Below are 57671 nucleotides of genomic sequence, written 5' to 3' on the forward strand. Positions count from 1 at the left end.
AGGTACTGCTAAAAGACTATAATATAAATGTAGAACTTACTGCTACCGAACGCTGCGGTATTCAGCGTTACACTTTTCCGGAAGCACAGGCAGCCATCTTCCTGAATCTAAAAAAGGCGATGAACTGGGATTTCACCAACGACTCCCGCGTCGAGATTGTAGATTCTGTCACCATACAAGGTTACCGATTCTCCGACGGATGGGCACGTGACCAGCATATTTATTTCCGGACCCGTTTCTCAAAACCTTTTACCTCTGTACAAATAGATACGACTGCCATCATCAAAGATGGCAAACACATAGGAACCGCCGCCATAGCCCGCTTTGATTTCAACACAAAGAAAGGTGAACAAATTATTGTCAGCACTGCCATTTCCGGAGTCAGCATGCAAGGAGCCGAAAGAAATTTATCGGCCGAAGTACCCGACAATGACTTTGATAAATATCGTAATGCGATTCGCGACAACTGGAACCGGCAACTTTCCAAAATAAAAGTGGAAAGCAGCAACAACGATGATAAAGTAAACTTTTATACCGCACTCTATCACAGCATGATTGCGCCGACCATTTATAGTGATGTGGACGGTGCATATTACGGCCCTGACAAACAAATCCACCAGACAAACGGCTGGGTAAACTACAGTACCTTCTCACTATGGGATACTTTCCGTGCCGCCCATCCCCTTTTCACCTATACCGAACCGGAACGTGCCAACGATATGGTGAAATCCTTCCTTGCCTTTTATGAACAAAACGGCCGCCTTCCGGTGTGGAACTTCTACGGCAGTGAAACCGATATGATGATCGGTTACCATGCCGTTCCTGTAATCGTAGATGCCTACTTGAAAGGCATAGGCAATTTTGATCCGGAAAAAGCGCTTGAAGCCTGTGTCGCAACAGCTAATATAGATGATTATCGCGGCATCGGAATCTATAAAAAATCAGGATATGTACCTTACAATATCACAGATAGCTACAATACCGAAAACTGGTCGCTGTCTAAAACACTGGAATATGCATATGACGATTATTGCATTGCCAAGATGGCTGAAAAGATGGGTAGGAAAGAGGTCGCCGAAGAATTTCACAAACGTTCTCAAAACTATAAAAACCTATACAATCCCGCTACTTCTTTCATGCAGCCACGAGATGACAAAGGGAACTTTATAAAAGATTTCCATCCGGATGAATATACCCCACATATCTGTGAAAGCAACGGCTGGCAATATTTCTGGTCCGTGCAGCAAGACATCAACGGGCTCATGGCACTGACCGGCGGTAAAGAACGTTTCGCGGAAAAACTGGACAGCATGTTCACTTATCACCCTTCTGCGGATGACAAACTTCCTATATTCAGCACCGGTATGATCGGTCAATACGCCCACGGAAATGAGCCCAGCCATCATGTGATCTACCTGTACAACACCGTAAACCAACCTTGGAAAACCCAGCAATATGCAGCCAAAGTCATGCATGAACTTTATCTAAATACTCCCGCCGGACTTTGTGGCAACGAAGATTGCGGTCAGATGTCCGCCTGGTATGTATTCAGCGCAATGGGATTTTATCCGGTAGATCCGGTCAGTGGAAAATATGAGATAGGTACCCCCCTGTTTCCTGAAATGAAAATGCAGTTATCGAATGGTAATGCATTTACTGTACTCGCTCCGGCCGTCAGCAGAGAGAATATTTACATTCAATCCGTAAAACTCGACGGTAAGCCTTATGACAAGAGCTACATCACCCATGAACAAATAATGGGAGGTGCCACTCTTGAATTTGAAATGGGCAACACCCCCGGCCCGGTATGGTATAAGTAACCTAAAAAAACCGTGAATGAAGGAAGATTTTAATATCACCTACAAAGCTCTCTTTCGAAAGTACTATCCGAATCTGATCTTCTACGCCACCCGTCTGGTAGGTGAAGAAGAAGCAGAGGACGTGGTACAGGACGTATTTGTGGAGCTTTGGAAACGTAAAGATTCCATGGAAATCGGAGACCAGATACAGGCTTTCCTTTACCGGGCTGTGTATACACGTTCGCTCAACGTGTTGAAACACCGCAATATCGAAAGCGGCTACATGGCCATCGTAGAAGAAATCAACCAGAAACGTGTAGAATTCTATCAACCGGACAACAACGAAGTAATCCGGCGGATAGAAGACCGTGAATTAAAAAAAGAAATATATGATGCCATAAATGAGTTGCCCGACAAATGTAAGGAGGTGTTCAAATTAAGCTATCTGCACGATATGAAAAACCGGGAAATAGCAGATACAATGGGAGTTTCACTGCGCACAGTAGAAGCACATATGTACAAGGCACTGAAATACTTACGGAGCAGACTCGATCACTTAATTATCTTACTCACATTATTTTTTCTGAGATAAGTAAGTGTTTTTATTGATTGAGTTGTTTATTTATATAATATATAGAAGAAATGAATAATCTCAGCGAAGAAATAATAGCAAAGTTCCTCATGGGGAAGTGCACAGAGGAAGAACTCGTCCAGGTAAATCTCTGGATAAAAGAATCAGATGAAAATGCCCGAAAGCTATTCCGGATGGAAGAAATATACCATCTCGGAAAAGAAAAACATACAGTATCTCCCAAAAGAATGGACCAGGCGGAAAGGAGTTTGTACAAACGTCTGGCCATAGAAGAAGCAAAGCAGAACAGGACATTGGCGATCCACCGCTGGATGAAATACGCAGCCATCATCACTGTCATTTTATTGACAGGTACCGGCATCACCTATTGGATAGGACAAAATGCCCTGATAAACAACAAGATGATCGCTGTTGCCTCAGAAGGCAATGTAGAAGAAATCGTATTGCCGGACGGCACTAAAGTATGGTTAAACCAGTCGGCTGTCCTCAAATACCCACGCGAATTCTCCGACAAAGAGAGAAACGTTTATCTGGAAGGTGAAGCCTATTTCGAAGTAACCAAAAATAAAGCAAAACCCTTTATCGTGCAGAGCGAAGCCATGCAGGTAAGGGTACTTGGAACCACTTTCAACTTCAAGAGCAGCAAAGCCTGCAAATCGGCAGAGGCCACTCTGATAGAAGGAGAGATTGAAGTCAAAGGCAATAATGAAGAAGGGATGATCATCCTTGCCCCGGGACAAAAAGCAGAGCTTAACAGAGAGAGCAAACGGCTGACCGTAAAGCAAGTGGACGCCCGAATGGATGCGGTGTGGCACAACAATCTGATACCTTTCGAGAAAGCGGATATCTATAGCATAGCAAAAACATTGGAACGCTTCTACAATGTAAAAATCATCTTATCTCCTGATATCACAATCAACAATACATATTCGGGAGTATTAAAAAGAAAAGACAGCATCAATTCTGTATTAAAATCTTTAAAGAATTCAATTCCCATCGATTATAAGATCGTAGGAAACAGTATATTTATATCCGACCAGACTAAGAAATAATTTCATCGGTTTACCTTCTCCCCGGTAAACACTCAACTCATATATTATGAAAAAACTTCTTTTAATGATCTGTGCGCTGAGTAGCGCACTTCTTATCCAGGCAAAAGACTGGACTCAATATGTCAATCCCCTGATGGGAACCCAGTCTTCCTACGAACTCTCCACCGGAAATACATATCCTGCTATTTCCCGCCCTTGGGGAATGAACTTCTGGACACCCCAAACCGGAAAAATGGGGGATGGCTGGCAGTATGTTTACACTGCAAACAAAATTCGCGGTTTCAAACAGACCCATCAGCCCAGCCCATGGATCAATGATTACGGGCAGTTTTCTATTATGCCTGTTGTTGGGAAGCCCGAATTCGATGAAGAAAAACGAGCCAGCTGGTTCGCCCACAAAGGAGAAGTAGCCCGCCCTCATTATTATAAAGTATACCTTGCCGAACACGATGTAGTAACCGAAATGACCCCAACCGAACGTGCCGTTCTTTTCCGCTTTACCTTTCCGGAAAATGATCATTCGTACATCGTTGTAGATGCCTTTGACAAAGGGTCATACATCCGTATTTTACCGGAACAGAACAAAATCATCGGTTACACTACACGTAATAGCGGAGGAGTACCGGAGAATTTTAAAAACTACTTCGTTATCGAATTCGATAAACCGTTTACCTATAAAGCTACTTTTGCGGACAAGGCTCTGAAAGAAAATACGCTTGAACAAACAGCCGACCACACCGGTGCCGTTATCGGTTTCAAAACCCGTAAAGGAGAAATAGTGCATGCCCGTATCGCCTCTTCGTTCATCAGCCCCGACCAGGCCGTACAGAATCTGAAAGAACTCGGAAACGATGATTTCGACACCTTAGTCCAGAAAGGAAAAGATTCCTGGAACAACGTTTTAGGTAAAATAGAAGTAGAAGGCGGTAATCTCGATCAATATCGCACATTCTATTCGTGCCTCTATCGCTCTCTTCTTTTTCCACGCAAATTCTACGAACTGGATATAAACGGAAATCCTGTTCATTACAGCCCATACAACGGACAAGTGCTTCCCGGATACATGTACACCGACACCGGTTTCTGGGACACCTTCCGTTGCCTGTTTCCTTTTCTCAACTTAATGTATCCGTCGGTGAACCAAGAGATGCAGGAAGGTCTCATCAATACCTACAAGGAAAGCGGATTCTTCCCCGAATGGGCAAGCCCCGGACACAGAGGTTGCATGATTGGTAACAACTCGGCATCCGTACTGGTAGATGCCTACTTGAAAGGAGTGAAAGTGGACGATGTAAAAACACTGTACGAAGGGCTTATTCACGGAACAGAGAATGTACATCCGGAAGTTTCTTCTACCGGACGTCTCGGATATGAATATTACAATAAATTGGGTTACGTGCCCTATGATGTAAAAATCAACGAAAATGCTGCCCGCACATTAGAATACGCATACAACGACTGGTGTATCTACCAGCTTGCCAAAGCATTGAACCGCCCGAAAAAAGAGCAAAAGCTCTTTGCACAACGTGCCATGAATTATCGTAATATATTCGACAAGGAATCGAAATTGATGCGCGGACGCAATGAAGACGGACAATTTCAATCTCCATTTTCCCCTTTAAAATGGGGAGATGCTTTCACAGAAGGCAATAGCTGGCACTATTCCTGGTCTGTATTCCATGATCCCCAGGGACTGATTGACCTTATGGGAGGTAAAGCTCCCTTCGTTCAGATGCTCGACTCCGTATTTGCCGTTCCACCTTTATTCGACGACAGCTATTACGGACAAGTAATTCATGAGATCCGCGAAATGACCGTAATGAATATGGGAAATTATGCACACGGCAATCAGCCCATTCAGCACATGATCTATCTGTATAATTATGTCGGACAACCTTGGAAAGCCCAATATTGGTTACGCCAAGTGATGGATCGCATGTATACTCCCGGTCCCGACGGTTATTGCGGTGATGAAGATAACGGTCAAACTTCTGCCTGGTATGTATTCTCTGCATTGGGATTCTACCCGGTATGTCCGGGAACCGATGAATATGTACTTGGAGCCCCTCTGTTCAAGAAAGCGACCCTACATCTGGAGAATGGTAATAATTTGGTAATAGATGCTCCTGACAACGACGAGAATACCATGTATATAAAATCGCTCCAGTTCAACGGAGATAATTATACCAAGAACTATCTGAAACACGGGGATCTGCTCAAAGGCGGAACCATAAAATGCCATATGAGCCGGACTCCTAATTTACAGAGAGGTATTCAGCCTTCTGATTTCCCCTATTCCTTTTCAACAGAAGAAAAGAAAAAATAATCGAATTTATTCCTTTTTTACTGATTGCATCCAGACCCCAACAGTAAATCCGTTTACTCACTCCCTTCACTTTTTCCAATGTCCGACAAAGGCATGGGATTGTGAAGGGAGTTGTTTATTATCTCCCCTCCCCCCCTTTCAGGCAAGAACATTGCATTTATAAGCGAGGATATATATTTTTGCAACATCTCTAAAATGACAATTTATATAGGACTAACAACGGGAAAAGCAAACTTATCGAGGTCTTAAAAATATTGGGCAAATTAACTTAGCATAACAAGAGAAGTTGTCAACTAAATCCCAGTACAGTATAATAATTCGTTTCAACTTATTGGAAAGGAAAGTTTCTTCTACATGGAACTCCTTGTTTCATTAGGTTGGAACTCTTTGTTTCATCAGCTTGAAACTCTTTGTTTCATCCGTATGAAACTTTTTGTTTCTCGGTGTGGAACGAATGGTTTCTCCGGAGGAAACAAAGTTAATATAATGTTTCACCTCATAATCATCTATATAAAAACGCTTTTAAGATAACAAAAAACTGTATTAACACACTCCTTGAACACATAAACAAAATTATTTAAAAAAAACTTCATTTAGCAGTAAGTGTATTTTCATCTATCATTGTTTTATTATCAAAAGGGGAAACAGAAGTATCCTCATACAAATATATTACTAATGTATAACCACTAAATTTTGTTTATGGAAAGCAATCATTCTTTTCGAAGTGCTAAATCACTTCGGGCTTTACTGATTCTTTTGCTTATGGTAATCCCAGTACAATGGGCCGTCGCTCAATTGACACTGAACACCTCTCGCACCACATTAGGAGCAATCATTAAGCAAATTCAGTCTCAATCCGAGTATCAATTCTTTTATGACGATCAATTGTCAACAATCCCCGTTGAGGCCATAAAAGTAGAAAATGCATCATTAGAAGATGTATTAAATCGAATCCTCAAAAATAAAAACATTTCATTTAAGGTAGAAGATAACATTATCTATCTGAAACCTCAAATACCTGCCCAAGATCAACAACCAAAGGTAGGACAACCACGCAAAATAAGCGGGACTATTGTCGATGAAAACGGTGAACCGTTGATTGGTGTAAATGTACTTGTAAAAGGAACAACCAATGGAGTGATCAGCGATTTCGACGGCAATTACACTTTAATGGTCGATGAAGAAAACCCTATCCTCCAGTTTTCATACATAGGCTATACTCCGCAAGAAATAACCGTAAAAGAACAGGCTGTTATCAACCTGAAAATGACATCCGATACACAAGTAATTGATGAAGTCGTAGTAACAGCATTAGGAATCAAACGTGAAAAAAAAATGCTCGGATATTCCGTTCAAGAAATAAAGAGCGACGCATTGAATACGACCGGAGATCCTTCCGTAACCAGTGCATTGCAAGGAAAAGTTGCCGGCTTGCAAATGAACACCTCCAGTACCGGGTTAGGTGGTTCTACTAAAATAACAATCCGTGGTAATTCTTCTTTAACAGACAACAACCAACCATTATGGATCGTAGACGGTGTACCTTTCACAGATAACCAGACATCCGAAGCTTCCGCTTACGGAGGATACGATCGCGGAGGTACGTCTTTCGATATTAATCCTGAAGACATTGAATCAATTTCCGTATTAAAAGGACCGAATGCAGCTGCCCTATACGGATCACGTGCCGGTAATGGTGTAATTCTTGTTACAACTAAAAAAGGCAGTAAAAAAGACGGATTTGGTGTAACCTACAACGGTAGTTTCACTTGGAGCCAAGTAACCGGTACATTGAAAATGCAAGATAAATATGGTCAAGGAAGCAGAGGGGAGTTGGTATATAAGCCTAAAGAAGGTACTCAAGAGGTAGCAAAACCGACTGTTCCTAACGATAACGAGCACCAAGATGAATGGAATGCATATAATGAATATATTGCTAACAGAACCTTGAGCGGTGAACTTGCTTATGGTCCCGAACTCGACGGTCGCATGGAACGTACCTGGAATGGAGAACTAATCCCCTATTCATATTATGGCAATAAATTGAAAGATTATTTCGACACAGGTTTCTCACAATTCCATAGTGTGTCAGTAGGTAGTTCTACCGAAAAATCCCATTTTAGGGCATCATTCGGATTTAATGGCAATGATGGTTTATTCAAAGACGAGACTTTGGAAAAAATCACAGCGGATATCAACGCGGGAGCAGAAGTTAACAAATATCTATCAATAGATGGTAAAATATCGCTTTCACGTATGTCTGCCAAAAATCGTCCACTGACAGGACTCAACGGTGAAGTGGCACAACTACTCCTCATTCCGGGTAACATCCGCTTGTCCGATTTACAGAATTATACAACCACAGAACGTTTACACGAAAACTGGTTTGGTCCCAATCAACATTATTCCAATCCTTACTATGTGCGTCACCGTTATCAAAACTCCGATGAACGTTGGAGGGCATTCGGTTATTACGCAGCCAAACTGAACCTGACAGACTGGATGAAATTTTCTGCTAAATATGCATTCGATTACTATCGTACCAGACTACAGACCAGCGACTTAAGCTTGGGTGATCAGGCCATCGCCGGAAACGGAGAAAGTTGGCAGGAAAAACTTACTACGGACAATATGAGCAGAGGAGAAGAAAATCATTTTGAGCACAACATCGAATTCATGTTTACAGGAGATAAAGCATTCGGTGAAAAATTCCGTCTCGGCTACAATGTGGGTAGTAATATCATGTATCAGCAATTTGAAACTCTGACAGTAGGAGTCAAAAATATGTTAGATAAAAACAACTGGTTATTCAATACAGCCGAAAGATTGGACAATGCAACAGACAAGGGACATGAAAGAGCCATGTATTCCGTATTCGGATCATTGCAACTTGCTTACAACGAATATCTGTCATTAGACTTAACTGCACGTAATGACTGGTCTTCTACTCTGCCCCAACAAAACAATTCTTTCTTTTATCCTTCTGCCAGCTTAAGTTTTGTTATTTCAGACTTTGTCCGCTCTTTAGACAAAAATTTGCCTACATGGCTGACTTTTGCCAAACTCCGCTTATCCGCAGCCCAAGTCGGTAAAGATCCCGAACCGTATAACTTATGGAATACAAGAAAGTTCGAATTCCAAAACGGAACCCGCGTTCCTATTGTTGAAACTATTAAAAAGAACAGTAATCTCAAACCGGAAATCAAAACGTCCTACGAAATGGGATTGGATATGAAATTCCTCAATAACCGGTTAGGATTCGACTTCACTTATTACTATAGTTCAACCAAAAATCAGGCAATGCTGGTGGATGCTTCCTCACCATGGAGCCAACAATGGGTAAATGCCGGAAAAATCAGTAATAAAGGTGTGGAAATGATGATCTATTCTACTCCTGTGCAGACAAAAGATTTCCGATTCGATCTGGGCGTAAATCTTGCTAAAAATATTTCCACTGTAGACGAATTGGCCAATGGCGTAAATCATATTTATTTTAGCGGTGATCCTAACATGCCGGTAAAGGTAGGAGCAGTACCGGGAGGAAAATTAGGAAACATCTATGCCAATAATCTCATGAAACGCGATGCCCAAGGCAACGTTGTCGTAGGAAGCGATGGCCTTCCTATACCGGAAACCGGTAATGGTAATCTGGAACAATACATATTGGATCATCCTATAGGAAATATCGAGCCCAATCTGCTAATGTCTGTTACCCCTTCTTTCTCATATAAAGGCTTCACGTTATCAGCGATGTTCGATATGAAATTCGGCGGAGATATTGTCTGTGTATCTGAAGGTATGGCTACCGCTGTTGGTACTGCCAAGCGTACTGAATACCGTGGAGAATATAAAGAGATTAACGGAGTGAAAGACTATTATATGGTAGTGCCCGGAGTAAAAGAAGATGGAAGTCTGAATGACATCCCCGTCAGTGCACAAACCTATTACTCCACCATCGGTTTATACAAATCAGCCAAAGGATATGCCGAAGAGTTTGTATACGATGCTTCCTATATCAAATTAAAGGAATTATCCATCGGATACAATTTTCCCTCAAGAATTCTGAAAAAAACTCCGTTCACAGCTTTGAAATTATCATTTGTAGGACGTAACCTCTGCTTTCTGCTTAAACACACACCAGGAAATCCAGACGGAGGCTATGATACAACGATGTTCTCACAAGCACTTGACTATGCAGCTGTGCCTTATACACGCACATTCGGTTTTTCAATTAATGTAGGATTTTAATAAGTAAGATAACCATGTTTATATATAATAAATCAATCATATTCAAGACGCTACTCGCTTCTATGACTTTGTTCTTGGCAACTTCCTGTTATGACTTGGACGAAATGAATAAGAATCCATATGAGTTACCGGACAATTCTGTCAGTGGCGGTGATACGGATACAGGTGACGATGGTACCAAATATAACGATCTTAATCTTAATTTCGAGGTGACCAAAGAAGATTCTGCGGCATACAAAATAGATTTAATGGCTGCCAGTTCTACTTTCCGCAATTTCTTATACGAAGGATATTATGCGGAATATCAGATTACCACCAACTTGAGCCATGATATTTACGCCGGCTATGTAGCAAACAACCAGCCCAAACATGCCAAATCAAGCCCGGATTACAAATACGCTGATGGCTGGTCGGGAAAACGTTGGAGTGAGTTTTACCAGAAAAGAAGTGCCGAATACCGAACGTTACTAAGATCTTTCAAGTTCAATGAAACTCCGGAAAGATATACCAATATGTTCTATATTACACGTATTTATTATGCGTTCTTAGCTTTGGCCAATACTGATACATATGGTGATATGCCATTCAAAGAATACGTACAAGCGCGTATTCCTGAAACAAACAACGTAAAATATGAAACGCAGCAAGAAGTATACGATGCGATGTTCCGTATTCTGGAGCAAGCCGTAGACAGCATTGATCCTGAAGATGTATCACAGTTCTCCATTACAAAAGATGATATCTGCTATTTCGGAGATACTTACAAATGGTTGCGTTTTGCCAATACACTCCGCTTGCGAATGGCCTTACGCATATCCAATATAGATCCGGAACGTGCACAAAAAGAAGGAGAAGCTGCATTGAACAATCAATACGGATTAATGCTAAGCAATGAAGATAATATGTGTACAGTACCCAAATATGCACCTATAGATATGGGAGGTACCGATGACGGAGGTAATGAGAATGCACTTGCCATGTGTAGTGTAGCCTATAACGGCGAAAGTGTAATGTCATGGGATATGGAACAATTTTATCGTAATCTCAGTACCGGCGGTGAAGAGTATCAGATAAAAGAAGGGCGAAACGGTTATATCACCAAAATCATAGACCCACGTTGCCTGGTATCCTGGTACAGAAGCAAAATGACTACCAACGGTATTGCCACCGGCGAAGAAAGCTTACGTGAAGATTTTGTAGGTTGCAAGCGTGGTGCTCAAGAACCGGATATATCCATGTCTCCGCTTAATTATAGCATCACTCGTACACAACCCCATGGTATAAAAGACCTAAATCCAAAATATTGGTTTAACTACGCCCGTCCGACAGTATGGTTAGGTTATGCAGAATCTTTATTCTTGAAATCAGAAGCAGCATTAAGAGGATGGAATGGCGCCGATCTGACCATGGGAGTAGAAGACTATTTCCGTGCCGGTATTCAAGCCTCTATGGATTATTACATGATAGATCCAAACTTTACAACCTCTTATATTAACGGTTTAAAAATATATTCGGAAGGAAACAACCCCTTCAGCGGAGGTGACAAAGAAGCCATGTTGGAACAGATCATTACACAAAAATGGCTGGCCGTATTCCCTAATGGTAACGAAGGATGGGCAGAATTCAGACGAACCGACTATCCGGCATTGCAAAATCAATTGACCAACGAATCAGGCGGTGATGTACCACAAGGAAAAACGATCAAACGCCTATTATATCCAAACAGTGAAGCTTCCAATCAATATTTCGTAGAGAATGCGGATCTGAAAGCGAAAAACACACAAGGCACACGCCTGTGGTGGGACATAGCCGATACTAACGATTCAAATGGTAATCGCCTAAAGCCCAACAACTTTCATTCAGCAATAACCAATAAATTATTACAGTAAGAATAAAAAACGGTAGAAACAATTCATTATAGTTGTTTCTACCAAATCAAACCTATTAAATTTTATTATCATGAATCTAAAAAAGCTACTTGGACTAATGTTGTTTGCCTCTATTTTTGCAGGCAATGTACACGCGCAGCAGCCTTATGGTGCTTGTTGGCACCCAGAGGATATCAAAAACTGGTCTCCGGAAACAGACCCGGATGCAAAATTCAATCGTAGTACCGTAAAATACGCAAAAAGATTTAAAGAGCCAGAGCTGATTAAAGCCAATCAATTCCAGTTCTATGAAGGGCAGGTTTGTAACTCTACCATTTTGTATCATACTTGTAGTCTATGCCCAGCTCAAGGTGCAAACAATTTTACCGGTTATCAACCTACTTATTGGCAATACATGGACAAAGTTGTATATTGGGCAGGATCTGCTTCGGAAGGTATTATTATTCCTCCTCCCGCACCCTCTATCGATGCCGCTCACATGAATGGTGTAAAGATGTTGGGACAAGTTTTCTTCCCGCCTTCTGCATTTGGAGGTACACAAGAATGGGTGCGCCAGATGTTAACTGTTGAAAACGGCAAATATATCTATGCTATCAAACTGTATGAAATAGCTAAATATATGGGATTTGACGGATGGTTCATCAATGAGGAAACCGGAGGTGGAAGTACAAGCGAATGGGTAGCATTCGTCAAAGAATTCAACAAAATAGCAGATGAAAACGGTGATACCCAAATGGAAATCCAATGGTACAATGCCAGTGGTTATCCAAATACATCAATCTTGAATGCACACCCTAACACCTCGCAATTCTTGGAATACGGTTCGGTAGGAGATTATCGCAGTTATGCCAGCCAATTAAACTGTACAGAAGAAGAAGTGATGCAGAAAATCTACAGTGGTGTACAATGTGTAAACTCCGGACTAACCGGTTATGGTAGTGCCATGCGTACGGTATACAAAGAAACGGAGCATGTAGGTTCTCTCGATTTATTCTGTCCGGAAGAACGCGTATGGAAAGACAATGTGAAAGATATTCTGGACACTCAGAACAACTGTGGTGAAAAAGCATACGCTGCAATAGAAAAAACATTCCAAAACGAAGAAACCATGTGGGTAAACCGTGCAGGCGATCCGACAGATGTAAGCGAGCGAAACAGTTGGCCCGGTTTTTCCGGATGTATTTTGGAACGTTCCGTCATCACTTCTATGCCGTTTGTCACTTCTTTCAGCACGGGTGTAGGTAAACACCGTTTTGTCAACGGCGAAAAGATGAATACACAAGACTGGTATCATAGCGGTGTTCAAAGTATCATGCCGACATGGCGTTGGTGGATCGAAAATAAAGGAAACTTAAAAGCAAAAATAAACTGGGATGACGCTTATAATTTTGGTACCAGTATCAAAATCTCCGGTACACTGACTCAAGGTGATCACCTCACACGCCTATACAAGACCATGATTCCGGTAGAAAATGGCGGTAAGTTCCGTCTGGTTTATAAAACCAACACAGAAAACTCTATCGAAGTGAAACTCGGAACTGAAAGTAAAACAGATGGCGCTTGGATCACTTTAGGCAATCCGACCATTACTGACCAAAACGGATGGAAAGTAGCCGAATATGATCTGTCAGCATTGAAAGGAAAAACAGTTTATATTATAGCACTAAACTTTAAAGCTACTTCGGAAGTGGCTGCATACGAAGCTTTATTAGGCGAGCTGGCAATGTTGCCTGCCAACTATGCACCAGTAGCCCCAACCGTCACTAATTTGAATACTACAAGTGTTTTAGGTGAAGAAAAAGGAGATATCCGTTTAACTTGGGACTTTACAACAAACGAAGATTTCGAGCATTTTGACATTTATACCGAATTAGCAGATGGCAGTAAAAAACTTGTCGGACAAACTCGTGGCGAAGCTTTTTACATCCCGACATTCGAAAGGAACGGTAACGATGCATATGTAAACATCGCCGTAGTACCGGTATTAAAAGATATGAGCGAAGGTGCTGCAAACAAATTGAAAGTAGAATATCCTAAAGCAACAGCCCCTAAGATTTCATTCAAGTTAAGCAAAAGTTATGCAGTTGTAGGTGAAGAAGTAACCATTACAGCCAAAGGTACAGGCAATCCAAGCGCATACGAATGGGTACTGCCTTCGTCATTGCAGCTTACCGCCGGCAATCTTACCGATGCCACTATTACCGTAAAATGTCTGGCTGCCGGAAAACAAAAAGTTACAGTAAAAGCTACCAATGTAATCGGTACGTCCGAAACGACCAGTGAAGTGGTTGATGTTATGGAAGAAGCCGAAATTGGTGAAGTAAAGAATGTCGCACTGAAAAAAACAATCTTAGATTTCAGCGGCTCAACCAATAATAATGAAACTCCCAAGAACATCATCGATGGGGTAACACGACCAGGTTCAACCAGCCAAAAATGGTGTAATATCAGTTCCGACCATTGGACCGTTATCGATTTAGAAGGAGCTTATAGAATATATGGATTCAAAATATACGATTGTAACTCCGGTCCGGAAACAGGCCAGAATATTAACAGTTACCGAATCTACGTCAGCAACGATGCTAAAAACTGGGAACTTCTGGTAGATGAAACCGGACGTGAAAAAGATGATGTAAAATCCGATTTTATTGCTCCGGTCAAAGCACGTTACATCAAACTTAATCCGTACTCTGAATCAGGTATGACTATCCGTATATGGGAATTCGAAGTATATGGTAAGGATGACAATAACATGACTGTGGAATTACCTGCCACAATGAATATCAATGCAGGAGAAACCGCAACTCTTGTTGTTAATTACAATCTGAACGGAGATGAAAGAGCAGAACAATTCACATGTACGGCAATTCCATCAAATGCTTTTGTAACGATTGGTGAGATAACAGAAGATACAGAAAAAGGCGTCTTCAATATTCCTGTAACAGGAGCGAATGCAATAGGTGGTTCACAAATCAAAGTAACCGTAAACAATGGCGGTGCTTATAAAGAAAGAACAGTAACAGTGACCATCGATTCTGAAAAAGCCCCTAATATATTATCCGGTATGACGGCCCAACTTCGTCAATACAAATCCGACTATTCGTTTGAAGCAGAGTATGATGAATACACGACGGTTGATTTAACAGACGGAAATACCGGCAAAGAAGGCTTGATGGTAATTGAGAATCCATCTTCACACAAAGATGACTTCTGGGCTATATTTGAAGCGACTGAAACATGGAAACTTTCTAAGATAAAAGTATATATCCCCAATAATAATCAAGGTGAGAATGACAACGGCAATAAAGGTTCAGTAAATAATGAAATCAGCTTTAGAATAAGTAATGACGCCAAATCCTGGACTACCCTCAAAACTTTCTCTGACTTACAGGAAGTTTCTGAACTGGAATACATCCTTCCTGAATATAAAGAATGCAAATATTTGGCCATCGTATGCAACCTAAATGTTTATTTCTATCCATCATTGGCCGAAGTGGAAGCCTACGAACAGTTAGCTGAAGCCATTCCGGTAATGGCTCCGGTCGCAATCAAATCAGGATTTAATGCAGACGTGGTAGCAGAGGCAAAACCTGCTGTCGATCATAGTACAATGGTTTTGGATGACCAAGGATGGGTTCTTTACAACGAGGATATCCAGAAAGAAGGCAGCTTGCCTAATGATGGTATCTTAACCTCAAATTCCGGTATAAAATACCAACTGGCGGATTACACAGCGCTCAATGCCGTGACTTTGAAAACGACTAATTCTCCTATAACTTTGGAATTTGTATCAGCCCAGCAAGCAGAAGAACTATATTTACTAAGTATTAGTGCAAATGGTACTTCCAAATTAGAAGTAACGGTAAATTATGAAGATGAAAGTACAGATGTACAAACATTCAGTATCGGTGACTGGTGGAGTGCTTCATCCGGACAAGGAGAAGCTTATTATGGTTTAAGCCGTATTATTACTAAAAAGAATGGTTGGGATTTCAATGCCGATGATATTGACGAACGTTTCGAATTCCGTCTATTCGAACAAACTGTTACGGCCGATCCCTCAAAAAAAATAGTATCCATCACATTGAACAGTAAACAAAGCGGTTCATATCCTACAGTATTAGCTGTATCTAAAAAAGGCAAAAACGAATCTGTAGGCGTTGAAGATACTAAATTGAAAGAAAGTACAGTACATGTTTATCCGAATCCTGTAGCTGCTAACGAAACATTATACATAACGACTGATGATGTCCAACAAGTTTCATTAATAGCTTTAGACGGTACAGTACTGATACAACAACCTGTGACTAAGGACATCACGGAAATTCAGATGAACAATATCTCTTCCGGCATGTATCTGCTCATTACAAAAGGTAACAACGGATTAGAATCGGTTAAGGTGATTGTTAAGTAATCATCTTTCAGAGAGATAATAAATCTATAAAACAAGACCTACCTTAGTTCTTTTTTACTAAGGTAGGTTTTCTGCTTTATACAAGCATTATTATTAATTTTTTAATAAATTTGAAGCACAATTCACCACTTACAATGAGTGATTGACCTTTATCATAAAGGTACTTGTAAAACAATATAAACTACAAAAACAGAATGAAAAAAGCCCTTTTTATCTCCATTGCATTTATATGCGTATTGGGTAGTTGTACCCGTCCCCGGCCTACAGAAATCAACTCTCCCGATAATACGATCAAACTTGCTTTCTACCTGAATGACAGCAATCAAATGGCTTACCATATCACTGTTAATGATACCCTATTTATTGCTCCCTCCATTCTCGGTTTCGAAGCCAGAGACGGAATCAACCTATCAGAAGATTTCCACATTACCGGAACAGATTTCGACTCCAAAGATGAAATATGGACACAACCGTGGGGAGAAAATAAATCAATACGCAATCATTATAATGAAATGGCTGTACATCTGACAGACACCAAAGAGACTCTGCTAACCCTTCGATTCAGAGTATTCAATGATGGTATAGGATTTCGCTACGAATACCAGGTGCCCGATGCGGACAGCCTGTTTATCACGGATGAACTGACCTCCTTCAATATTGCACAAGACGGAACATCCTGGTCAATCCCGGCCAGTTTCGACACCTATGAACTGCTATACCGCACACAGCCCATAAGCCAAATAGACAATGCCAACACGCCCATGACATTCAAAACAGGAAATATATATGCCAGTATACACGAAGCGGCACTGACCGACTTCCCCGAAATGACCTTGAAAAATACAGGCAACTGTCTGCTGAAATCGGAACTGGCTTCCTGGCCGGACGGTGTAAAAGCCCGAATCACAGGTGGAACTTTCCAAACTCCCTGGAGGACCATACAAATTGCTCCGAAAGCCGTCGGGCTGATTAATTCGGGATTAATCCTAAACCTGAATGAACCGTGCGTATTGGAGACAACCGACTGGATACGTCCGATGAAATACGTAGGTATCTGGTGGGGCATGCATTTGGGAGTGGAAAGCTGGGTAATCAATGACCGCCACGGCGCAACAACAGAAAATGCCAAAAGATACATCGACTTTGCCGCTGCCAACCACATTGAAGCGGTGATGTTTGAAGGCTGGAATGAAGGATGGGAAAATTGGGGAGGCACACAAAACTTCGATTACACCCGGCCATATGCCGATTTCAACCTGCAAGAAATAGCCCGTTATGCCCGGGAAAAGGGAATAGAGATAATCGGTCATCACGAAACTGGCGGTAATATTCCGAATTACGAGAATCAATTGGACAAAGCCTACCAATGGTATGCAGATTTAGGCATACATTCGGTAAAAACCGGCTACGCCGGAGGGCTCCCTGCCGGACACAATCATCATGGGCAATACAACGTACGCCACTATCGGAACGTAGTAAAAACAGCTGCCAAATATCACACTACCCTCGATGTGCATGAACCGATCAAGGATACCGGTATCCGCCGTACCTATCCGAATATGATGACGCGTGAAGGTGCACGGGGAATGGAGTGGAACGCCTGGAGTACGGGAAATCCGCCCTCCCATCACGAACTGCTGCCATTCACCAGATTACTGAGCGGCCCGATGGATTATACACCGGGAATCTTCGACATCCTGTATGAACGAGTCAAGCACTCACCTTTCCGGAAAAAGTGGAATAGCATGGATAGCAAGGACTGCCGCGTCAATACAACATTAGCCAAGCAGATTGCCAATTGGGTGGTAATCTACTCCCCACTCCAAATGGCTGCGGACATGATAGAAAATTATGAAGGACATCCTGCTTTTCAATTCTTCCGTGATTTCGATGCCGACTGTGACTGGTCGGAAGCTCTGGCTGGAGAACCCGGTGAGTTTGTAGTAATCGTCCGTAAAGCAAAGGACAAATATTTCTTGGGAGCCACAACTAACGAAGAAGCACGTACAACAGATATCAAACTGGATTTCCTTGAAAAAGGAAAGACGTATAAAGCAACAATCTATGCCGACGGAGCAAATGCCGATTGGGAAACCAATCCTACTTCATACGAAATCTTAGAGAAAACGGTGACAACCGATGATACTCTTTCTATCCGCATGGCAAAAGGCGGAGGACAAGCCATTGCTTTCATACCGCTTGAAAAATAGTTAAGGAAAAGGGAGATACTTTTACGAGTGTGAAGTATCTCCCTTTTCTGTATTTACCATCGCATTCTATATTTGCCACCACTAATCAACAGCACCGCTTCTATCGACAACAGACCACATAGAAATCACCACTATATCCACTGCTCCTTCGGATAATTGACCAAATACAACGTTCGAGTAGCACGAGTGAAAGCCGTATATAGCCAACGAAAATAATCGGGTGTCAGATACTCATCCGTCATATATCCCTGATCAAGAAAAACATTTTGCCACTGACCGCCCTGAGCTTTATGACAGGTGACAGCATACGCATATTTCACCTGTAAAGCATTGTAATGCGGGTCAGCCTTCATCTTTTTCATACGATCCCTCTTAACAGGAATATCCGCATAATCCTCTAACACGCTATAAAACAAACGGTCGTTTTCCGTTTTCGGCAAAGCCGGAGCATCCGAATGAAGTGTATCCAGCAATAAATTAGCCTCCAACTCAAAATCTTCATGGTCGGGAAATGTCAATACGACCTCTGCAAAGCGAAACTCATACAGCTCGCGCGTACGACGAACCCGACGCACCACAGCAATCTCTCCATTTGCAATAAAATCCATTTCCTTGCTTTTTTCCGTCCAATAATAATTATTCTTTGCCACCATCAGCATATCACCGGTATTCAGTTCGTCTTCCCGATAGAGAATTTGCGCCCTTATACCTTTATTATATATATTGGCCCGTTTATTGGAACGGCAAACCACAATTGTCTCATCCATGCCGTCCCGCTCATAACAGGCAGTAAGTGTATCGATCAGTTCCTCCCCCGGTACTACCTTTATATCGGCAAATCCGGAAATCCGAATCTTGGGAAGAGAATAACATTCATCTTCCGCAATCAATTCACGAAGACGGGTCGCATTCCATAAAATACCGGAATCCTGTACCTGTCGCACTACCTGTGTCAGATCGACCTCCCGCACTTCCAAACCGTATCCTTTCAAAGCGTCCGTAAAAAGCGCCGGACTCAACTCCTCACCCACCGGCGGAAGCTGAGCCGTATCGCCCATCAATAACAAACGGCATCCCGTACCGGAATAGACAAACTGTATCAAATCATCCAACAACCGTCCTGTACCGAACATTGCCCCGGACAACCCTTCATTGGAAATCATGGAAGCCTCATCTACTATAAATAAAGTATGTGTAGCAAGATTGTCATTTATAGAAAAATTACCGGTCTCATTCGAAAAAGACTGTTGCCGGTATATCTTTTTATGGATAGTAAATGCCGGATGTCCTGCGTAAGCCGAAAACACCTTCGCCGCCCGCCCCGTAGGAGCCAGTAGAACAGACCTTTGCTGCAATTTGTCCATTGTCTTAACCAATGCACCCACCAATGACGTTTTACCGGTTCCGGCATACCCACGCAGCACAAACACTGCGTCATTGCTTTGCGAAAGCAAAAACTCCGAAAGAGATTTTACAGCTATTTCTTGCTCAAAAGTTGGTTGATAAGGAAAATTTTCCTTAATTTGCCTTTCTAAATAGTTATTTATCATTTTTGTACGAGAAAAAAGTTCTCGGAACCATCGAATTTAGATTTATTTATTTTAATTTTGCGATGCGAATATAACAACTAAAAAAAACATATTTATCATGAAAACAGTATTTAATATCGTATTAGGTCTGTGTGCGCTTGCTTTGATCTACATCTGCTACAACAGCATCATGGGGCCTATCAATTTTGAAGAAGCTAAAAAGCAAAGAGATCAAGCTGTTATTGCCCGCCTGATTGACATCCGTAAAGCACAGATGGAATTTCGTAATCTTAACAAAGGTCAATATACGGCAAGCTTTGATACTTTGATTGATTTTGTTAAAAATAAAAAGCTTCCTTTCTTATATAAAGTAGGTGAGTTGACAGACAAGCAGCTGGATGAAGGTATGACTGAGAAAAAAGCAATGAATATCATCAATAAAGCTAAGAAAACCGGTAATTACAGCGAAGTTAAGAAGCTTGGACTGGAAAACTTTAAACGTGATACAATGTGGGTAGCTGTATTGGACACAATCTATCCAAAAGGTTTTAATCCGGATTCTATGAGATACATTCCTTTCGGAGGTGGTGCTCAGTTTGAAATGGCTATCAAAAACGATACAGCTAAATCGGGTGCTCCTATTTTCATGTTCGAAGTAAAAGCTCCATACGATACTTATCTGGGTGGCCTTGACAAACAGGAAATTGCTAACTTGAAAGACCTTCAGACTAAATTAGGTAAATACTGTGGTTTGATGGTAGGTTCTATTGAAAGTCCTAATAACGGTGCAGGAAACTGGGAATAATAAAATCGACTTTAGTAAATCGGAACAATATACATTATCCATCCGTCTCAGTACGGATGGATTTTCTTTTTCTATCTACAATCCGATTCACGAAAGTTCGCTCTCTTTTTTTGAAAAAGAGACCAATGCTTCATTGTCCTTAACGGCAAATCTGAAACAGATTTTCCGTGAAACCGAATTTCTCACTTTACCTTATAGAAGGGTAAATATCCTCATGGCAGACAAACGCTTTACGCATGTTCCTACCGATTTTTTCGAAGAAGAACAAGCCGGAATATTGTTTTATCACAACCATTCCCCAAAGGAAAATGAAATAGTATTGCACAATGTTTTGTCAAGAAGCAACGTGACTGTCATATTCGGAATGGACAGAAGTGCTTATCTGTTTCTCAAGGAGCAATATCCCGAAGCCCGGTTCTATTCGCAAGCCAGTCCGTTAAACGAATACTTTTCAACTAAAAGCCGGTTAGGCAATAGCAAAAAGATGTACGTATCCCTGCGTAAGAATGCAATGGATTTGTTTTGCTATGAACGCGGACATTTGTTATTGGCCAATTCTTTTGAATGCGGGCAAACCGCCGACCGTATCTATTATCTGCTTTATATATGGAAGCAACTCGGCTTCGATCAGGAACGGGACGAACTTCATCTCACAGGTATTCTGGCCGACAAAGAAAATCTGGTTACAGAATTACGTAAATTCATCCTTCAGGTATTTATTATGAATCCGGAGACTAATATTGACATACAAGCCCTATTAACATGCGAGTGATCAGCGGAATATACAAAAGAAGAAGATTTGACGTACCCCGTACGTTCAAAGCGCGCCCCACCACAGATTTTGCCAAAGAGAATCTGTTCAATGTATTATCTAATTATATCGACTTTGAAGAAGGCGTCACTGCCCTTGATTTGTTTGCCGGAACAGGCAGCATCAGCATTGAACTGATATCCCGTGGATGCGACAGAGTGATCAGTATAGAAAAAGACCGGGAACATCATGCCTTTATCTGTAAAATAATGAAAGAGGTACAAACAGAAAAGTGCCTGCCTGTCCGTGGAGACGTATTCAAATTTATTAACGGCGGACGCGAACAGTTCGACTTCATTTTTGCCGATCCCCCCTATGAGTTAAAAGAACTCGGAACCCTGCCGGAGCTGATATTCAAAAACAACCTTTTGAAAGAAGACGGACTTTTCGTATTGGAACATGGTAAACAAAATAACTTTGAAGATCATCCGCATTTCGTAGAAAGAAGGGTGTATGGAAGCGTCAACTTCTCATTCTTCAAGTAGAATCACGTCAACAGGCTGTTTGGTCCACTGCCTATTCTTTACAGCAAAGGTGCCAGCAGCCTTACCACCGATTCCATTGCTTTCTGAGGCCAAGGACGTTTTATCCAGTTTTTAAGGAACACTTGTGTACATTCCCTCTGATCGAGCATAAATATCTCTTTCATCTGTAAAGCAGTCACCATATCATACATAAAAGCATTTACCTCAAAATTATGTTCAAAGCTACGGAAATCCACATTGGTAGATCCGACTGTAGAAAGCATATCGTCCGAAACCATCAGCTTGGAGTGTAAAAAGCCTTTCTTATAAAAATAAACCTTCACACCCGCCCGGAGCACGTCTGCCAAATAAGAACGGGAACCCAAATGAGTAATCCGGTTGTCGGCACGTTCCGGCAACATCAGGCGGACATCCACTCCGGACAATGCCGCAGCCTGCATCGCCGCCAATACCTGCTCTGTCGGCAAAAAATAGGGAGTCTGTATATAAAAATACCTTTGGGCACCGGAGATAGCCATCGTCAACCCCTGCATAATTTCTTTCCAAGGACCTATCGGCTCGCCCGTCACAATCTGCACCAATGAATCACCATACGAATCGATCTTCGGGAAATAACGTGAAGAGGTGATCAACGTACGGTCTACAAAATACCAGTCAAGCAAAAAAGCACTTTGCAAACCGTGTACGGCTTTTCCCTGAAGCATTATATGTGTATCACGCCAGATTCCCCAAGAAAATCCCCGCATATAACGTTCGGCCAGATTCATACCGCCTACAAATCCCACAAGCCCGTCGATAACGACAATCTTACGGTGATTCCGATAATTTACTTTACTCGTAAACAACGGGAAACGTACTTTCAAAAAGCTACGCACCTCAATACCGGCTCCCCTCATATCTTCAAAGAAAGCACTCGGCACGTGCCAACATCCTACATCGTCGTAGATAACCCGCACTTCAACTCCGGCACGCGCTTTCCCGATCAAAACATCGCGCACTAACCGTCCTACGGCATCATCCTCGAAAATATAGAATTCCATATGAATATGCTTTTCCGCCTTCTGCAGTTCCCTCAGAAGAGCTTGCAACATAGAATATCCGGAGGTATAGGTGTCCACCCTGTTCCCTTCAAACGGCAAAGCCTGATTGGTATGCTGAAACAACTTAATAAGTCGCTCATAGGCTTCCGGCAAAACAGAAGAACCCTGAGCCAGATATTCCGCCATTGGCTTCTTCAATAGCCGTCCATAACTTTTTTTCCCAATGATCCGTTCACGACGCTGGCTACGTCCGAAAAAGAAATAAAACACCAGTCCTACGATAGGGAGAAACATCAATACCAGAATCCAGGCCATCGTCTTCACCGGGTTACGATTATCGAGAATCACAACGACAATCGTACCGATAATGGCTCCGAAATAAATGATATCGAAAGCTACTGTTGCTATTTGACTAAATATGATATTCCAATCAATCATAATAGCAAATGTAGATAAAAGGATCGGCATATCAAAGCATCTTTTTCATTAATGATTATATATAAAAAACATCCGGATGTATTGCAAACACAAAATCAATTTTAATACAACGGAAAAACGATAAGAGAAAAGGTTCACAACTATAACTTACAAGTCATGAACCTCTTTTCTTTTTATGCGTAAAGTTTAGAAACGTAGTCTTCCGCCACCGTGGCCGCCGGGACCTCTACCACCGCCGGGGCCCATACCCGGACCGCGACGTCCGGGAGCTTTCCCCCCCAACGTATTGAAACGATATACAAAGTGCACCATGAAATAACTGCCCAATGTATTATACTCCGTATCGCTCATCTGCGTTTCACTGATAGAACGACTCAGGTTGGTCTGCTGTTTGAGGATATCATAAATCTTGAAGCGAAGAGTCGCTGCATTGTTTTTAAGGAAATTCTTGGATATCTGTGCATTCCAAATAAGCTCGTTATCATTGAAGCCACCTGTATATCCACTTTTAAAACGACAATTTATATCAGTCGAGAGATACATCTGCCAAGGAAGATTAACATTCGTATTACCACCCACGTAATAATCGAAAGTCTCACGATTACTATTCTCCTGTTTGCTGTTACGTACCAGATTATAATTTACCGATCCATTGAGAGACACATCAAAAGCATCGCAACGATAATTACCTGTCAGACGTTCACCCACAGCAAAATTATGAGTCGTACTTAACTCCTGGTTACTTTTATCCTTACCAACCGTAGTATAACTCACAGCATCACTATAGCGGACATTGGCATTGGAAGACATCGTAAATTTCTTATTTTTAAACGGAGTATTGAACGAGAAATATCCACGGGCATTCCAATTACCATTCACATTTTCTTTCCTGTACGTACGTGCACCCGTCTGCGGATCATAAGTCATCTTATTGGCAACAGAATTCAACGTATTCGAATAATACAAATTTAATGAATAGCTACGCATACTTTCAGGAGTGAACTTATTGTAATACAGAGAGAAAGTATTATTGAACGAAGGTTTCAAATTGGGATTACCATATTTCAAACTCATCGGATCGGTAATATCGATTACTTCCTGCAAATCTTCAATGTTCGGAGTACTGCTACGTCCACGATAACGGAACATTAATACATGCTGTTTATTAAACATATAGCGGAACATAACAGACGGCGCCCAATTCAACACATTTTGCTGAGGTAAATGACGATCGGAATTAGGACCGATTGTCGTTTCACTCAACGAAGATTGTGGGGTTAAGCTTACCCCCGCACTATACATCATTTTAGGATGGATACCCCGGATTGAAAGATCGGCTGTATGCGTATCATAGAAGTTTTCCACTTTCGTACTCAATTCATTATCATACCCCCGCTCAAAATATTCGGGATATGGATACTTATTTATACTATCATAAACCAAAGACTGAGCCAATTGTTTCCGGTGCGCAAATTCATAACGCAACTGAACGAAATGGTTCTTAAATACCGGCTCTGTATAAGAAGCCGACACGCTCCAATTCCGGCTGTCGCTCGTCCGGTTCGTATAGCGTGCTATATCCGAAATACTGTCTAACTCAAAAAACTCTGTACTGGATTCCGAATAACTGTCCGTCTCACTGTCACTATATCCGAAACGTGCTCCCACATGTATGTTACGTCCTTTATTGTTCAAGCGGCGAAACATCATCAGATTTCCATTAAGCGAATAATTATTACTGTTGGAAGAAGAGGAAGATATCTTGGCATTTACCGGATCGTGGGTGTTATTCCAGGTATCCGATCCGGAAGCATTTTCCGAGTCTGTTTTCGAATAACTGCCACTGGGGCGAAAAATAATCGTAGTAAGTGTATCCGGCCGCCACTCCAAGCGAAAATCCACACGCAAGTCGTGCCGTTTACGACGTGACGTATTTTCACTGGCACCAAACGAAGACTGTTCTCCCAAAAATGTCTCCGTTGAACTCTTCCGACGGGCGTCATTATCAGAATAACCATATTGAACGTTACCTCCTACTTGTACCTTTTTCGTGTCTTTTGCAAAGTTAACACCTAAAGAACGCGCCGTAGTAATACCCGAACCGGCATTACCTTCACCAAGCCCCTGACCGGCATCGCCAAATTCAGAGAATCCCTTATTATTTGTATTATTAGCAGCACCAATAATCGAAATACTGGCATCATCCTTAAACCGGCTGACCATCGCACCTGCTTCATAACGTTCATCACTACCGTAACCGGCAATAAGATTTCCAATCCATCCTTTCTTCATCCCCTTCTTTACAGTAAGGTCGAGCACGGCTTCTTCTTCACCATCATCAATGCCTGTAATACGGGCCATATCACTCTTCTTATCATAGGCTTTTACCTTTTCAACCATATTAGCCGGTAAATTCTTCATTGAGACACTGGGATCATCAGAGAAAAATTCCTTACCATCCACCATGATCTTTTTTATCTCCTTACCATTCAGAGTGATCTTCCCGTCTTTATCCACTTCTGCTCCGGGTATTTTTTTTACCAATTCCTCCAACATGGCCCCTTCGGCCACCCGATAAGCAGAAGCATTGTACTCTGTAGTATCCGCCTTTACCGTTACAGGAGGTGCCTCAGCCGTAATGACCGCTTCACTCAACATCACAGCATCGGACTGCAATTCAATGGTACCCACATTTTTTGCAGGAGCTTTTTCCGACAATTGGAGAGGAATATTCTGAGTAATAAATCCGATATAAGAAATCTTCAACACATACTTTCCGGCTTTCACCTTAGGCAGTGTAAATGCACCTTGTTTCTGTGTAGTGATACCGGCTGCCTGGGTGCTGTCCGGCAATGCTAACAATTGAACCGTTGCCATCTCGACAGGTTCCTTCGTGTCTTCTTCAACCACTCGTCCGGAGACGGTGATCACTTTGTTTTGTGCAAATGCAGAGAGGGTACATAGTAACAACAGTACCATCCAGATCGATAATTTTTTCATTAGTCTATGCGTTTGTAGTAGTGACAATTGTTTTTTTGACACTTGTCAACGCAAAAGGTTTAATGAGGTTACAATTATCTTTTAAATATTTTATCCACCATCGCCTTTTTCATCCCGAATTCAAGACAAAGGACGTTAATAACAAGGAAAGTCAAGAAAGAAGAGGTATCCACCGTCACCAAATCTCCCGTAGCCACCCGATAGAGCATTCCGCCAAAGACAAACAGCACAGTGAGAAAAATGGCATTACGCGTGGCCAGATTACGTATCTGTTCGGTCTCCCGGCTCTCGTTCTTTGAGAAAGCAAAAAGGATCATAAGCGCGCCTACAATCATCAGAAGCTTGGTACATTCTTTATAAAACAGTAAATTGGTATCGGTTACCTTTCCCATCATCACAAGAATAAAAGGGAGAAAAAGAGCCACGATCAGAATTACATATCCCAAAGGGCGACAGTATACAGGTAGTAATGCTTTCATTGATTTGATGTTTTAATGAGACAAAAGTAAGCAAAAAAAAGTTTTTTATATACTTTTGTAGCATAAAAAGCAAATCGAATTATGAGCAAGCAAGAAGTTATCCTGTGCGAGAGCCTGGAAGTCAGCCTCGGCCGTGCCATTGAAAAATGCCCGCACGACCGTCTGTTTATCCTGACCGATGAACATACCCATCGCCTGTGTATGCCTCAGATGAGGGAAGTTTCTTTTCTGAAAGACGCCATCGAAATAACCATCGGGGCAGGCGATGTACACAAAACATTGGAAATACTGGCTTCCGTATGGCAGGTTTTAAGCGATAAAGGCGCAAGCCGCCATTCGCTTCTGGTAAATCTGGGCGGAGGTATGGTGACGGATTTGGGAGGTTTTGCAGCCGCGACTTTCAAAAGAGGTTTCGCTTATATCAATGTTCCCACTACTTTGCTCGCCATGGTAGATGCATCAGTAGGAGGAAAAACCGGAATTAATTTCAACGGTTTGAAAAACGAAGTCGGTGTATTTGCCCCGGCGGACAGTGTATTGATTGAAACAGAATTTCTACGCAGTCTGGATGCCCAGAACTTTTTCTCGGGATATGCCGAGATGCTGAAACACGGGCTCATCAGTAATGAGACTCACTGGGCGGAACTTCTTAATTTCAATACCGATCTCATTGATTATAAGTATCTGAAGAAACTGGTAGGAGAATCTGTACAAGTGAAGGAAAATATCGTAGAGCAAGACCCTTTCGAACACGGCATCCGTAAAGCCCTGAATCTGGGGCATACCGTAGGACATGCATTCGAAAGTCTGGCACTGGCAGAAAACCGTCCGGTACTTCACGGATATGCAGTGGCATGGGGAATTGTTTGCGAACTATACCTATCGCATCTCAAAACAGGGTTTCCTAAAGAGAAGATGCGGCAGACAATACAATTTATAAAAGAGAATTACGGCAGTTTTACATTTGATTGCAAGCAATATGAACAACTTTATGCTCTGATGCTGCACGATAAAAAGAATACTGCCGGAGTAATCAACTTCACCTTGCTGAAAGAAATCGGAGATATCAGTATCAATCAAACAGCCGACAAAAATCAGATTTTCGGGATGTTTGATTTCTATCGGGAATGTATGGGAATATAAAGAGGATAGAATCCTCTTTATATTCCTTTTACTTCCTGATAAGGTATTGTAAACCAAAACACAGAGCCCTTGCCTTTATTCGATTCAACACCGATTTCCCCATTCATATACCGGACAATCGTATCACAAATAGATAATCCCAGACCAATGCCTTGAACAAAGCTGTTCAACTTCACAAAACGTCCGAATATCTTCTGCCGATACTCTTCCGGAACGCCACATCCGGTGTCGGCAACATAGAAGCGGAGCATGCCGTTATTCAAACGGGAAAAGCCAAAATGAATGCTTCCTTCGGAGGTAAATTTAATAGCATTGGACAGCAGGTTATTCATTACCTGCATCAACCTGTTCCGGTCTGCATTTACATAGCATTCCATATGCAAATCATCAAACTGTAACGCCAGCTTTTTCTCTTCCGCTTTCGGACGAAACATTCTTTCCAATTCCTGCATCAGATCATCCAGATAAACATTCGAATTCACAAATTCCAATGTCCCCGCTTCAATTTTCGAGAGATCAATAATATCATTAATCAATTGGAGCAATAATTGATTATTATGTTCGATGATATGTAAATATTCCTTGCGTTCCTTTTCACTTTTGGCAGAATCGAGTACACTGGAAAAACCGACAATGGCATTTAACGGTGTACGTATCTCATGACTCATATTGGCTATAAATGCAGATTTAAGCCGGTTAGCCTCTTCTGCTTTTTCCTTGGCGGCAATGAGTTCTTCCTCCATCTTTTTCCTGTCGGTTATAATCAGTGCAGAACCGATAAGGGTCAATGGCTTGCCCGCATCATCCGTTTCATCAACAGCTGCCCAAACCTCCAGCCAGTCATAATCCGTATAAGGGACAGTAAGTGCACGAAGTTTTTCGTTCACTTTCTGCTTTTTCCCGTCTCTCAAATCCCGAAAAGCCTCTTTTACCCGTTTTAAATCGTCTTTGTGAATTCCCTTTACTATTTCCGATACAGGCATAGCAAAAGAGTCTTCTTTCATTTCCGATGTGGCACCACTCCTAAGTTCTCTGTTACCATCAAACCAAATACAGTTCTCTACCAGATTCCATCTCCAAGGGGTAATATTTGCAATACCGAGTGCCATAGACAATTTATGATTAATGGTCCGTAATGACTGACGAGTATGAATAAGCTCGGTAGTATCCACACAGAACACATTAATCACCTCCGGAGTATCGGAGTTCATAACAAGAACGTCATAATCGTGCCCGTTTCTGGCATGCATAGGAAAAGACACTGTTTTACGTTCCCGCCCTGCTACGTCCATATACTTCTTTAAACAGGCGAAAACTTCGGAACTATTCAGTACACTTCCCCGTTTACCTAAGGCCTCTTCTTTCTTGCCAAAATGTTTTTCGAAGCTGGGATTAACATCTATAATCAAATAATCATTTACCTTGTCATCCTCTCCTCTTATCAGCCGGCATCTCAGATAAACAAGAGGCATATCATTAAACAGATCATTATAATTGCTCATTAAATAGATCTGTTTTGCCTGTATCCTACGGATATTACTCAAGAAATGGATGCGAACCAACAAAAGAATTATTCCGAAAACAATACATAGCAAAACAGCACCCAAAATATACTTGTACTGCTCTATGAAATTTGCAGGTTTATCATAAAAATAGGTATTCGACGGACAAAGACCAGGCTCCAACCCGGTTCTAAGCAATTCTTCATAATTAAAAACAGGACCGGCATTCACTTTTGTAGTCAGTATCTCAGAAGCTTTGCTTCCATTCAGAATTTTAATACTGACATCCGCTATTGCCTTACTTATATCTTTCGACAATGAAAAATAGCCACCTACCAATCCCGTTTTCCCATTCATATCGCCCAATGTGAATACAGGCTGCATGCCATACTGATTCAACAGTTTATAAGTACGTGCAGACAATAATGACGTATTGGAAGAAGGAATATCAAGCACTTCCCATGCTGCATACAATACCCCTGTATTTTTATCAGTCCGTTTAAGATAGCTCACTATTTCCTCCATGCTCTTTTGCCCCTCTGTAAAAAAACGTAATCGCAAATCGGGAAAATACTTCACCACCGCTTCTGCTACCTCCTGCCTGCACTGAGCACTAAACCATCGACGATCCGAGATGAATACCAACTCACTCATATCGGGAATCTGCCCATACATCAAATCGATTGTCTCCTTTATATAATAGGGAGCATATACTAAAACCACATTGTGCCCGTTTATGATACTTCGCAATGGTATCTGTTCTCCACGTGGAATAGCCATTTTTTGGTAATAAACGCTGGTGGGCCCCACATAATTGTTTTCTGTAAACAGAATTACCGGAGTGTCTTTCCATCGCCTTTCCAACTCTTCATGAATCAACATCCAAGTATTCCCGCCCATTATAATAACGAGTGCCGGAATTTTATTTTCATATTTGGTAAACAGATTCATTCGCACTGTATCCATCTGCATTTCGTCATACACCTGTGCCAAATTCAGGTTCTCTGGTGAAATTGCCATACCTTTGTATTCTACCGGCAAACTATGAATCAACTCACTGATAATATGATTACACAGTGGCGAAAGGTCTGAGTTTGCATTAACAATAAGAATTCCTCCGTCTTTCAGTTGCAGGTTTGTAGCAAACAAAGGACATAAGAAAACCTGCAACAATATAATTCCGCATACTGTCCTCCACCTACGTTTCCAAATCTTTTCTGCTTGTTTCATTTGTTTTATTCATTTTTATTTCTGCATTCTATACTCCAAGAGCGACATACCGGTATGTTTCCTGAAGAAACGTCCTAATGAAGACTGATTGGCGAAATTTGTCTTAATAGCAATTTGCTGGATATTCATAGTAGAGTTCTTCAGCAACGCCTTAATTTCCAAAACAATATATTCAGTTATCCAATCTTTAGCCGTTTTACCGCTTACTTCCTTGATAATCATAGACAGATATTTGGAAGTAATAAACAACTTATCGGCATAAAAAGCTACCTCTCTGTTTTCTTTGTAGTGCTCCATTATCAGTTTAAAAAACTGATCGGCTAATTCTTCTTTACGTGCATCCGGCTTATGCCCTCCCATCAACAGAGAATCATTAAGATAAGTATTATACAGATCAAGATAGAAGAATCTCAGCAAATGAATCAAAGCTTCTCTCCGGTAAGGCCCCTGTCTCTGCCTTATCCGGTTCGAAATCAGATCAAAATACATATTGAACCCAGCCACTTCACGTTCATTCAAGGAAAACCAGAAATGACTCCTCATATAAAAAAAATAATGAGGAGAAAAACGATGTACCCCGCTCAAAACATCCTCATAAAAAGAGGATGAAAGAATAAAAGTAAGCGTTATAAAGTCATCACTAAAATTCGTAAACGACACAAGCTGTCCCGGGAAAAAGACAGCTAATTCATTTTCACATAACAGATGTTCATTATCATATATGTTAATATTCGCATTGCCTTTTAAACAGAAAACGATCAGCCCCGTCTGGATATAAGAAGGATAAGTTGTCAAAGGAAGATACTTCAAATTTCTGCAGATTTTGAATTCATCGCCAAGGACACTGATTTCTAACGATCCTTTTATTTTACTATTTGGCATTCACTAATTTATCTTTAAAATATTTATGCAAAAATATAATATAGCTGATTATTGGGTACAAATACAAGAATTCTGGTATCACATTACAGAAAAAAAGCACATACTATTTACATTCTTTCATAAACAAATACGAAACATTTAAAGTTTTTATCCTATAATATATAATAACCTTTTTTCTTTATAAACTTCTGAAATCAGAATGAAAAACACTTCAAAAATAATACTTTTACAGCAGAAATTATGGATCAACCATTCACTCATCATCAAATCAAAACATTTTTAGGAAGAAATTATTCATGCGTTTCTTGGCTATTTAAAAATAAAGTACTACTTTTGCATCCGCAATTCGGGATGTAGCTCAGCCCGGTAGAGTACGCGTCTGGGGGGCGTGTGGTCGCAAGTTCGAATCTTGTCATCCCGACTACCGAAAATCAGCCATTTACAATCAAGTAAGTGGCTGATTTATTTTTTAGTGGAACACATTTGGGATCAGGCTCAGTTTGAAAAGTCCGGCCCGATACAAACGCCTGTTCCTACTCATTTTTCATGTACATGTAAAGATGCCGTCGTACTAAGCACAATATTACGGGCAATATAACTTTCATTACCTGCAACATCCGTACAATACACCATCAAATGATAATTCCCGGGAGTTGCATCTGCAGGAATTACAATATCGTGATGATGTATGTGTGCAGTTTTCTGACCGGAAACATCATATGAACGGTTGAATGAAAAAGCTGTTCCACCTCTTTCTACCCTGGTTCTTCCATGCGAATGATGATCGAAATTATTATGAATATCTATTTTGTAAGACTTCAGCATGACGTCATCCGAAAGATCCATCTCAAAATGCACACCTTCTTCCGAGCCGATCAGTAAAGCTTGCCCTTCAGCCGGTTCATGTAGTTCAATCACTGGTTTAATGGTATCACTATCATTATTATCACAAGAAAAAAATGTAGCTGCGGAAATCGCCAGTATGGCTATGAAATAATTTTTTGTTTTCATTTTAATAATCGTTTAATAGGTATTTTAATTAATAACTGAAAGTTCCGTCCCGGTTCTGGTATCTCCATCTTCCGGTAGAAACTGAGATGATTGTAATGTCGGGTATCGAATATATTCCGGGCTGTCAGTGTTATTTCAACTTTTGTTCCTCCAACCGGAAGATTTACTGTTCCACCAAGATGGAACAAATCAGTTCCCGGAGTGCGATCTTCATTACGATCTACCCGATTTTGAGAGGCAATGGCTTGCCACTCTGCATAAACGGCAAATTGATTCTTCCTCCATGTCAACACATTACGCATGGAAGCAGGAGGTGAAAAACTCAGTGGAATATGCTCGTCACAATTATAAGTATAGATATATTCGCCGGAGAAACGATAATTGAACCGATGAAAAAAATCGACACTGAACGCTGCTTCCAAACCGACGAACACAGCTTCTGCTTCCGCATACCGGTAAATTTGTCCGGCATGAGGTAACACAGACCATTCTCCGGTAGAGTGCAGAAAAATATAATTGCTAAACCAACTGACATACGGAGAAATAGAAACAGACACGCCCCGACGTTCAAAAAGATAGGAAGTATCCAATTGCCATCCTTGCTCGGAAGCCAACAAAGCATCACCCTGTTCATGACGGAAAGTCCCATGATGTACTCCATTGGAAGCTAATTCATTGGCACCGGGCAAACGGAAGCTACGACCGATATTTATTTTCAACAGATGCACCGGAACCGGATTCCATACCATCCCTAATGACAGAGAATAATCACCAAACCGCTTGTTTACTTTATGACTGTTCCAACGATAAGACTCCACCTGTTCCTCATCATAACCCTGTCCTATTAAATAAGTCGCCAGATAATTGTCTTCATGAGACGAAATATGAACCGCACCGTAGTCATAGCGTATCCCTCCCGAAACAGAAAAAGAATTGTTGGGACGATAAGTGGTAAGCCAGAGCAAGCCGGTAGAAAAACGATGATATTCCGGTAACAGAAAGGCATAACCGGAGATCGCATTTCGTTGATGTTGAACATCCCAACCGACCGTATGCTCCCAAAAAGAAAAACCGAACAAGCGTAACCTGACCGAAGTGCTAAAAGTATTCAGTTCAAAAGCCAGCTCTTTATCAGGATCTTGTTCGGGCGGCGATTGTGTCCCATAATGTGTATGAAACAGACTCCATTCTTCCCGGTGATTATTCTGAAAGCCCAAATCCGCTGACAGAAGTACCTTTTCCCAAACATACTGCTGATGGGTAGTAAACTTCACATGATTCACTTTACTGAAGGGTAATTCTATATTACGATTATCCCCGTCATCCTGTAACCGTGATATATCGGGAATCCCATGTGCCCCCGGAAAAAAACCGTTCTTCTGAAACACATTACTCACCATATAATCCGACTTATATCCACCCCGATGATACCGGGTAAAAAAACTGACATTCCGCTCAAATCCGGCCGTATTCTTCATCCTCCGCCCATATAACGGCATTTTCTGAGTCAAATAAACCACCGTATCCGCCGGTACCCGATAATCCCCGAAATGCTGTTCGGAATAACGGATTTTGGCAAACCATACATTTTTTTTAAAGCCCAGCATAAGAGAACCGCCCACCGTACCATTCACTGTTTTTCCCAAAAGCGCCGCTTCCGCGAAAAACTGATCGGCAACAGGCAAGGCAGCCTGTTGAATATCAATTACCCCTCCCATAGCATCACTTCCATAAAGCAAGGAAGAAGGCCCTTTCAACACACTGACGGTCTCTACATTAAAAGCATCCAATTCCAATCCATGATCTGCTCCCCATTGTTGCCCTTCCTGTTTCACTCCGTTCTCCGATACAACAATCCGGTTGAATCCCATTCCCCGGATCATCGGTTTCGAAGCACCGACTCCGATATCCATTGCCTGCACACCTGGAATATTAGCCATAGCTTGCATCAAGTTACCGGTAAAGTTTTTCCGCAAAAAGTCCTTGTTTGCCACATCAACCGTAAGTGCCGTCTTTTTCATCTGATATTGCCGGTACGATTCCGTAACAACCACTTCAGATAAAGACACACTTTGTATTGAATCGGACTTTTGCGCATGGACGCATAGGGTAAAGAATACACCTAACACGCCCGAAATAAATCCGATACGCATCATTTACAATTTATTGTTTATAATACTGTGAAAGAAATAAGAAGTAATTATGCTACCGGAGGTCCGCGCAGATAATGGGAATAAGAAAGCGCATATGCTATCTTTTCCGGGTAAGTAACCCGCTCATAAGGGACGAGCGGCAATATCAGTATAAAATCGGATGAATCGGCTTCCGTAAAAAGAGAAAGAGAGTATTTACAGACAGCACAATCATCACAAGCATTATGCGAATGGTGGGAATGATGAGTATCCGGACAAGAAGCAGACACGGCATTTTCCGCTTCGTGATGGTGAAATGCTTTCACCACGAAGAAAGGCATGAATGTTGCAAGCAACAACCATGAAATGCAGACTCTTTTTCTAATGCTTCTTCTCACCGGGTCTTTATTTACATCATAAAGGGAATGGCACAAAGATATATATCCGGGTCTATATATGCAACTATGCTACCTGTATTTTCATAAAATACCCATTAATTTACCAATAGATAGGTATATTAAGATATCTGTTACTCCGATAATCGAATTATGCGAAAATAAATCCTTATTTTTGCAGGTACATTAATTATTATCGTATCAAAAGCCATGCGTTATAAACTATCAGTTCCTTCCGCCGTGAAGGCTACCATACAATTACCCGCTTCTAAAAGCATCAGTAACCGTGCACTTATTCTCAATGCGCTTGCCCAAGGCACTACTCCGCCATGCAACCTGTCCGATTGTGACGACACGCTCGTCATGATTAAAGCATTGGATGGAAACAACGAAACCATAGATATCATGGCAGCAGGAACTGCCATGCGTTTTCTGACCGCTTATCTGAGTACGACTCCCGGAACCCATATTCTCACCGGAACAGAACGGATGCAGCAGCGTCCTATACAAATACTGGTCAATGCCTTACGTGAATTAGGGGCACAAATCGACTATGTGAATAAAGAGGGATATCCCCCCTTACGTATTCATGGAAAAGAACTGACGGGAAATGAAATCACCTTGAAAGGGAATGTCAGTTCGCAATACATCTCTGCACTACTGATGATCGGACCCGTTCTGAAAAACGGACTTCGCCTGCATCTTAGCGGAGAGATTATTTCCCGCCCTTACATCAACTTGACATTACAGCTGATGAAAGACTTCGGCGGACAGGCTTCCTGGCTTTCGGAAAGCAGTATCGAAGTGTCTCCGAAACCTTATATACCGGTATCATTTATGGTAGAAAGTGACTGGAGTGCCGCTTCCTACTGGTATCAGATAGCCGCTCTGTCAGAGAAAGCGGAAATCGAACTTATCGGCTTGTTTCCCAATAGTTATCAGGGAGACAGCCGTGGTGCAGAGATCTTTGCGCGCCTGGGTGTAGAAACCGAATTCATCCACGAAGGAGTTCTCCTGAAGAAAAACGGAACACTCCCGGAACGGTTAGACGAAAACTTCATAGATATCCCCGACTTGGCACAAACATTCGCAGTGACCTGTTGTCTTTTAGGCATCCCCTTCCGCTTCACCGGCCTGCAAAGTCTGAAAATAAAAGAGACAGACCGTATTGCTGCATTGGAAAACGAGTTGTATAAACTCGGCTATATCCTTTGCGACGAACAAGACAGTATACTCTGTTGGGAAGGTGAGCGTTGCGAACCGGAAGCCGAGCCGGTGATAAACACCTACGAAGACCACCGTATGGCAATGGCTTTTGCACCGGCAGCCGTCCGTTTCCCGAAGATGCGCATTGCAGATCCGCAAGTGGTGACCAAATCCTATCCGTCTTACTGGGAGAACTTGAAACAAGCAGGATTCAAAATCAGTATAGAACAACCCTGACAGTTCCAACACCACAAAGGCCAGATAATAATCTGTGTTAATCTATATAACCTGTGGTGAATAAATGAGTACCTTTGTCTCCAATTTAAGGATTTCGAGAATATGTGGATATTATTAATAAGCCTGTTATTGCTTGCCATCGTGGCAATGATTGCCGGATACATCCGCAACAGAAGGCTGCAAAAAAAGATAGACGCCGGAGAGTTGGAAAGCTTTCCCGAAGTGAAAGAAGTAGACGCAGAATGTTGCGGACAGCACGAAGTCTGTGAAAAAGACAGCCTGTTGGCTGCTGTAAGTAAAAAGATAGAATATTACGATGACGAGGAACTGGACCGATTCATCGGCCGGGCACCGGAAGCATATACAGGTGACGAAATAGAAATGTTCCGTGACGTATTTTATACCATGCAGGAGACTGACGTAGCCGGATGGGTGCGGAGTCTGCAATTACGCGGTATCAATCTGCCCGATGATATAAAAGACGAAGTTTTTCTCATTATAGGAGAACGGAGAATACATCCCTGAGATTATAATAAGTAACTCCCTTTCTCCGTTATTAATAATTAGTAAGTTAAGCATCTGGATGGATCTGTTACAATATACCTTTTTTCAACATGCCTTGTTAGGTAGCCTGCTGGCCAGTATAGCCTGCGGAATTATCGGCACTTATATAGTGACGCGCCGGCTGGTATTCATCAGCGGAGGAATTACACATGCCTCCTTCGGCGGCATCGGCTTGGGATTGTTCGCAGGAATATCCCCTATCCTTTCGGCGGCCATATTCTCGGTATTATCGGCTTTCGGAGTAGAATGGCTGAGTAAACGGAAAGACATGCGCGAAGACTCTGCCATTGCCGTATTCTGGACATTAGGGATGGCATTGGGCATCATGTTCAGTTTCCTCGCACCGGGATTCGCACCGGACTTGTCTGCCTATCTGTTTGGTAATATACTTACCATCACCACAGGAGATTTGCTGATGCTCGGTATACTTGCGACATTACTTATCCTATTCTTTTGCCTGTTCATCCATCCGATTATTTATGTGGCATTCGATCGTGAGTTCGCCCGTTCGCAAGGAATCCCCGTAGCAGCATTCGAATATCTTCTGATGATGTTTATTGCCTTAACCATCGTCTCCTGTCTTCGTATGGTAGGCATCGTGTTGGCCATCTCGTTGCTTACCATCCCGCAAATGACGGCAAACCTGTTCACTTACAGCTTCAAACGCATCATCTGGTTATCCATCGGTATCGGATTTTTAGGATGCTTAGGCGGCTTGTTCGTATCCTACCATTGGAAAGTACCCTCCGGGGCTTCTATCATATTCGTATCCATCTTAATCTATGCCGTATGCAAAGTAATAAAAAGATGAGAGGTAATGTGCCAATGTGCCAATGTGCCAATGTGCCAATTAGCTGCGCTGTGAAAAAAGTTAGCAAAGTAATTGGCGCACGGGTACATAAATTCATTGGCACATTGACTCATTTCCGCATTGGCACATTGGCACATTGGCGCATTGGCACATTATTAATCATCCTATTACTTACGGGATGCTCGACTAAAAAGAATACGAAAGGAAGCCGTTTCTATCATGCGATGACTACCCGCTACAATGTATACTTTAACGGGAATGAAGCCTATAAATCGGGATGTAAAGCTATCGAAAAGGGGAATAAGGATAACTACATGGAGATGTTGCCGCTCTATCCTATCGGTAATAAATCGACGGTCGGTACCGGAAGCGGTGATTTTGAACGTGCCATCGAAAAATCGCAAAAGGCCATCGCCGTGCACTCCATCAAGCGAAAACCTCCCCGGAAGCCGGGAAAACGCTATACACCCGAATACAAACAATGGCTGGCACGCCGTGAATTCAATCCGTTCCTGCACAATGCCTGGATGCTGATGGGAAAAGCACAATTCCAGAAAGGAGACTTTCCGGAAGCAGCCGCTACTTTCTCATACATCGCACGACTCTACGCCGGACAACCCAAAATCACGGCAAATGCCCGTATTTGGCTTGCCCAATGCTACACACAGATGGGGTGGTATTATGATGCGGAAGATGTTTTGCAAAAAGTGAACAATGACAGCCTTCCGGCTACACTGGCTCCGGCATATTCCAGAACATATGGACACTACTTGCTGGGAAGCCAACGTTACCGGGAAGCCATTCCCCACCTGCTTACTACCATCAAAAACGAAAAGAACAAACGGCAAAAATCCCGCGAGTATTTTCTTTTAGGACAACTATACCAATTGTTACAAGACCCGGCTAAAGCATATCAGGCCTATGGAAAGGTTATCAAACTCAGCCCTCCCTATGAGATGGAATTGAACGCGCGTATCCGCCAGACGGAATGTTTTTCATATGGAGAACTAAGTAATCCCGCACAAGTAAAGAAGGCCACAGACAAATTGTACCGGATGACACGCAGTGATAAAAACAAGGAGTACCTCGATCAGATTCATTATGCATTAGGAAACATCTATCTTTCGGCCAAAGACACTGCCCAAGCTATCAAAGAATATCATCTGGGAGTAGAAAAGAGTACACGCGGAGGGGTGGAAAAGGGAATACTGCAACTCACCTTAGGCAATCTTTGCTGGCAAATGGGCCGCTATGCCGAAGCACAAACGGCCTATGCTGATGCCACCGGGTTGCTGGACAAGACACATCCGGAATATGAAGAGCTCACAAGACGTTCTGAAGTATTGGATGAGTTGGTGCCTTTCGCTACTGCGGTAGAATTGCAAGACAGTCTGCAACATCTGGCGTCATTGGACAGTGCTGCCCGTATGGTGGTAATCGATACATTGATAGCACGGGTTATTCAGAAAGAAGAGGAAGAAAAAAGATTGGCAAAAGAGGCCGAACGGGACGCCATGCGTGAAGCTGTTGCTGCCGAAAATGCTGCCAATGCTCCACAAAGACCGACTACCACACAACCGACTGTCCCTACCGGAGACAATTCCTGGTATTTCTATAATTCACAATTGGTGACACAGGGTAAAGCAGATTTCCAACGTCTGTGGGGACGCCGCAAATTGGAGGATAACTGGCGAAGACGAAATAAAACCGTGGTTTCTCTGGATGACTTCGACCCTGTCAATTACGATGAACCGACAGCAGAAGGAGACTCGATCGGCAATGGAGGTACTCAAGACGAAAACATATCCGGTGACGGCGAGAGCCTGCAACCTGCTGCTCCGGGTTCGGAACTGGCTGCCGACACAACGACCATCGACGAAAAGAATCCGTTGTTCTACCTGCAACAAATTCCATTGACGGAAGAAGCGATGGCGGCTTCCAACGAAATATTGTCGGATGGATTGTTTAACATGGGAATGATATACAAAGATAAACTGGAAGATTTCCCACGTGCAGAACATTCGTTCGGACGGTTAATCCATGATTTTCCCGACTTCGCCCAATTGGATGAAGCATACTATAACCTGTTCCTGATGTTGGGACGAATGGAACGCATGGCGGATGCCAATCTTTACAAACAGCAGTTGATCGAGCGTTTCCCGGACAGCAAATATGCCAAGACACTCTCTGATCCGGACTTCGCCTACAACGCCGTTTATGGAAAGCATTTGGAAGACTCGCTCTATGCCGACACGTACAAAAAGTATCAGGCAGGGGAGTATAACCGGGTAGTGACGAATGCGGAGTTATCCGCAAAGAAATATCCGATGGGGCAACACCGCCCGAAATTCATGTTCCTGCATGCCGTAAGCGCCCTGCAAAGAGGAGACCAGAAACAATTCCTCAGCGAACTGAAAGAGCTGGTACAGCAATATCCGGAAAACGAAATTACTGATCTTGCCGCACATATCCTGAAAGGAGTACAGGAAGGCCGTCTTCTGTCGGAAGGCAGTGTTTCTTTCGGAAGTATATGGTCACGCAGAAATGCCGACATTGCTTCAGACAGCACACGGACAGCCGGAATGGACAGCATTCCGGAATTCAGCGCGGAACGTAACACACCATTCGTATTCGTCCTTGCGTACGAAGAAGGAAAGGTAAACGAGAATCAGCTTCTTTATGAAGTGGCCCGTTACAACTTCTCCTCATTCATGGTAAAGAACTTCGACCTCGCCTTCTCCCACGACCGGGGTATCGGCCGGTTAGTCATCAGTTCCTTCGCCAATTATGACGAAGCGCAATATTACCAACGCCAGCTCTACGCTGATCCGCATATGAACGAAAGGCTCAGCGGAATGAGAGCGATCCTTATTTCTCAAGCCAATTATGAACTATTGAACCAGTTCTATAGTTTTGATGATTATGACACCTTCTATCAACGCACTTTCAATCCGTTACCGGCCGGTACAGACGAAGACCTGCCGATAGACGGCAGCACGTTGGATGAACCGTTGCAGAACCTGCCACCGGTAGACGAGAACGCCACGGAAGACGAAGATGAAGGCGAAGAGATAGACGATACCGGCGGCTCTTTCTATGTATACTAAAGCGTATCCCTCACGGGTATCGCCATGAAAGCGCAACCAAATAGTAAATAGTAAACTGTAAATAGTAGATATCAAGATGAAGAAAGACCGATTACTTTGGGTAGATGACGAGATAGACCTTCTCCGCCCGCATATTCTTTTCCTCGAGTCGAAAGGCTACGAGGTTCATACTGTAAGTAACGGACAAGACGCTCTTGACCGTTGCCGTGAAACGGACTATGACCTTATCTTCCTTGACGAGAATATGCCCGGTATCAGCGGGCTCGAGACATTGGCACAGATAAAGGACATCTCTCCTACCGTGCCTGTTATCATGATTACCAAGAGTGAGGAAGAGGATATTATGGATATGGCAATCGGCAGTAAAATAGCCGATTATCTGATTAAGCCTGTCAATCCCAACCAGATACTCTTATCTTTAAAGAAAAACCTGCACCGCCGCGACATTGTGTCGGAAGTGGCGCAAACGGCTTATCAACAGAATTTCGGTAAAATAGGCATGCAGATCAATGACTCCCTGACTGCCGACGACTGGATAGAGCTCTATCGCCGTCTCGTCTATTGGGAACTGGAGTTGGAAGCAAGCGACAGCCCCATGAGCGAAATGCTGTCCATGCAAAAGACAGAGGCCAATACCGCCTTTGCCAAATTCATCAAGAGAAACTACCTTGACTGGATGAAAACAATGGATCCCACACGCAAAGGGAATGTTCCGCAGGAGGCCCCAATGATGAGTCCGGACTTGATGAAACGCAGTATTTTTCCTTTGCTCGACCAAGGGGAGAAAGTCTGTTTCCTTGTGCTCGACAACTTCCGTTATGACCAATGGCGTGTTGTAGCCAGCGAGTTGTCGGAACTTTTCACTTTCGAAGAACAACTCTATTTCAGTATTTTGCCTACGGCCACGCAATATGCACGTAATTCGATATTTTCCGGACTCATGCCCGATCAGATAGCGCGTATGTTTCCTGATTTGTGGGTGGACGAGGACGAAGAAGAAAGCAAGAATTTGAATGAAGCTCCACTGATACGAACCTGCTTCGACAGGTATCGCCGTCAGCATACTTTTTCGTATCATAAAATAAACGATGCATCTGCCGGTGAACGCCTTGTCGCCCAGCTTCCGCAACTGATGCAAAATGATCTGAACGTGGTAGTATTCAACTTTATCGATATGCTGAGCCATACCCGCACGGAAAGTAAGATGATCCGCGAACTCGCTTCTACGGAAGCTGCTTATCGTAGCCTTACCCTGTCATGGTTTCGCCATTCACCGGTACGCGACTTGCTGAAAGAACTTGCAGCCCGAAAAGTACGGGTAGTGGTTACCACTGATCACGGCAGTATCCGCGTAAACAATCCTATCAGAGTACAAGCCAACAACGGAGAAATCAACACAAACCTGCGCTACAAACTATCACGCAATATGTCGTACAATCCGAAACAAGTATTCGAAATAAGCCGCCCGGCAGATGCCCTGTTGCCATCGCCCAATGTAAGCACGAAGTACATCTTCGCCAGTGGACGTGACTTCCTGGCCTATCCTAACAACTTCAATTATTATGTATCTTACTATACTAACACTTTCCAACATGGAGGTATCTCGATGGAAGAAATGATCATTCCGCTTATCACGATGAAGGGAAAATGAGGTGATTCGAGATGGGAGAAGGGAGATTTGAGATGGGAAAATGGAGATGGAAGAATTTAGGGGGGGGGTGTTTAGAGAAAAGGGAAGAAAAACATGATGTAATTAATAGTAAACAGTAAATTGTCCAATAGGAAATAAAATTATGGAAATTAAAATTCAATCATTAGACCAGATACACGAAGCCGCACGGGAGTTTATCTCTGCTATGGGTGACAATACGGTCTTTGCCCTTTACGGAAAAATGGGAGCCGGGAAGACTACCTTTGTAAAGGCACTTTGTGAAGAGTTAGGGGTTTCGGATGTTATCACTTCTCCTACGTTCGCTATCGTCAACGAATACCGCTCCGATGAGGGAGGTGAATTGATTTACCACTTCGATTTTTACCGGATCAAAAAGCTCAGCGAAGTATACGATATGGGATATGAAGACTATTTCTATAGTGGTGCTCTCTGTTTCATAGAATGGCCGGAACTGGTGGAAGAACTCCTTCCGGGTAATGCCGTAAAGGTAACCATTGAAGAATTGGAAGACGGAAGCCGGAAAATCACTCTTTAGTAAACGATGACGCCGCACTACTTTATTCTGGGTCTGTTCGCCCTTGCCGGAACCATCTCTCTCCTTGCTTCATTATTAAACTGGGGATGGTTCTTCACTGCACACAATGCACAAGCTGTTGTCAGACGAATAGGTCGTACCCGTGCCCGAATTGTTTACGGTATATTGGGATTGTTATTGATTGGGATGGCCTTCTTTTTCCTCCATTCTCTTGGAATTACGATTAGAATGTAGTATATTTGCCAATGTAATCATAAAGTAGATTCAGTTAAACTGTACATAAAGGAGGAGATCGCAAGATTTCCTCCTTTCTTTTATATATACCCGTGAAAGGGGTTCCAAACAGGATATTTAGTATACTTTAGAACAGTGTTTGCCGGAAATATGCCGGCATGTTACGGTTCGTTTCATTACTTGTTACAACGCTTTGCATTATCGGTTGCAGTAGAAAAGGTACTTTTTGCCGGATGACGTTCTTTTTAGTTAAGAATAAGTAAATCTGCTCTTGACAAAAACAGGAGACAATGACAAACCGGCATCGATTACAATCCGGAAAATGATAACATATCAATCACTTATCACTAACCATTAACCACTTGTCACTAACCGCTTGTCACTAATCGTTTAACCGCTAACCATCATATCAACTGTCTCGACTTCATCTCCAAATATTTATTGATAACATCGACAGACAAGTTATCGGGAGTAGTCAGGACGGAATAGATGCCGTGTTGTTTTAGCGTATTTACGATAAGCCGTTTCTCATACGCAAACTTCTCGGCAATGACATGACGATAATACCCCTCAGTGTCCACAGGTTTTCCGGCAACATATTCTTTCAGATCGGCATCTTCAAAGAACACCACCAATAAGCGATGCTGGCGAGACAGTTGTTGCAGATAAGGCAGTTGCCGGTTCATACTGTTGAGGTTACTGAAATTGGTATAGAGTATTAACAAACTGCGTTTCCCTATATGTTTGGCCAAGTGCACGCACAGGGCGGAGAAGTCGGTTTCCCCGAAAGTGGTCTCCTGCGCATAAAGACTTTCGAGCAAAGTCTGCATCTGCCCCGTCTGCTTGGAAGCAGGGACAAAGGTATCGAAATGTTCGTTAAAAGTCACCAGCCCCGCTTTATCATCTTTACGTATAGCCACATACGAAAGAACAAGTGAGGCATTGATGGCATAATCCAACAAGGTCATTCCTTTAAAGGCCTGCTGCATGATACGCCCTTTGTCTATCACATTATATATCTGCTGCGAACGTTCGTCCTGATATACATTGACCATTAGCTGATGCCGCCGTGCACTGGCTTTCCAGTTGATCGTACGATAATCATCTCCTTTCACATAATCCTTTATCTGTTCGAACTCCGTCTGATGACCCACTTTCCGGATTTTCTTTATACCTAATTCCGTGAGGTTATCACTCATAGCAAGCAACTCGTAACGGTGTAACATCAAGTAAGAGGGATATACTTTTATCTTTTGTGGCCCGGCATCTGTAAAACGACGTTCAATCAGTCCGATACGCGTAGTAACAAACACACGGATGTATCCGAAACCATACGTCCCCCGCCGGGTGGGATACAGATGATAGGTAATCGTTTTCCCTTCACCGCTTCCGAGAGACAATTTAAAACAGATATCACGCTGCTGGAATATAACAGGCACCTCATCGATAACCGACAACCAGACAGGGAAAGCATAGCTGCTTTCCACGCGCAAATGTACCTCGTTATCATCTCCATTCGAGAAACGGGAAGAACATTGCCGGAAACTCCTGATCCCCTTCGTGCGATAGAGAAGAAAAAAATCCATCGCAACCGCAAAAATTAAAACAGCCAATGCGATCTGCCCCAACAGGAACAGAGTACCCAACATATACCCGCCGCAAAGCAGCAGGATAATGACAAGGATAAACAGATAAAAACGCCGGGACAAATACATGAATTTATTTACGATTTGACGATTTACGATTAAAATAACTCTTTTTTATACTTTATTATTTATAAGCTTCTCATTCTATGAAGTTTTTGTTCCATCAGTTTCCGTTTCAAGGCTTTTAATCGATATTCAATGACAACTTTTCCTTCTCCCATCTCAATTCTCCCGTCTCCCCTCTCAATTCTCCCCTCATTTCGGTACCTCTACTTTGTCGATGAGCCGTTGCGTCACCTTTACCGGAGAATAGCCTTCCATTTCTGCTTCTGCTGTGAGAATAAGGCGGTGCTGGAGTACATAGGGAGCTACGAACTTAATGTCCTCGGGAGTTACGAAATCGCGTCCCTGCAGAAGGGCATACGCCTTGGAGGACTGCAACATAGCCACAGAAGCACGGGGCGAAGCACCTAGATAAACCGCTTTACTGGTACGGGTTTGCTGCACGATAAGAGCAATATACTGCAACAGTGTGCGATCCACGAACACCTTATCCATCAGCTTGCGGAATGCCAGCAATTCGTCACGGGTAATTACGGGATGAACATCTTCCAGCTTCACCAAAGCAGCATTCGTATGATGGCGTTCAAGAATACTCACCTCCTCTTCCAGCGACGGATAATCCATCGTTATCTTCATCAGGAAACGGTCGAGCTGAGCTTCAGGAAGTTTATACGTACCCTCCTGTTCCACCGGGTTCTGAGTGGCAAGAATGGTATAAAGTTCTCCCATCCGGTAAGTTGAGCCGTCGATACTGGCCTGCCGTTCCTCCATCACTTCAAAAAGGGCGGACTGTGTTTTTGCCGGAGCACGGTTGATCTCGTCCACCAACACCACATCGGCAAATACAGGACCGCGATGGAAATCAAACTCATTGGTCTTCAAATTAAAAACCGTAGTACCCAACACATCACTCGGCATCAGATCGGGTGTAAACTGTACGCGGCTAAACTCAGCGTCGATCAGACGCGCCGTAAGACGGGCAAGCAATGTTTTCGCCACACCGGGCACACCCTCTATCAGCACATGACCGTTGGCAAGAATCGCTGTAAGGACAAGATCTACCGTGCGTTCCTGTCCCACAATGATCGAAGCGATCCGTGCTTTCAGCGCACCGATCTTTTCGGCAAAAAGAGTTAAATCAGTACGTGGAACTTCATTCTGTACCTCTTCCACAGAAGATGCGGAAGGCGTTGCTTCTGCCATGGGTTCATTCATATCATTCATAAGCTATCTATTATATCGGGTTCAATATTTCATTTATTATCATCTACATCCGGCTTAATATTTCATTCATGCCGTCTATATAATCTTTCATCTCCTGTTCCGAAACGTTCCGCTCCCCCTTGATGACAGACCGCAAGCCGGCAAAGAGCCTTGCAATCTTCTCTTCTTCCATACCCGTTTTGTTGGCTATTTTCCGGTAAAGGGTTCCTTCATCGACCTCCTCTTCCACATCTACCTGTATATTCCGTCGCAAAGCCTCTGCAAAATAAGTAAACTTCTTACGCACCAAATCCGCATGATTCTTCTTCTGAAAGTATAGCGTCCCTATCAGTTCGGTAAATTCCAGTGTCTTGTTCTCCGGTTGGCGGATAACCGGAATCGGTCTCTGCCGCCTACGAGCAGTAAACGCCATGAAGAGCACGAGTGCAATCATCGTCAGATAAAGCCCCCAGCGAAGAGGTGGCTGCGACAGAAAATAACGGAATGGCGAACGTTGTTCATACTCCGATTTATTATAAGCCTCCGTGCGATACAACGGCAAGTCTTTCGCCGGTGAGAGCAAACGGAAGATATAAGCGGCATTATTTTTATCGAGTACACCATAATTGGTAAACAGCAGAGGAGTAGAGATAAGGACAATCTCTCCTTTTCCTACAGGATGCCGCAGAGCAAGCACTCCCGTAGGCAATTCAACAGGAAGTCGTACCGAATCCTGCGACTCGGGCAATGTATCTTTCAACTGGCTTCGTATCAGACTATCTGCAGCTAACGTTATCGAGTCTTTTCGTGACGCGGCTGCCCGGTCTCTCCTCACCAAGGGTACGGAAAGCGAATCATATTTTGTAAAAAAGGCATCACACAGTTGCGGATAAACCTCGAAGATCGCCGCAGGATAAGCACTCGCAGAATCAGCCAACCAATACAGGCTGTCGCGACGATTGACCGCCCCTACATATTTCTTTAACTCCGAAGCACGAAACCATGCATAAGACATATCATACCCTAATGTATCGGACAGCGAAAAACCGGTAGCCGCCAGTATCACCTTATTCCCCCGTTCTGCCAGACGCATAATCGCATTTCTATCGGTTTTCGTAAACTGAAAGCGCTGGGCAACAGCAAGTATGGCAAGAGGTTCGTCCGTCGTATCATTCTCAAAATTATAGAAAGTCCAATCATTCAAATAATAATCTCCCGGCCAGGAATCCGTCAGCACATCATCGAAAATAGCACATCCAAACGGCTGGTAATCATACCGGCTGAAAGTAGGATTCCACACAAACTTCTTCGGCAGGTTATATTCCACCAGAAACATGACAGCCAGAAAGAGCACCATAGCGAGAATAAACCAACGACTGCCTTTCATACCCCACCTCCTTCTACCATTTCCTTCTGAAAGGCTTGCATCTCACGATAAAGGATAACGGTTGCTTCAAAGTTACCATAGCGAACGCGAAGAAAACGATTGGTCAATTCACGGAAAGGAGTCTTCAGGGTGTCAATCTTTATTTCATAAATATACTCGGTCGGCGTCTTATAAGGTTGCCAGTCTATTTTCCCGGCGTCACTCAAAAACTTCAAGGTCTGAAGATAAAGCAGTCTCACTGCTTCCCGGTAATCATTGCGGAAAACGGCCGCGTCTATCTCTTTCTGAAAATCCACGCCATAGATGGTATCCTCCTCCACCCCGTAGGACAAAGTTCTTTTCGAACGCATAAACAGTTCCGGACGCTTCTTATAGATAAACCAGACAATCAATAATAGCGCAACGACAAACAACGCAACCAAGATCGTTTCCGTATATTTTTCAGCAAATGTGCTACCGAATATTTTCTGCAACAACTTACCCAACCACAAATTAAGCCACGCAATGAGATCGAACTCAGGCGTGATTAATTCACGGTTATAATCATACTCCGGTTGACCTTGCCAATAGGCAACGGTGAGCGAATCATAAACGATCGTATCGGCTGGTGCAGTCATCCGATCGTACTATCAAAGATTATCGAAATTATCAATGTCTTCTTCCACAGAAACACTGTCCACCACTTCGGAAGCATGTCCGTATTGATAAGCCAGGCCGATAATGGTGAATATGGTAGAAAGATACATTCCGAAAGCCTGTAGAATCCCCATTAAATAGAGGAAGAAATTATAAACGGGAGAGATGGTAACCGCACTTCCACTATCACTCATAGCGAAAAAGTATTTCACAATAGTAGCCACATACCAAGGCAGCATTGTGATACCTTGCAGGATACCGCCAATCAATCCCATTATCAAAGCAATGAGAAAAACACCGCCCCAAGTCGCAAATCCTAAACGGTACGTCTTTTTGAATGCTTCCCAGATACCGATATTTTCAAATAAATAAATCGGCGAAAACAAAGACAGAGGAATCACACAAGCCACCAGCATCGGAAGAGTGAGAATCAAGGTGAAAGGAGTAAGAGCGGCCAACAACCCCATAACCACACATAGGATAATCATTATCAATATACCGAACAAGGTAAGTTTCAACAACCGGCCCACATTTTTAAACAACAGAGATTTCAAAGAAGAAAGGGTAACTCCTTCCAAGCGCTCTTCACGTTCATTGTAGGTCTTGATCAGTGCATAAACCAGTGAGGTAAGGATAACAGAGCCGATGAGGTAACAAATTATAGTCAATCCGTAATTCACCCAGAACATCGTTCCGAAATCTGCCAAAGGATTGGCAGCGCCGGCCTTAACCCCCATCGTGATACCCATAGAGCCATTCATCAGCCCATTCAGGCTCAATGCCTGAATCAGACACAAGGGCAATATCAGATACGTGGCAAACTTGAACAAAGGTTTCCAGTTCTCCTTTATAAAATCAAATGAAGCGTTCATCTTATCCCCGAAAGAACGCTTTACATACATTGCTACTTTAGCTTTTTGTGACTCCATGTTGTTTTCTATTTGGTAAATAAATATAGTAGAAGATAATAAATGCAAGTGAAAGCAGAATGATACCTAACCGGAGTACCGTTGGAAACTCGGTATGACGCGTAAGGAAACCTTCTATAAAACCCGCCATGATAAATACCGGAACGGTTCCCACAACTATTTTCAATCCCCTCTTGGCTCCCCGCCGGAAAGAAGCGGTGCGCGAATAAGTACCCGGAAACAGCCAGCCATTTCCAAGTGCCAGTCCGGCAGCACCTGCCACAATGATCGCCCATATCTCAAGCGTACCGTGCAGCCAGATGGCCAGCATAGATTCGGCCAACAGTCCCTCTCCGTAAAAGAAAGTCTGAAAAGCCCCTACCATGATTCCATTGGAAAGCAACATATACCCTGTTCCGAAACTGGTCAACAATCCCATCGCAAAGCAATTGAAAGATACCATGATATTATTCAGCGTAATGCCCAAGAACATAGGCATCTCCTCCGAACCGTTATATACCGCCATCGGTTCACCATTAGCTATATTTTCAAGTGTCATATCCACATAGCCATTGCCCAGAATCAACCGGACAAAGTTCGGATCATTCCAAGCCGAAATGATACCTATCACAACACTGGCAGCGAAAATGAGAAAAGATACCAACAATTCCTTACGGGCATCATGCATCGTTTGCGGCACTTCCTGCGTCCAGAAAGTAATAATCCGAGTCCACTTTTCGCGCTTATTGCGATAAATCACATTGTGCAATGCAAAAGCCAGATTGTTGAGATAAATGGTGATACGGGAAGAAGGATAATGGGTCTGTGCAAAAGCTAAATCGGCGGTAAGTTCCGTATATGCGTCGGCCAGACGGTCGGGATTAAACTTATCAGCTTTCTCCACCACCTTCTCTGTCTCTTTCCATTTTTCAATGTTCCGGCGAATAAACGTAACTTCTTTCATCGTTTAAGGGATTCGAATAGAAGTTTTGTCCGAATCCGAAGCAAAAGTAAGAGATTTATGATATATTTGCAACGGAATCACAAAAATGTTTAAAAAGAAATGGCAGAATCCACTATTATTACAGGACAGTTTGTACGTATCAGCCAGACACCAGCAAGTATAGGCGAACGTATGCTGGCTCTGATTATAGACTATTTCTTCCTGTTCATTTATGTAATAGGATTTAGTGTTACTCTGTCTTATCTTAGGATTCACGCTTATTCCGGCTTTTCATTCTTCTTTCTTTTTGTGATTGTTTACCTGCCGGTACTCTGTTATTCGTTGTTGTGCGAAGTCTTCAATCGCGGGCAAAGTCTGGGAAAACGTCTGCTGAATATCCGGGTGGTGAAAGCTGACGGATCCACGCCGAGTCTTAGTTCTTATCTGCTGCGTTGGCTTCTCTTTCCTATCGATTTGCCGATCACAGGCGGATTGGGAGTTATCGTCATTTTATTGACTAAGAATCATCAGCGTTTGGGTGATCTGGCCGCCGGAACAATGGTCATTAAAGAAAAAAATTATCGTAAAATACAAGTCAGTCTCGACGAATACGACTACCTGACCAAAGGTTACCATCCGGTATATCCTCCGGCAGCCGATTTATCACTGGAACAAGTGAATGTAATTAATAAAACGCTCTCTTCTGGAAGTAAAGACCGTGCCCGGCGTATACGGCAACTGGCTGACAAAGTACGTACACTCCTATCCATAAAGCAGACAGAAGGAAGTGACGAGAAATTTCTACAAACGCTGTTGAGGGATTATCAATATTATGCCTTAGAAGAGATATGATAAAAGAGTAGTAAGTATTTAAGTAGTGAGTAGTTAAGTAGTCAAGTAGTAAGTAGTAAGTAGTTAAGTGGTAAGTAGATAAGTAGGTAAGTAAGAGAAATACATTAAGCAAATCATTTCTACTTGACTACTTAACTACTCACTACTTGACTACTTAACTACTTAGCTACAACAGGAATTCCGGAAACGAGTTATTCTACTTGCCCCAGAGAGTTTCCATATTCCATTTCTCCCTGTACCACAAAAAGAATCTCTTCGGGATCAAACTCTCCCATTTCATCTTTCTTGGCCTCCTTAACAATATAGTCCACCACTTGCTCCAAGTCAATGTTGACATAACCTTCTTCATCGGGTTGGGCATCCAAGATACCACTTTCAGAGTAATACTCGTCAATTAAATCCAAGAAATAGTAAAGTTCATCATCAGTGAACTTTTCCTTCAGTTCCTGCGGCAAATAGTTTTTGATATACTCGATGGTTTTTTCATCATCGGCATCAGCAAGTAAAAAATCGTCTTCCAGTCCCATAGTTCAATGTTATTAAGTTGAAAGCTTATAAATTATAATAAGTTCTTCACTTTTTCCACAAATACAGGTTTGCCAACCGCACCTACCTGCTTATCTACAATCTCTCCGTTCTTAAAAAAAAGAACAGTCGGAATATTACGGATACCATATTCGGCAGCCATATCGCTATTTTCATCTACATCGCATTTACCGATGATAACCTGTCCTTCAAACTCCGTTGCCAATTCCTCGATGATAGGACCTACCATCTTACAAGGCCCGCACCAAGGGGCCCAAAAGTCAACAACAACCGGCTTTCCTTCTGTGAGGATCTCCTTATAGTTGCTGTCTGTAATTTCTAAAGCCATAATTTTAAAAGTTAATAGTTAGAATTAAGCAGCCCGGAAGTTTCATATACCCTCCGTGCTACGTTGCAAATATAATCAATTTATCCGAAACTCAAGTTCGGGACGTTCCTTTAAATAAGAGATCAATTCTCTCCCTACCGACAATTTTACCGGGCGGGATATCAGATCGACCACCATCTTTTCATCCTTATCGGTTACCTTAAAATAAAGCTCGGTATTTCCCGGATGATCTTTGGTCAATGAAGACAGTTCCGCCACAAGAGCAGAGTTCAAAGCAGACAAAGGAATCAGAATTGTAATCTTCTCCACTAGTTTCTCTTTTACATCGGGAAGCAACTCCATCGAGGTGATCTTGACATCCAATTCTTCCGGACGCCATTGCTTAGGCTGGCAACGCGCCTTTATAAACAAGAAAGTACCTTCACCCAGATAACCCTGGAAGGTAACCCAATCGTTTCCGAAGAAAGGAAGTTCTGCCGAGCCGGAATAATCTTCTATCTTGGCAATGCCGTAAGGATTACCGTTCTTGCTGATTCCTCTGCGCACACTGGTCACAATACCTCCCATCGTAATCTCCCTACCGGCCAAAGCAGTCTTATCTTCAAGTTCGGCCATATGCGTATTGCAAACATGATCGAGCACAATGGCATATTCGTCCAACGGATGAGCCGACAGATAGATACCTACCAGTTCCCTCTCTTTATTCAGACGTTCCAAATCTCCCCAGCGCTCAGCCGGCAGAATCTCCGGTGTTGCAATATCGATCACATTTTCTCCGCCAAACAACGAATTAACCGCAGCCGCCTTGTCAGCTTGGTAACGGTTACCATAACGCATCAGTGTTTCAAGGAAAACTTCTCCTTTCGAATTGACAGCAAAGAACTGTTCACGTTTCAACTCCGGAAAACTATCAAAACCACCCGACAACGCAAGGCATTCCATATTCTTCTTATTACAAGCATTCAAGTTGACCCGCTGTACAAAATCAAAGATACCCTTATACGGACCATTTGCCCGCCGTTCGTCCATGATACTCTGTACTGCAGCCTCTCCTACTCCTTTTACAGCACCAAGGCCAAAGCGAATGTCACCATGCTTGTTTACCGTAAACTTCAAGTTACTTTCATTCACATCCGGCCCCAATACCTGAATACCCATTGCCTTACATTCATCCATCAGCTTCGTGATATCGGTAATGTTCGACAAGCTTCGACTCATAACGGCAGCCATATACTCCGACGGATAATTTGCTTTCAGATAAGCTGTCTGATAAGCCACCCATGAATAACAAGTAGCATGCGATTTATTAAACGCATACGAAGCAAACTTCTCCCAGTCAGTCCATATTTTTTCCAATACTTTCGGATCGTGCCCATTCTTCCGACCACCTTCAATGAACTTTGGTTTCATGTGGTCCAGCTTATCACGCAATTTCTTACCCATCGCCTTACGCAGAGCATCCGACTCTCCACGGGTAAAATCGGCCAACAAACGGGACAGGAGCATCACCTGTTCCTGATATACAGTAATACCGTATGTATCTTTCAGATATTTCTCCATTATGGGAATATCATACTCGATCGGTTTGCGTCCGTGTTTACGATCGATGAAATCGGGAATGTAATCCATCGGTCCCGGACGATAAAGGGCATTCATGGCAATCAAGTCTTCAAAAGTCGTAGGTTGCAACTCCCTCAGGTATTTTTGCATGCCGGCAGACTCAAACTGGAACGTACCGACCGTACGCCCGTCACTATAGAGCTTGTAAGTAGCCGGGTCTTTAATGGAAATCGTATCGATATCCAGCTTTTCTCCTTTACTCAACCGAATATTTTCAACCGCTTCCTTAATGATGGACAAAGTTTTCAATCCCAAAAAGTCCATCTTAATCAATCCCGTATCTTCAATAACCGATCCCTCATACTGGGTAACAAGCATCTTTTCGCCTGTTTCCTTATCATCGGCCGTACTTACCGGCACCCAGTCGGTTATATCATCCCGGCAGATAATGGTACCACAGGCATGTACACCTGTACCACGCACATTACCTTCGAGCATCAAAGCATATTTCAATGTATCACGCACCAACGGATCAGGCGAAGCCTCAGCCGCCTGCAACTCCGGCACATAATCGATGGCATTCCGCAAATTCAGCTTTTTATCAGGTATTTTATCAGGCACCAATTTCGCCAGTCTGTCCGATTCAGAAAGAGGCAGTTTCTGTACACGCGCCACATCTTTGATAGCCAATTTCGTTGCCATCGTACCATATGTAATAATATGAGCCACCTTCTCATGACCATATTTTTCTGTTACCCAACGAAGCACTTCACCGCGTCCGTCATCATCAAAGTCAATATCGATATCAGGCAATGAAATACGATCCGGGTTCAGGAAACGCTCAAACAGCAAGTCATACTGAATCGGGTCGATTTTCGTAATCTGCAAACAATATGCAACAGCCGATCCTGCTGCCGATCCACGTCCCGGCCCGATGGAAACACCCATGTTCCGGCCTGCAGCGATAAAGTCCTGCACAATCAGGAAGTATCCCGGAAAACCCATCGTCTTCATGATATGCAATTCAAAAACAAGCCGTTCCTTTACTTCCGGACTCAAAGGGTCTCCATAAAATTTCTTCGCACCGTCAAAGGTCAGCTTTTTCAGATAATCCGCTTCGAGCTTGATACGATATAATTTATCATAACCACCCAAACGCTTTATCTTATCGTTTGCCGCCTCTTCGCTCAACACTACGTTTCCATTCTCATCTTGTGTAAATTCGTCGAAAAGATCTTTCTCCGTATACTTTTTGCGGTATTCTTCTTCCGTTCCGAAATCTTCGGGAATAGCAAAAGTAGGCATAATGGGCGCATGGTCGATGGAGTAGTACTCTACTTTATCAAGAATTTCGAGTGTATTGCTCAATGCTTCCGGAACATCAGCAAAGAGTTCGTTCATCTCCTCACGAGTCTTCATCCATTCCTGTTTGGTATAAAGCATACGTTTCGGATCGTCCAAATCCTTGCCCGTACTTAGGCAGATAAGACGATCATGCGCCTCAGCATGCTCTTCATTCACGAAATGAACGTCGTTCGAACAGATCAGCTTTACATTATATTTTTTTGAATATTCAATAAGGTGCTTATTCACATTTACCTGCAAAGGATATGCCTCGTGGTTCGCGCGGGGCACAGTAGCCTTATGACGCTGAAGTTCCAGATAATAATCTTCTCCGAACAGATTTTTATACCACTGAATGGCTTCCTCTGCTTCATCCAGCAATCCCTGAGTTATTTTCTTGGGTACTTCCCCTCCCAAACAAGCCGAACACACAATCAGGCCTTCGTGATACTTTTCCAATTCGTTGCGATCTGTACGCGGACGCATATAATATCCTTTCGTCCAAGCCTTAGACACTAACTTTATAAGATTATGGTATCCTTTCTCATTTTTGGCAAGAACAATCAAGTGATAGCCACTTTGGTCGGGTTTCCCTTCTTTCTTATCCAACGTACGGCGGGCTACATACATCTCACAACCTATGATGGGCTTGAATAATTTCGCTTCCGCTTCCGCTATTTTAGCCTTACAAGCGGCTATTTCCGCCTCCTTGTCTTCGCACTCCACTTTTCCGGCTTCAATAGCAGCCAGACGTTTCTTCTGGTCCTTTATCTCGCCTTTCGGCCCACTGTTTTTCTTATTGACATAGTTCGTGAATTCCTTGATACCGAACATATTTCCGTGATCGGTAACCGCAATTCCCTTCATCCCGTTCTTCATCGCTTTATCAACCAGCGCACTGACACTGGCCTGGCCATCCAGAAGCGAATACTGGGTATGGACATGTAAATGAACGAAATCCTGCATATTGATAGGTTGATTATTTTGAGCCATAAAAGTACAATCTATAAGGTTACTAACAAAAATAATGCCCAAAAAGTTATCAACATGTGTATTTCTATCGCTATTTACTTGCTGGATTTTCAAATTAAGTATATTTTTGCAGACAATTATCATTCATTAGCGCACATGGGTCGACTTAAGAAATTAAAAAAGATACGTATTCACCGTGAAGGCACACACATATTATGGGGCAGCTTGCTGTTACTACTACTTATCAATGTCGCCCTTTACTATGGAATAGAATGTAAACTGCCTTTTTATCTGGTGGTTCTGACCAGTATCATCGTTTACGGATTGATGGTTAACTTCTTCCGTTGTCCGAAGCGTCTTTTCGGAGAAGAAACGGAAAAGATAGTCGTAGCACCCGCTGATGGCAAGATTGTAGTTATCGAGGAAGTGGACGAACACGAATATTTTCACGACCGTCGTATTATGGTATCTATCTTTATGAGCATCCTGAACGTACATGCCAATTGGTATCCGGTAGACGGGACAGTGAAAAAGGTATCCCACCACAATGGTAAATTCATGAAAGCCTGGTTGCCCAAAGCCAGCACAGAAAACGAGCGCTCTACAGTAGTCATCGAAACCCCGGAAGGTGTGGAGATTCTGACACGTCAGATTGCCGGAGCAATGGCACGCCGCATCGTCACTTATGCCGAAGTAGGCGAAGAGTGTTACATCGACGAGCACATGGGATTCATCAAATTCGGTTCGCGTGTGGATGTATACCTTCCATTGGGTACAGAGATATGTGTTACAATGGGACAATTAACAACCGGTAATCAAACGGTTATCGCCAAACTGAAATAAAAACTGTCACAATGGCAAACATTTTCACTAAATATATCCCCAACACAGTAACCTGCCTAAATCTTTTTTCCGGTTGCATTGCTTGTGTCATGGCTTTTGAAGCACGCTACGAATTGGCTTTTATTTTTATTATACTAAGTGCGGTTTTTGACTTTTTCGATGGCATGCTGGCACGCTTACTGAATGCTCATTCCCCAATCGGTAAAGATTTGGATTCATTGGCTGACGACATCAGTTTTGGCGCAGCACCTGCATTTATCATCTTCTCCCTATTTAAAGAGATGCACTATCCTGCAAATATCGAATTCATAGCTCCTTATATGCCATATGCAGCTTTTCTTATTGCAGTGTTTTCAGGCCTGCGATTAGCTAAATTCAATAATGACACTCGTCAAACTACTTCTTTTATCGGTCTTCCGGTACCTGCCAATGCACTGTTTTGGGGATCATTGATAGTAGGAGCCCATGATTTTCTCATAACTCCGGCTTGTCATCCCGTCTACATTTTAATATTGGTAATGCTTTTTTCATGGCTATTGGTGTCGGAGATTCCAATGTTCTCATTAAAATTTAAAAATTTATCCTGGAAAGACAACAAAGTCAGTTTCATCTTTCTGATCATATGTATTCCACTACTTATTTTATTAGGCATTAGCGGATTT

General features: G+C 42.7%; 40 protein-coding genes and 1 tRNA gene (2 of these 41 cut by a window edge). 23 read left to right on the plus strand and 18 right to left on the minus strand.

Features of this window, described 5'->3' with window-relative positions; translation table 11 throughout:
* From HMPREF1532_RS05215 to HMPREF1532_RS05250, 8 genes are all read left to right on the plus strand, one after another.
* Window positions 1-1820, plus strand: partial view of a GH92 family glycosyl hydrolase gene (locus HMPREF1532_RS05215; RefSeq protein ID WP_005925833.1) — the 3' portion only. 400 nt of this gene lie to the left of the window's left edge; 1820 of the gene's 2220 nt are visible here — the last part of the coding sequence; the start codon falls outside the window, past its left edge; it ends in the stop codon at window positions 1818-1820.
* A 16-nt stretch (window positions 1821-1836) separates the two neighbouring features.
* Window positions 1837-2391, plus strand: coding sequence for an RNA polymerase sigma-70 factor (locus HMPREF1532_RS05220; RefSeq protein WP_005925836.1), 555 nt, complete (start codon window positions 1837-1839; stop codon window positions 2389-2391).
* 50 nt (window positions 2392-2441) lie between these two features.
* The gene (locus tag HMPREF1532_RS05225) at window positions 2442-3443 is read left to right on the plus strand and encodes a FecR family protein (RefSeq protein ID WP_005925839.1); all 1002 of its coding nucleotides are present in this window, start codon (window positions 2442-2444) and stop codon (window positions 3441-3443) included.
* 46 nt (window positions 3444-3489) lie between these two features.
* Window positions 3490-5769, plus strand: a complete 2280-nt coding sequence (locus tag HMPREF1532_RS05230) for a GH92 family glycosyl hydrolase (protein ID WP_025818962.1) — start codon at window positions 3490-3492, stop codon at window positions 5767-5769.
* A gap of 699 nt (window positions 5770-6468) precedes the next feature.
* Window positions 6469-10017, plus strand: a complete 3549-nt coding sequence (locus HMPREF1532_RS05235) for a SusC/RagA family TonB-linked outer membrane protein (RefSeq protein WP_005925845.1) — start codon at window positions 6469-6471, stop codon at window positions 10015-10017.
* A gap of 14 nt (window positions 10018-10031) precedes the next feature.
* On the plus strand, window positions 10032-11906 hold the full coding sequence (locus tag HMPREF1532_RS05240) for a SusD/RagB family nutrient-binding outer membrane lipoprotein (protein ID WP_005925848.1): 1875 nt from the start codon (window positions 10032-10034) through the stop codon (window positions 11904-11906).
* A gap of 70 nt (window positions 11907-11976) precedes the next feature.
* Window positions 11977-16320: an endo-beta-N-acetylglucosaminidase gene (locus tag HMPREF1532_RS05245; RefSeq protein WP_025818963.1), complete on the plus strand. Its 4344-nt coding sequence runs from the start codon at window positions 11977-11979 to the stop codon at window positions 16318-16320.
* 194 nt (window positions 16321-16514) lie between these two features.
* The gene (locus HMPREF1532_RS05250; RefSeq protein WP_005925853.1) at window positions 16515-18530 is read left to right on the plus strand and encodes a glycoside hydrolase family 97 protein; all 2016 of its coding nucleotides are present in this window, start codon (window positions 16515-16517) and stop codon (window positions 18528-18530) included.
* Between the two features lie 131 nt (window positions 18531-18661).
* Here HMPREF1532_RS05250 and HMPREF1532_RS05255 read toward each other — a convergent pair whose 3' ends face one another.
* Window positions 18662-20080: an ATP-dependent DNA helicase gene (locus HMPREF1532_RS05255; protein WP_005925856.1), complete on the minus strand. Its 1419-nt coding sequence runs from the start codon at window positions 20078-20080 to the stop codon at window positions 18662-18664.
* Between the two features lie 97 nt (window positions 20081-20177).
* Between HMPREF1532_RS05255 and HMPREF1532_RS05260 the strand changes: the two genes are divergently transcribed.
* Genes HMPREF1532_RS05260 through HMPREF1532_RS05270 form a run of 3 tightly spaced genes read left to right on the plus strand, consistent with a single transcriptional unit; the run spans window position 20178 to window position 22160 of the window.
* Complete coding sequence (locus HMPREF1532_RS05260; RefSeq protein WP_005925859.1) at window positions 20178-20864, plus strand: hypothetical protein; 687 nt, start codon at window positions 20178-20180, stop codon at window positions 20862-20864.
* Window positions 20845-21636 (plus strand): DUF3822 family protein, encoded by a 792-nt coding sequence (locus HMPREF1532_RS05265; RefSeq protein ID WP_005925861.1) that lies wholly within the window; start codon window positions 20845-20847, stop codon window positions 21634-21636. Before HMPREF1532_RS05260 ends, HMPREF1532_RS05265 begins: the two co-directional genes overlap by 20 nt.
* Entirely contained in the window at window positions 21627-22160 is a 534-nt protein-coding gene (locus HMPREF1532_RS05270) for an RsmD family RNA methyltransferase (protein WP_005925865.1), read from the plus strand. Before HMPREF1532_RS05265 ends, HMPREF1532_RS05270 begins: the two co-directional genes overlap by 10 nt.
* A 38-nt stretch (window positions 22161-22198) precedes the next feature.
* On the opposite strand, the gene cls is transcribed toward HMPREF1532_RS05270, so the two are convergent.
* The 3 genes from cls to HMPREF1532_RS05285 all read right to left on the minus strand — a co-directional run bounded on the left by cls (window position 22199) and on the right by HMPREF1532_RS05285 (window position 27117).
* Window positions 22199-23638, minus strand: coding sequence for a cardiolipin synthase (cls, locus tag HMPREF1532_RS05275; protein WP_025818965.1), 1440 nt, complete (start codon window positions 23636-23638; stop codon window positions 22199-22201).
* A 186-nt stretch (window positions 23639-23824) separates the two neighbouring features.
* Window positions 23825-26638 carry a TonB-dependent receptor gene (locus HMPREF1532_RS05280; protein WP_007478745.1) on the minus strand — a complete coding sequence of 938 codons (2814 nt, stop codon included), beginning with the start codon at window positions 26636-26638 and terminating at the stop codon, window positions 23825-23827.
* Window positions 26639-26712: 74 nt separating this feature from the next.
* Window positions 26713-27117, minus strand: coding sequence for a hypothetical protein (locus HMPREF1532_RS05285; protein WP_005925875.1), 405 nt, complete (start codon window positions 27115-27117; stop codon window positions 26713-26715).
* A gap of 81 nt (window positions 27118-27198) precedes the next feature.
* On the opposite strand from HMPREF1532_RS05285, the gene aroB reads away from it, so the two are divergent.
* On the plus strand, window positions 27199-28260 hold the full coding sequence (aroB, locus tag HMPREF1532_RS05290) for a 3-dehydroquinate synthase (RefSeq protein WP_005925878.1): 1062 nt from the start codon (window positions 27199-27201) through the stop codon (window positions 28258-28260).
* 17 nt (window positions 28261-28277) lie between these two features.
* Here the strand turns inward: aroB and HMPREF1532_RS05295 are convergent, their stop codons facing one another.
* Both HMPREF1532_RS05295 and HMPREF1532_RS05300 read right to left on the minus strand, forming a co-directional pair.
* A complete protein-coding gene (locus HMPREF1532_RS05295; protein WP_005925880.1) occupies window positions 28278-30992 on the minus strand; it encodes an ATP-binding protein in 2715 nt (904 codons plus the stop codon).
* 15 nt (window positions 30993-31007) lie between these two features.
* Entirely contained in the window at window positions 31008-31874 is an 867-nt protein-coding gene (locus HMPREF1532_RS05300; RefSeq protein WP_005925883.1) for a helix-turn-helix domain-containing protein, read from the minus strand.
* 347 nt (window positions 31875-32221) lie between these two features.
* On the opposite strand from HMPREF1532_RS05300, the gene HMPREF1532_RS05305 reads away from it, so the two are divergent.
* Window positions 32222-32295, plus strand: a tRNA-Pro gene (locus tag HMPREF1532_RS05305).
* A 116-nt stretch (window positions 32296-32411) separates the two neighbouring features.
* On the opposite strand, the gene HMPREF1532_RS05310 is transcribed toward HMPREF1532_RS05305, so the two are convergent.
* From HMPREF1532_RS05310 to HMPREF1532_RS05320, 3 genes are read right to left on the minus strand one after another with little or no spacing between them, the layout of a single operon-like run.
* Window positions 32412-32885 carry a DUF4625 domain-containing protein gene (locus HMPREF1532_RS05310; RefSeq protein WP_005925888.1) on the minus strand — a complete coding sequence of 158 codons (474 nt, stop codon included), beginning with the start codon at window positions 32883-32885 and terminating at the stop codon, window positions 32412-32414.
* Window positions 32882-35038 carry a TonB-dependent receptor gene (locus tag HMPREF1532_RS05315; protein WP_025818966.1) on the minus strand — a complete coding sequence of 719 codons (2157 nt, stop codon included), beginning with the start codon at window positions 35036-35038 and terminating at the stop codon, window positions 32882-32884. Before HMPREF1532_RS05315 ends, HMPREF1532_RS05310 begins: the two co-directional genes overlap by 4 nt.
* Before the next feature lie 47 nt (window positions 35039-35085).
* A complete protein-coding gene (locus tag HMPREF1532_RS05320; RefSeq protein ID WP_025818967.1) occupies window positions 35086-35415 on the minus strand; it encodes a hypothetical protein in 330 nt (109 codons plus the stop codon).
* 207 nt (window positions 35416-35622) lie between these two features.
* Here HMPREF1532_RS05320 and HMPREF1532_RS05325 point away from each other — a divergent pair, with 207 nt between their 5' ends.
* The 7 genes from HMPREF1532_RS05325 (at window position 35623) to HMPREF1532_RS20775 (ending at window position 43778) form a co-directional block, all read left to right on the plus strand.
* On the plus strand, window positions 35623-36855 hold the full coding sequence (locus HMPREF1532_RS05325) for a 3-phosphoshikimate 1-carboxyvinyltransferase (protein ID WP_005925894.1): 1233 nt from the start codon (window positions 35623-35625) through the stop codon (window positions 36853-36855).
* A gap of 102 nt (window positions 36856-36957) precedes the next feature.
* Window positions 36958-37380: a hypothetical protein gene (locus tag HMPREF1532_RS05330; RefSeq protein ID WP_005925897.1), complete on the plus strand. Its 423-nt coding sequence runs from the start codon at window positions 36958-36960 to the stop codon at window positions 37378-37380.
* Between the two features lie 58 nt (window positions 37381-37438).
* Window positions 37439-38230 carry a metal ABC transporter permease gene (locus HMPREF1532_RS05335; protein ID WP_005925900.1) on the plus strand — a complete coding sequence of 264 codons (792 nt, stop codon included), beginning with the start codon at window positions 37439-37441 and terminating at the stop codon, window positions 38228-38230.
* A gap of 50 nt (window positions 38231-38280) precedes the next feature.
* The gene (gene porW / locus HMPREF1532_RS05340; RefSeq protein ID WP_445291856.1) at window positions 38281-41337 is read left to right on the plus strand and encodes a type IX secretion system periplasmic lipoprotein PorW/SprE; all 3057 of its coding nucleotides are present in this window, start codon (window positions 38281-38283) and stop codon (window positions 41335-41337) included.
* Between the two features lie 76 nt (window positions 41338-41413).
* Window positions 41414-42988, plus strand: coding sequence for a T9SS response regulator signal transducer PorX (porX, locus tag HMPREF1532_RS05345; protein ID WP_005925906.1), 1575 nt, complete (start codon window positions 41414-41416; stop codon window positions 42986-42988).
* Window positions 42989-43130: 142 nt separating this feature from the next.
* Window positions 43131-43544 (plus strand): tRNA (adenosine(37)-N6)-threonylcarbamoyltransferase complex ATPase subunit type 1 TsaE, encoded by a 414-nt coding sequence (tsaE, locus tag HMPREF1532_RS05350; RefSeq protein ID WP_005925909.1) that lies wholly within the window; start codon window positions 43131-43133, stop codon window positions 43542-43544.
* Window positions 43545-43550: 6 nt separating this feature from the next.
* Window positions 43551-43778, plus strand: a complete 228-nt coding sequence (locus HMPREF1532_RS20775; RefSeq protein WP_005925912.1) for an immunity 17 family protein — start codon at window positions 43551-43553, stop codon at window positions 43776-43778.
* Window positions 43779-44182: 404 nt separating this feature from the next.
* Here the strand turns inward: HMPREF1532_RS20775 and HMPREF1532_RS05355 are convergent, their stop codons facing one another.
* The 6 genes from HMPREF1532_RS05355 to HMPREF1532_RS05380 form a co-directional block, all read right to left on the minus strand.
* Entirely contained in the window at window positions 44183-45493 is a 1311-nt protein-coding gene (locus HMPREF1532_RS05355; protein ID WP_005925915.1) for a DUF58 domain-containing protein, read from the minus strand.
* A gap of 186 nt (window positions 45494-45679) precedes the next feature.
* A complete protein-coding gene (locus HMPREF1532_RS05360; RefSeq protein ID WP_122281997.1) occupies window positions 45680-46690 on the minus strand; it encodes an AAA family ATPase in 1011 nt (336 codons plus the stop codon).
* Window positions 46691-46754: 64 nt separating this feature from the next.
* Window positions 46755-48077 (minus strand): DUF4350 domain-containing protein, encoded by a 1323-nt coding sequence (locus tag HMPREF1532_RS05365; protein WP_005925921.1) that lies wholly within the window; start codon window positions 48075-48077, stop codon window positions 46755-46757.
* Window positions 48074-48694: a DUF4129 domain-containing protein gene (locus tag HMPREF1532_RS05370; protein ID WP_005925925.1), complete on the minus strand. Its 621-nt coding sequence runs from the start codon at window positions 48692-48694 to the stop codon at window positions 48074-48076. The genes HMPREF1532_RS05365 and HMPREF1532_RS05370 overlap by 4 nt, the downstream gene beginning before the upstream one ends.
* Before the next feature lie 12 nt (window positions 48695-48706).
* A complete protein-coding gene (locus HMPREF1532_RS05375) occupies window positions 48707-49642 on the minus strand; it encodes a hypothetical protein (RefSeq protein WP_005925928.1) in 936 nt (311 codons plus the stop codon).
* Entirely contained in the window at window positions 49623-50585 is a 963-nt protein-coding gene (locus tag HMPREF1532_RS05380; protein ID WP_005925930.1) for a stage II sporulation protein M, read from the minus strand. Before HMPREF1532_RS05380 ends, HMPREF1532_RS05375 begins: the two co-directional genes overlap by 20 nt.
* Before the next feature lie 99 nt (window positions 50586-50684).
* Between HMPREF1532_RS05380 and HMPREF1532_RS05385 the strand changes: the two genes are divergently transcribed.
* Window positions 50685-51416, plus strand: a complete 732-nt coding sequence (locus HMPREF1532_RS05385; protein WP_005925933.1) for an RDD family protein — start codon at window positions 50685-50687, stop codon at window positions 51414-51416.
* Window positions 51417-51607: 191 nt separating this feature from the next.
* Here HMPREF1532_RS05385 and HMPREF1532_RS05390 read toward each other — a convergent pair whose 3' ends face one another.
* The 3 genes from HMPREF1532_RS05390 to dnaE all read right to left on the minus strand — a co-directional run bounded on the left by HMPREF1532_RS05390 (window position 51608) and on the right by dnaE (window position 56160).
* Complete coding sequence (locus HMPREF1532_RS05390) at window positions 51608-51943, minus strand: hypothetical protein (protein ID WP_005925937.1); 336 nt, start codon at window positions 51941-51943, stop codon at window positions 51608-51610.
* A gap of 32 nt (window positions 51944-51975) precedes the next feature.
* Complete coding sequence (gene trxA, locus HMPREF1532_RS05395; RefSeq protein WP_005925940.1) at window positions 51976-52290, minus strand: thioredoxin; 315 nt, start codon at window positions 52288-52290, stop codon at window positions 51976-51978.
* A gap of 75 nt (window positions 52291-52365) precedes the next feature.
* Window positions 52366-56160 carry a DNA polymerase III subunit alpha gene (gene dnaE / locus HMPREF1532_RS05400; RefSeq protein WP_005925943.1) on the minus strand — a complete coding sequence of 1265 codons (3795 nt, stop codon included), beginning with the start codon at window positions 56158-56160 and terminating at the stop codon, window positions 52366-52368.
* A gap of 162 nt (window positions 56161-56322) precedes the next feature.
* Here dnaE and HMPREF1532_RS05405 point away from each other — a divergent pair, with 162 nt between their 5' ends.
* Both HMPREF1532_RS05405 and pssA read left to right on the plus strand, forming a co-directional pair.
* The gene (locus tag HMPREF1532_RS05405; RefSeq protein ID WP_025818970.1) at window positions 56323-57009 is read left to right on the plus strand and encodes a phosphatidylserine decarboxylase family protein; all 687 of its coding nucleotides are present in this window, start codon (window positions 56323-56325) and stop codon (window positions 57007-57009) included.
* An 11-nt stretch (window positions 57010-57020) separates the two neighbouring features.
* Window positions 57021-57671, plus strand: the 5' portion of a protein-coding gene (pssA, locus tag HMPREF1532_RS05410) for a CDP-diacylglycerol--serine O-phosphatidyltransferase (RefSeq protein ID WP_005925949.1). The gene runs 57 nt beyond the window's last position; only the first 651 of its 708 coding nucleotides appear in the window; it begins with the start codon at window positions 57021-57023; its stop codon lies off the right edge, out of view.

Source organism: Bacteroides salyersiae WAL 10018 = DSM 18765 = JCM 12988, from assembly GCF_000381365.1.
GTDB classification, from domain to species: Bacteria; Bacteroidota; Bacteroidia; order Bacteroidales; family Bacteroidaceae; genus Bacteroides; species Bacteroides salyersiae.

Excerpts from the sequence above, each read along its gene's own strand:
- HMPREF1532_RS05235 (WP_005925845.1), top strand. The coding sequence starts at position 6,469 with ATGGAAAGCAATCATTCTTTTCGAAGTGCTAAATCACTTCGGGCTTTA.
- HMPREF1532_RS20775 (WP_005925912.1), top strand. The coding sequence starts at position 43,551 with ATGACGCCGCACTACTTTATTCTGGGTCTGTTCGCCCTTGCCGGAACC.
- HMPREF1532_RS05295 (WP_005925880.1), bottom strand. The coding sequence starts at position 30,992 with ATGAAACAAGCAGAAAAGATTTGGAAACGTAGGTGGAGGACAGTATGC.
- HMPREF1532_RS05225 (WP_005925839.1), top strand. The coding sequence starts at position 2,442 with ATGAATAATCTCAGCGAAGAAATAATAGCAAAGTTCCTCATGGGGAAG.
- HMPREF1532_RS05360 (WP_122281997.1), bottom strand. The coding sequence starts at position 46,690 with ATGGCAGAAGCAACGCCTTCCGCATCTTCTGTGGAAGAGGTACAGAAT.
- HMPREF1532_RS05285 (WP_005925875.1), bottom strand. The coding sequence starts at position 27,117 with ATGAAAGCATTACTACCTGTATACTGTCGCCCTTTGGGATATGTAATT.
- trxA (WP_005925940.1), bottom strand. The coding sequence starts at position 52,290 with ATGGCTTTAGAAATTACAGACAGCAACTATAAGGAGATCCTCACAGAA.
- HMPREF1532_RS05310 (WP_005925888.1), bottom strand. The coding sequence starts at position 32,885 with ATGAAAACAAAAAATTATTTCATAGCCATACTGGCGATTTCCGCAGCT.
- HMPREF1532_RS05375 (WP_005925928.1), bottom strand. The coding sequence starts at position 49,642 with ATGGAGTCACAAAAAGCTAAAGTAGCAATGTATGTAAAGCGTTCTTTC.
- HMPREF1532_RS05220 (WP_005925836.1), top strand. The coding sequence starts at position 1,837 with ATGAAGGAAGATTTTAATATCACCTACAAAGCTCTCTTTCGAAAGTAC.
- dnaE (WP_005925943.1), bottom strand. The coding sequence starts at position 56,160 with ATGCAGGATTTCGTTCATTTACATGTCCATACCCAGTATTCGCTTCTG.
- HMPREF1532_RS05250 (WP_005925853.1), top strand. The coding sequence starts at position 16,515 with ATGAAAAAAGCCCTTTTTATCTCCATTGCATTTATATGCGTATTGGGT.
- HMPREF1532_RS05300 (WP_005925883.1), bottom strand. The coding sequence starts at position 31,874 with ATGCCAAATAGTAAAATAAAAGGATCGTTAGAAATCAGTGTCCTTGGC.
- cls (WP_025818965.1), bottom strand. The coding sequence starts at position 23,638 with ATGATTGATTGGAATATCATATTTAGTCAAATAGCAACAGTAGCTTTC.
- HMPREF1532_RS05365 (WP_005925921.1), bottom strand. The coding sequence starts at position 48,077 with ATGAAAGGCAGTCGTTGGTTTATTCTCGCTATGGTGCTCTTTCTGGCT.
- tsaE (WP_005925909.1), top strand. The coding sequence starts at position 43,131 with ATGGAAATTAAAATTCAATCATTAGACCAGATACACGAAGCCGCACGG.
- HMPREF1532_RS05315 (WP_025818966.1), bottom strand. The coding sequence starts at position 35,038 with ATGCGTATCGGATTTATTTCGGGCGTGTTAGGTGTATTCTTTACCCTA.
- HMPREF1532_RS05240 (WP_005925848.1), top strand. The coding sequence starts at position 10,032 with ATGTTTATATATAATAAATCAATCATATTCAAGACGCTACTCGCTTCT.
- HMPREF1532_RS05245 (WP_025818963.1), top strand. The coding sequence starts at position 11,977 with ATGAATCTAAAAAAGCTACTTGGACTAATGTTGTTTGCCTCTATTTTT.
- HMPREF1532_RS05355 (WP_005925915.1), bottom strand. The coding sequence starts at position 45,493 with ATGTATTTGTCCCGGCGTTTTTATCTGTTTATCCTTGTCATTATCCTG.
- HMPREF1532_RS05255 (WP_005925856.1), bottom strand. The coding sequence starts at position 20,080 with ATGATAAATAACTATTTAGAAAGGCAAATTAAGGAAAATTTTCCTTAT.
- HMPREF1532_RS05230 (WP_025818962.1), top strand. The coding sequence starts at position 3,490 with ATGAAAAAACTTCTTTTAATGATCTGTGCGCTGAGTAGCGCACTTCTT.
- HMPREF1532_RS05325 (WP_005925894.1), top strand. The coding sequence starts at position 35,623 with ATGCGTTATAAACTATCAGTTCCTTCCGCCGTGAAGGCTACCATACAA.
- HMPREF1532_RS05260 (WP_005925859.1), top strand. The coding sequence starts at position 20,178 with ATGAAAACAGTATTTAATATCGTATTAGGTCTGTGTGCGCTTGCTTTG.
- HMPREF1532_RS05390 (WP_005925937.1), bottom strand. The coding sequence starts at position 51,943 with ATGGGACTGGAAGACGATTTTTTACTTGCTGATGCCGATGATGAAAAA.
- HMPREF1532_RS05280 (WP_007478745.1), bottom strand. The coding sequence starts at position 26,638 with ATGAAAAAATTATCGATCTGGATGGTACTGTTGTTACTATGTACCCTC.
- porX (WP_005925906.1), top strand. The coding sequence starts at position 41,414 with ATGAAGAAAGACCGATTACTTTGGGTAGATGACGAGATAGACCTTCTC.
- HMPREF1532_RS05405 (WP_025818970.1), top strand. The coding sequence starts at position 56,323 with ATGGGTCGACTTAAGAAATTAAAAAAGATACGTATTCACCGTGAAGGC.
- aroB (WP_005925878.1), top strand. The coding sequence starts at position 27,199 with ATGAGCAAGCAAGAAGTTATCCTGTGCGAGAGCCTGGAAGTCAGCCTC.
- HMPREF1532_RS05335 (WP_005925900.1), top strand. The coding sequence starts at position 37,439 with ATGGATCTGTTACAATATACCTTTTTTCAACATGCCTTGTTAGGTAGC.
- HMPREF1532_RS05330 (WP_005925897.1), top strand. The coding sequence starts at position 36,958 with ATGTGGATATTATTAATAAGCCTGTTATTGCTTGCCATCGTGGCAATG.
- HMPREF1532_RS05385 (WP_005925933.1), top strand. The coding sequence starts at position 50,685 with ATGGCAGAATCCACTATTATTACAGGACAGTTTGTACGTATCAGCCAG.
- HMPREF1532_RS05380 (WP_005925930.1), bottom strand. The coding sequence starts at position 50,585 with ATGAAAGAAGTTACGTTTATTCGCCGGAACATTGAAAAATGGAAAGAG.
- HMPREF1532_RS05370 (WP_005925925.1), bottom strand. The coding sequence starts at position 48,694 with ATGACTGCACCAGCCGATACGATCGTTTATGATTCGCTCACCGTTGCC.
- HMPREF1532_RS05270 (WP_005925865.1), top strand. The coding sequence starts at position 21,627 with ATGCGAGTGATCAGCGGAATATACAAAAGAAGAAGATTTGACGTACCC.